The 57,671-nt window shown below is 62.8% G+C and carries 44 protein-coding genes (1 of these 44 running past the window's edge); 30 read left to right on the top strand and 14 right to left on the bottom strand.

Annotated features, from left to right (window positions below; all coding sequences use genetic code 11):
- From ISX93_RS07345 to ISX93_RS07295, 11 genes are all read left to right on the top strand, one after another.
- On the top strand, nt 1–41 hold the 3' end of the coding sequence (locus ISX93_RS07345) for a PilN domain-containing protein (RefSeq protein ID WP_195778068.1). It extends 535 nt beyond the left edge of the window; only the last 41 of its 576 coding nucleotides appear in the window; its start codon lies off the left edge, out of view; it ends in the stop codon at nt 39–41.
- Nucleotides 38–661, top strand: a complete 624-nt coding sequence (pilO, locus tag ISX93_RS07340; protein WP_195778067.1) for a type 4a pilus biogenesis protein PilO — start codon at nt 38–40, stop codon at nt 659–661. The genes ISX93_RS07345 and pilO overlap by 4 nt, the downstream gene beginning before the upstream one ends.
- A gap of 38 nt (nt 662–699) precedes the next feature.
- A complete protein-coding gene (gene pilP, locus ISX93_RS07335; RefSeq protein WP_195778319.1) occupies nt 700–1,182 on the top strand; it encodes a type 4a pilus biogenesis lipoprotein PilP in 483 nt (160 codons plus the stop codon).
- 50 nt (nt 1,183–1,232) lie between these two features.
- Nucleotides 1,233–3,317 carry a type IV pilus secretin PilQ family protein gene (gene pilQ / locus ISX93_RS07330; protein ID WP_195778318.1) on the top strand — a complete coding sequence of 695 codons (2,085 nt, stop codon included), beginning with the start codon at nt 1,233–1,235 and terminating at the stop codon, nt 3,315–3,317.
- A 3-nt stretch (nt 3,318–3,320) separates the two neighbouring features.
- A complete protein-coding gene (gene aroK, locus ISX93_RS07325; protein WP_195778066.1) occupies nt 3,321–3,839 on the top strand; it encodes a shikimate kinase AroK in 519 nt (172 codons plus the stop codon).
- 46 nt (nt 3,840–3,885) lie between these two features.
- Entirely contained in the window at nt 3,886–4,989 is a 1,104-nt protein-coding gene (aroB, locus tag ISX93_RS07320; RefSeq protein WP_195778065.1) for a 3-dehydroquinate synthase, read from the top strand.
- 10 nt (nt 4,990–4,999) lie between these two features.
- The gene (locus ISX93_RS07315) at nt 5,000–6,625 is read left to right on the top strand and encodes an SPOR domain-containing protein (protein WP_195778064.1); all 1,626 of its coding nucleotides are present in this window, start codon (nt 5,000–5,002) and stop codon (nt 6,623–6,625) included.
- Nucleotides 6,626–6,838: 213 nt separating this feature from the next.
- Nucleotides 6,839–11,284, top strand: coding sequence for a glutamate synthase large subunit (gene gltB / locus ISX93_RS07310; protein WP_195778063.1), 4,446 nt, complete (start codon nt 6,839–6,841; stop codon nt 11,282–11,284).
- Between the two features lie 92 nt (nt 11,285–11,376).
- Complete coding sequence (locus ISX93_RS07305) at nt 11,377–12,795, top strand: FAD-dependent oxidoreductase (protein ID WP_195778062.1); 1,419 nt, start codon at nt 11,377–11,379, stop codon at nt 12,793–12,795.
- Nucleotides 12,796–12,895: 100 nt separating this feature from the next.
- Nucleotides 12,896–14,005 carry a uroporphyrinogen decarboxylase gene (gene hemE, locus ISX93_RS07300; protein ID WP_195778061.1) on the top strand — a complete coding sequence of 370 codons (1,110 nt, stop codon included), beginning with the start codon at nt 12,896–12,898 and terminating at the stop codon, nt 14,003–14,005.
- An 80-nt stretch (nt 14,006–14,085) separates the two neighbouring features.
- Nucleotides 14,086–14,859, top strand: a complete 774-nt coding sequence (locus ISX93_RS07295) for a ParA family protein (RefSeq protein WP_195778060.1) — start codon at nt 14,086–14,088, stop codon at nt 14,857–14,859.
- Between the two features lie 54 nt (nt 14,860–14,913).
- On the opposite strand, the gene ISX93_RS07290 is transcribed toward ISX93_RS07295, so the two are convergent.
- The 8 genes from ISX93_RS07290 to ISX93_RS07255 all read right to left on the bottom strand — a co-directional run bounded on the left by ISX93_RS07290 (nt 14,914) and on the right by ISX93_RS07255 (nt 27,804).
- Complete coding sequence (locus ISX93_RS07290; protein ID WP_195778059.1) at nt 14,914–15,357, bottom strand: YiiD C-terminal domain-containing protein; 444 nt, start codon at nt 15,355–15,357, stop codon at nt 14,914–14,916.
- 93 nt (nt 15,358–15,450) lie between these two features.
- Nucleotides 15,451–15,885 carry a thioredoxin TrxC gene (gene trxC / locus ISX93_RS07285; protein ID WP_195778058.1) on the bottom strand — a complete coding sequence of 145 codons (435 nt, stop codon included), beginning with the start codon at nt 15,883–15,885 and terminating at the stop codon, nt 15,451–15,453.
- Between the two features lie 69 nt (nt 15,886–15,954).
- Nucleotides 15,955–17,232: a bifunctional O-acetylhomoserine aminocarboxypropyltransferase/cysteine synthase gene (locus tag ISX93_RS07280; RefSeq protein WP_195778057.1), complete on the bottom strand. Its 1,278-nt coding sequence runs from the start codon at nt 17,230–17,232 to the stop codon at nt 15,955–15,957.
- A gap of 202 nt (nt 17,233–17,434) precedes the next feature.
- Complete coding sequence (locus ISX93_RS07275; protein WP_195778056.1) at nt 17,435–18,409, bottom strand: sulfite exporter TauE/SafE family protein; 975 nt, start codon at nt 18,407–18,409, stop codon at nt 17,435–17,437.
- Between the two features lie 172 nt (nt 18,410–18,581).
- Nucleotides 18,582–20,042 carry a protein adenylyltransferase SelO gene (gene selO / locus ISX93_RS07270; RefSeq protein WP_195778055.1) on the bottom strand — a complete coding sequence of 487 codons (1,461 nt, stop codon included), beginning with the start codon at nt 20,040–20,042 and terminating at the stop codon, nt 18,582–18,584.
- Between the two features lie 64 nt (nt 20,043–20,106).
- On the bottom strand, nt 20,107–23,433 hold the full coding sequence (gene mscK / locus ISX93_RS07265) for a mechanosensitive channel MscK (RefSeq protein ID WP_195778054.1): 3,327 nt from the start codon (nt 23,431–23,433) through the stop codon (nt 20,107–20,109).
- Between the two features lie 82 nt (nt 23,434–23,515).
- The gene (locus tag ISX93_RS07260) at nt 23,516–25,258 is read right to left on the bottom strand and encodes a potassium/proton antiporter (protein WP_195778053.1); all 1,743 of its coding nucleotides are present in this window, start codon (nt 25,256–25,258) and stop codon (nt 23,516–23,518) included.
- A 743-nt stretch (nt 25,259–26,001) separates the two neighbouring features.
- On the bottom strand, nt 26,002–27,804 hold the full coding sequence (locus ISX93_RS07255; protein ID WP_195778052.1) for an acyl-CoA dehydrogenase: 1,803 nt from the start codon (nt 27,802–27,804) through the stop codon (nt 26,002–26,004).
- A 170-nt stretch (nt 27,805–27,974) separates the two neighbouring features.
- On the opposite strand from ISX93_RS07255, the gene ISX93_RS07250 reads away from it, so the two are divergent.
- Nucleotides 27,975–28,826 carry a 23S rRNA (adenine(2030)-N(6))-methyltransferase RlmJ gene (locus ISX93_RS07250; protein ID WP_195778051.1) on the top strand — a complete coding sequence of 284 codons (852 nt, stop codon included), beginning with the start codon at nt 27,975–27,977 and terminating at the stop codon, nt 28,824–28,826.
- On the opposite strand, the gene ISX93_RS07245 is transcribed toward ISX93_RS07250, so the two are convergent.
- The 5 genes from ISX93_RS07245 to aceE all read right to left on the bottom strand — a co-directional run bounded on the left by ISX93_RS07245 (nt 28,823) and on the right by aceE (nt 35,114).
- Nucleotides 28,823–29,227, bottom strand: a complete 405-nt coding sequence (locus ISX93_RS07245) for an SRPBCC family protein (protein WP_219841000.1) — start codon at nt 29,225–29,227, stop codon at nt 28,823–28,825. The two genes, ISX93_RS07250 and ISX93_RS07245, sit on opposite strands and share 4 nt — an antisense overlap.
- Before the next feature lie 157 nt (nt 29,228–29,384).
- Nucleotides 29,385–30,047: a peptide-methionine (S)-S-oxide reductase MsrA gene (gene msrA, locus ISX93_RS07240; RefSeq protein WP_195778050.1), complete on the bottom strand. Its 663-nt coding sequence runs from the start codon at nt 30,045–30,047 to the stop codon at nt 29,385–29,387.
- 35 nt (nt 30,048–30,082) lie between these two features.
- Entirely contained in the window at nt 30,083–30,553 is a 471-nt protein-coding gene (locus tag ISX93_RS07235) for an RNA methyltransferase (protein WP_195778049.1), read from the bottom strand.
- A 134-nt stretch (nt 30,554–30,687) separates the two neighbouring features.
- Nucleotides 30,688–32,313: a dihydrolipoyllysine-residue acetyltransferase gene (aceF, locus tag ISX93_RS07230; protein WP_195778048.1), complete on the bottom strand. Its 1,626-nt coding sequence runs from the start codon at nt 32,311–32,313 to the stop codon at nt 30,688–30,690.
- Between the two features lie 155 nt (nt 32,314–32,468).
- Nucleotides 32,469–35,114, bottom strand: a complete 2,646-nt coding sequence (gene aceE, locus ISX93_RS07225; protein WP_195778047.1) for a pyruvate dehydrogenase (acetyl-transferring), homodimeric type — start codon at nt 35,112–35,114, stop codon at nt 32,469–32,471.
- A gap of 247 nt (nt 35,115–35,361) precedes the next feature.
- On the opposite strand from aceE, the gene glnE reads away from it, so the two are divergent.
- The 17 genes from glnE (at nt 35,362) to ISX93_RS07140 (ending at nt 55,251) form a co-directional block, all read left to right on the top strand.
- Entirely contained in the window at nt 35,362–38,295 is a 2,934-nt protein-coding gene (gene glnE, locus ISX93_RS07220; RefSeq protein WP_195778046.1) for a bifunctional [glutamate--ammonia ligase]-adenylyl-L-tyrosine phosphorylase/[glutamate--ammonia-ligase] adenylyltransferase, read from the top strand.
- 116 nt (nt 38,296–38,411) lie between these two features.
- Nucleotides 38,412–39,332 carry a branched-chain amino acid transaminase gene (locus tag ISX93_RS07215; RefSeq protein ID WP_195778045.1) on the top strand — a complete coding sequence of 307 codons (921 nt, stop codon included), beginning with the start codon at nt 38,412–38,414 and terminating at the stop codon, nt 39,330–39,332.
- 163 nt (nt 39,333–39,495) lie between these two features.
- On the top strand, nt 39,496–40,530 hold the full coding sequence (gene waaF / locus ISX93_RS07210; RefSeq protein WP_195778044.1) for a lipopolysaccharide heptosyltransferase II: 1,035 nt from the start codon (nt 39,496–39,498) through the stop codon (nt 40,528–40,530).
- A 1-nt stretch (nt 40,531) separates the two neighbouring features.
- Nucleotides 40,532–41,533 carry a lipopolysaccharide heptosyltransferase I gene (waaC, locus tag ISX93_RS07205; protein WP_195778043.1) on the top strand — a complete coding sequence of 334 codons (1,002 nt, stop codon included), beginning with the start codon at nt 40,532–40,534 and terminating at the stop codon, nt 41,531–41,533.
- 91 nt (nt 41,534–41,624) lie between these two features.
- Nucleotides 41,625–42,746 carry a glycosyltransferase family 4 protein gene (locus tag ISX93_RS07200; protein ID WP_195778042.1) on the top strand — a complete coding sequence of 374 codons (1,122 nt, stop codon included), beginning with the start codon at nt 41,625–41,627 and terminating at the stop codon, nt 42,744–42,746.
- Entirely contained in the window at nt 42,743–43,564 is an 822-nt protein-coding gene (gene rfaP, locus ISX93_RS07195) for a lipopolysaccharide core heptose(I) kinase RfaP (RefSeq protein ID WP_195778041.1), read from the top strand. The genes ISX93_RS07200 and rfaP overlap by 4 nt, the downstream gene beginning before the upstream one ends.
- Nucleotides 43,564–44,295, top strand: a complete 732-nt coding sequence (locus ISX93_RS07190) for a lipopolysaccharide kinase InaA family protein (protein ID WP_195778040.1) — start codon at nt 43,564–43,566, stop codon at nt 44,293–44,295. Before rfaP ends, ISX93_RS07190 begins: the two co-directional genes overlap by 1 nt.
- The gene (locus ISX93_RS07185; protein ID WP_195778039.1) at nt 44,292–45,041 is read left to right on the top strand and encodes a lipopolysaccharide kinase InaA family protein; all 750 of its coding nucleotides are present in this window, start codon (nt 44,292–44,294) and stop codon (nt 45,039–45,041) included. The genes ISX93_RS07190 and ISX93_RS07185 overlap by 4 nt, the downstream gene beginning before the upstream one ends.
- The gene (locus tag ISX93_RS07180) at nt 45,038–46,480 is read left to right on the top strand and encodes a lipopolysaccharide kinase InaA family protein (protein WP_195778038.1); all 1,443 of its coding nucleotides are present in this window, start codon (nt 45,038–45,040) and stop codon (nt 46,478–46,480) included. Before ISX93_RS07185 ends, ISX93_RS07180 begins: the two co-directional genes overlap by 4 nt.
- Before the next feature lie 5 nt (nt 46,481–46,485).
- The gene (locus ISX93_RS07175; protein ID WP_195778037.1) at nt 46,486–48,243 is read left to right on the top strand and encodes a carbamoyltransferase family protein; all 1,758 of its coding nucleotides are present in this window, start codon (nt 46,486–46,488) and stop codon (nt 48,241–48,243) included.
- A complete protein-coding gene (locus ISX93_RS07170; RefSeq protein WP_195778036.1) occupies nt 48,227–49,177 on the top strand; it encodes a glycosyltransferase family 2 protein in 951 nt (316 codons plus the stop codon). The genes ISX93_RS07175 and ISX93_RS07170 overlap by 17 nt, the downstream gene beginning before the upstream one ends.
- 1 nt (nt 49,178) lies before the next feature.
- Nucleotides 49,179–50,150 (top strand): glycosyltransferase family protein, encoded by a 972-nt coding sequence (locus ISX93_RS07165; protein ID WP_195778035.1) that lies wholly within the window; start codon nt 49,179–49,181, stop codon nt 50,148–50,150.
- 19 nt (nt 50,151–50,169) lie between these two features.
- Nucleotides 50,170–51,042, top strand: a complete 873-nt coding sequence (locus ISX93_RS07160) for a glycosyltransferase (RefSeq protein ID WP_219841003.1) — start codon at nt 50,170–50,172, stop codon at nt 51,040–51,042.
- A gap of 47 nt (nt 51,043–51,089) precedes the next feature.
- Nucleotides 51,090–51,938, top strand: a complete 849-nt coding sequence (locus ISX93_RS07155) for a hypothetical protein (RefSeq protein WP_195778033.1) — start codon at nt 51,090–51,092, stop codon at nt 51,936–51,938.
- Between the two features lie 363 nt (nt 51,939–52,301).
- Nucleotides 52,302–53,270 (top strand): glycosyltransferase, encoded by a 969-nt coding sequence (locus tag ISX93_RS07150; RefSeq protein ID WP_195778032.1) that lies wholly within the window; start codon nt 52,302–52,304, stop codon nt 53,268–53,270.
- Nucleotides 53,270–54,070, top strand: coding sequence for a polysaccharide pyruvyl transferase family protein (locus ISX93_RS07145; RefSeq protein ID WP_195778031.1), 801 nt, complete (start codon nt 53,270–53,272; stop codon nt 54,068–54,070). Before ISX93_RS07150 ends, ISX93_RS07145 begins: the two co-directional genes overlap by 1 nt.
- A gap of 8 nt (nt 54,071–54,078) precedes the next feature.
- On the top strand, nt 54,079–55,251 hold the full coding sequence (locus ISX93_RS07140) for a hypothetical protein (protein WP_195778030.1): 1,173 nt from the start codon (nt 54,079–54,081) through the stop codon (nt 55,249–55,251).
- On the opposite strand, the gene ISX93_RS07135 is transcribed toward ISX93_RS07140, so the two are convergent.
- Complete coding sequence (locus tag ISX93_RS07135) at nt 55,236–55,838, bottom strand: toluene tolerance protein (protein WP_195778029.1); 603 nt, start codon at nt 55,836–55,838, stop codon at nt 55,236–55,238. The two genes, ISX93_RS07140 and ISX93_RS07135, sit on opposite strands and share 16 nt — an antisense overlap.
- 36 nt (nt 55,839–55,874) lie before the next feature.
- Between ISX93_RS07135 and msbA the strand changes: the two genes are divergently transcribed.
- Nucleotides 55,875–57,671: lipid A export permease/ATP-binding protein MsbA (gene msbA, locus ISX93_RS07130; protein WP_195778028.1), on the top strand; the 1,797-nt coding region annotated here is incomplete at its 3' end.

Raw genomic sequence — 57,671 nt, 5'->3', positions numbered from 1 at the left:
TAACGCCTGTCGTGAGTGATGCAGAAGGGGCCAGGAAATGAGTTTTGCTGAGTCGCTGGAAAGCCTTCGCAAGATCGATCTTGCAAACCTTGATATGAACAATGCCGGCTCTTGGCCTGCTCCGGTGAAGGCAATCACCTGCATTATTTTGTTAATTGTGGTGGTGGTTGCCGGATACAAATTGCATCTTGAGGATATTGAGCTGCAGCTTGACCAGCAGAAGGTCGAAGAGTCTTTGTTGCGCGATCAATTTTCGACCAAGGCTTTTCAGGCTGCGAATCTGGAAGCCTACAAAGAGCAGATGAAGGAAATGGAAACCTCTTTTGGTGCCCTGCTTCGTCAATTGCCAAGTGATACGGAGGTTCCCGGATTGCTTGAGGATATAACCAGAACCGGCTTGGCCAGTGGATTGGAGTTTTCTGAAATTAAGTTGCTGCCAGAGGTTCAGCAGCAATTCTATATCGAGCTGCCCATACAGATTGTCGTTGAGGGCGGATACCACGACCTGGCGACTTTTGTGAGCGGAGTTTCAAGCTTGCCAAGGATTGTCACCCTGCATGATTTCGAAGTGGCACCGGCAAGTCCCGGGGAGCCTTCAAGGTTGCGCATGAGTGTGCTGGCCAAGACCTATCGTTATAACGACAAAGGGCTGCAAAAATGAGATTCCCTAGCCTTTGTTATGCCGTTATTCCTTTTTTAATGCTTTCTGGCTGTGGTGGCGGGGATTTTTCCGACCTTCAAACCTTCATGGATGAGGTGCGGGCCAGACCTAAAGGCTCAATCGAACCCCTTCCGAAATTTCAGCCGTATGAGGCGTTTACCTATACGGCGTCGGCTTTGCGTTCGCCCTTTCAGCCGTCGGTGAAGATTGATCTCTTGGCCCAGCAAAAGAGCTCGAAAGATGTTAAGCCGGATGAGGCGCGCATCAAGCAGTTTCTTGAAGGGTTCAATATCGAAGTCTTCGAGATGGTCGGAACGCTTGCAAACGATACTGGATTAAACGCCTTGGTTCGTGGTGCCGGCGGAGTTCATCGTGTCAAAGTGGGCGATTATCTTGGGCGAAATCATGGGCGCATTGTAGAGATTACCAACTCGGCAGTTGATGTCATTGAAATCGTTCCTGATGGTGAAGGTGGCTGGTTGGAGCGCCCTCGAAGTATCCCGCTCAAAGAGCGCACTTAAGGGTGGGTAAAATGAATAATATTTATCAAGCTAAAGAACGGAACCTGAGAATGAATAGCTCCCTGGCGCGTATAGGTTTCGCCTTGCTAACCGCATTGACTTCAACTGCCCTGTTTGCTGCGGATCTTGAGGCGATTGATGTGGGCGCATTGCCCGGTGAAAGCGTTGAATTGAAATTGCAGTTTGATCAGCCTGTTGCTGCGCCGCGCGGATATACCATTGAGCAGCCTGCGCGAATTGCCCTTGATTTTCCGGGAGTGGCGAATAAGCTCGGCCAGAAAAATCGCGAGATTGCTGTAGGTGCGGCCAGAAGCATGACAATTGTGGAGACCAAAGACCGCACCCGCCTGATAGTCAATCTTTCAACACTGAAGCCGTATAGCGTCCGTAGCGAAGGAAACAGTGTTTTCGTAGTGGTAGGTGAAGGCGGATCTTCGGCAAGCAATACGGTCGCGCCGTCGACCGCGGCAGCCAAGTACAATGGCGCTTCAACTGCGGCCTATCAGCCTGCAGGCAAGACAATAAGCGCGATTGACTTCCAGCGCGGCCCTCAAGGTGAGGGCAATGTCGTAATCGATCTTTCCGCGGCATCGATAAGCCCGGATATTACTGACCTGGGTGGCAAAATTAAGCTGGAGTTTGCCAATACCGGCCTGCCTGAGTCGCTGCGGGTTCGTCTGGATGTTCAGGACTTTGCCACACCGGTGCGGTTTGTCAGTGCTACAGATCAGGCTGGTAAGGCGACAGTGGTTATTGAACCTACGGGATCCTATGACTACATGGCTTATCAGACGGATAAGCGGCTGACGATTAGCGTTAAGCCACTCACCCAGGCCGAGAAGGCGAAGCGTGATGAAAATCGCTTTGCGTACACTGGGGAGAAGCTGTCCTTAAATTTCCAGGACATTGATGTTCGTTCCGTTTTGCAACTAATCGCCGACTTTACCGATCTGAACCTTGTGGCCAGTGACAGTGTGCAGGGCAGTATCACGCTGCGATTGCAGAATGTGCCCTGGGATCAGGCACTGGATCTGGTGCTGAAGACCAAGGGTCTGGATCAGCGCAAGATCGGTAATGTGCTGTTGATTGCGCCTGCTGACGAGATTGCTGCACGTGAAAGGCAGGAACTTGAATCGCAGCAACTGATGGCGGAGCTGGCGCCGCTGCGGCGCGAGCTGATACAGGTCAATTACGCGAAGGCAGCAGATATTGCCAAGCTTTTTGAGAGCGTCACCGCAGCGGATGAAGAAGGATCAGGCGGGGCTGCCGGGCGCGGCTCAATCACGGTGGATGACCGGACCAACAGCATCATTGCGTACCAAACCCAGGAGCGCCTGGACGAGCTGAGAAGGGTTGTGGCACAGCTTGATATACCCGTGCGGCAGGTTCTTATCGAGGCGCGGATTGTCGAGGCGGATGTCGGCTTCAAAAAGGATTTTGGTGTCAAATGGCGCGGTCTGAGTGTTGGCGATAATAACTGGGTGGTTGGTGGTAGTACCGCGGTAAGAGACCGAGTATTGCCTGACGCGGGCGGTATTCCGACTTATGTTGACCTCGGTGCAGCTGCGCCGACATCCGGTCTGAATCTTGGCTTTATTACCGATAACACCATTCTGGATCTGGAGTTGACCGCCATGGAGTCGACCGGGAATGGGGAGGTTATTTCCCAACCAAAGGTTGTAACTTCTGACAAGGAAACCGCTAAGATCCTCAAGGGTAAGGAAATTCCATATCAAGAGGCTTCCTCCAGTGGTGCAACCACTACTCAGTTCAAGGAGGCGGTGCTTTCTCTTGAGGTGACTCCGCAGATTACGCCGGATGATCAGGTCATCATGGAAGTGAAGGTCAATAAGGATGACATTGACGAAACAGTTCCCCGTATTAACGGCGTGCCTTCACTCAAGACGAATGAAGTAAATGCAAAAGTACTCGTTCGTGATGGTGAGACAATTGTAATTGGTGGAGTGTTTTCAACCACCCAGAGCAAGACAGTTGAGAAGGTGCCGTTCTTGGGTGACCTGCCTTACTTGGGCCAGCTGTTCAAGAACACGGCTGTAGTAGACCAGAAAAGCGAGTTGTTGATTTTCCTCACCCCGCGGATCATGAGTGGCTCGGCAATTACACCGGAACTGTGAGTGGTGCAGAACCTGATTCTGGTTGGCCCGATGGGTGCTGGTAAAAGCACCATCGGGCGTTTGCTTGCCAAAGAGTTGCGAATGCCATTCAAGGATTCCGATAAGGAAATCGAGCAGCGAACTGGCGCCGATATCCCCTGGATCTTTGATGTTGAGGGTGAGCAGGGATTTCGTGAGCGTGAGCAAGCGATGATTGCGGAGTTGTGCGAGCTTGACGGGATCGTTCTTGCAACCGGCGGTGGTGCAGTCTTGAGGCCGGCTAACAGGCAGTCGCTGAAGGCCGGCGGGCGGGTTATTTACCTCTACACCTCGATTGAACAGCAGCTAGGGCGAACCTCGCGCGATAGAAACAGACCCCTCCTGCAAACTTCCAATCCCGGGCAGGTTCTTGTCGATCTGATGGCGGTGCGTGACCCGCTATACAGAGAAATTGCCGATATAGTGATAGAGACGGACGAGCGCCCTCCGCGGGTCGTGGTTCAGGAAATTCTTGATCAGCTACAGACTGGCTCGGGCAGTTAACCAAGCGTGAACTGCGATATTCTATGGCCCTTTTCCGGAGGGCTTCATGCAGACTCTTTATGTAAAACTTGGTGAACGCAGCTACCCGATTTATATCGGCTCGGGCATTCTCGGTCGTGCACAGTATTTTGCAGATCATCTGGCGGGGAAGCAGGTTGCTGTCGTTACCAACCAAACGGTGGCGCCGCTCTACCTTGATGCGCTGTGTTCGGCACTTGCCGGTTACGATGTGGCTGTTGTTACCTTGCCAGACGGGGAGTCTTACAAGACTTGGGAAACTCTCCAGTTAATCTTTGATGGTCTTCTCGGTGCTCGCTTTGATCGTAAGTCGACGATTATCGCCCTGGGTGGTGGCGTGATTGGCGATATGGCGGGGTTTGCAGCGGCCTGTTATCAGCGGGGGATCGATTTCATCCAGGTCCCGACAACACTGCTTTCGCAGGTAGATTCTTCCGTCGGTGGTAAAACCGGGATTAATCACCCCATGGGAAAAAACATGGTCGGTGCTTTTTATCAGCCGAAGGCCGTTGTGATTGATACGGATACCCTGAAAACGCTGCCGCCCCGTGAGTTTTCTTCAGGCCTGGCGGAGGTCATCAAGTACGGCTTGATTTGCGACGAGGGCTTCCTCGCGTGGCTTGAGCACAACCTTGAGCAGATTATCGCGCTGCAGGCTGACGCGCTTACTGAAGCCATTCGCCGGTCATGCGAAGCCAAGGCGCGCGTCGTTGGGCTGGATGAGCGCGAAACGGGATTGCGCGCGACGCTAAACTTGGGGCATACCTTTGGGCATGCAATCGAGACGCACATGGGCTATGGGGTCTGGCTGCACGGCGAGGCGGTTGCCGCAGGAACAGTCATGGCGCTGGAAATGTCGCGTTTGCTGGGTTTCCTGAGTAGCGAAGAGCGCGATCGCGGCATTCGGCTTTTGCGGCGTGCGGGGTTGCCGGTTATTCCCCCTGTGGAAATGACCGCCGAACACTTTCTCCAACATATGGCCATAGACAAGAAGGTTCAGGATGGGCGCATCAGGTTTGTACTGTTGCGCAAGCTGGGTGAAGCCATGGTAGTTGGTGATTATCCCGAAGAGATTTTACATGCCACGCTGAGTGCGGATTATCGTGCCATTGTGGGACAGCTTCACGACTGAAGAGGAATTCATGACTAGTTTGCATGCCGACGAAGCGCTTCTGGGGTACTACCAGTTCAGCCATGATCCATTCACTCCTCGAGTCCCTGGCTTCAAGTTTTACCCCGCACAGAGAAAGTCCGTTCTGGGCCAGTTGCACCATTTGGCCCGCTACGGCCAACAGCTGTTGTTGGTGGCTGGCCCGAAGGGCAGTGGCAAAACCTTGTTGCGCCAGGCCTTGGTCGCCAGCACCAATAAGCAGTCGGTGCACAGCATTGTGTTGTCGGGCCGTGAGTCCGGAGCTTCTGCGGCAGTCTTGAAGCTTGTAGCCAGTGGGGTGGGAGCCAGTTCTCCTGCGGTCGACGCGATTTTGTCGCGGGCTGGCCAACTGGCAGTGACAGGCCAGGAAGTGTATCTGCTGGTGGATGATGCGGGTCGGCTTGACGATCAGGCGTTGAGGGTTTTGATCGCGTTGGCGGCAGGCAACGGCGCAGGTCGCTTGCATGTATTTCTCTTCGCCGAGGCCGAGCTTGCGCCACGGCTTGGTCTGCTGGCCGAGGATCCGGCAAGCGTTCACTGCGTAGAGCTGCAGCCATACACCGATGCAGAAACCCGCGAGTATCTCGCGCTGCGGCTTGAGGGGGCTGGCCAGTCGCTGGAGCTGCTGACCGATGAGCAGATCGAGAGCATTCACGCGGAGTCCGAGGGCTGGCCGGGGGCAATCAACCAGGTGGCGCGAGACACCATGATCGAGGCGATGCTGGCCGATCGCGGGGCGCAGGGTGCGCGGGGTTTTTCGTTCGGTCTACCGAAGAAGCATGTGCTTGCACTGGTTATTGCTGCCGCGGTCGTGGGTGGTGCGTGGTTGATGAACAGTAATACTGGGCCGGTGCCGGGTGAGGTGCTCGTCCCCGCCACTGCCGGCTCTGGGCAGGCAGGGGCCGAGGTCCCGAGCAGGGCGCCGACAGTGGAGTTTTCCAGCAGCGCCAGCGCTACGCCGCAAGTAGTCCAGCCGATTATCAGGGAGCCCCTGGCGCAGGCCTCCGGGAATGCTGAGGGAGAGGACGCTGCTGGCGCGCAAGAGGTTCTTGCTCCAGCCGAAACGGTTGCCGGGCCTGTCGTGGTAGCGGCCGAGTCGCCCGGCGCGCTGGTGCCATTGCCCCTGCCGAATTCCCAGGCGCCGGCTCAAGTCGCCCCCCCTGTGTCCGCGTCGGGTGCGCCCGGTAGCGCTGCCGCTCAGGTTCCACCGGTCACGGCAGCTGTTGAGGTCGCTTCTGCAGCTGCGCCAGTGGCGTCCGCGACAGCGCTACCTGTAGTGCAGGATCAACCCAAGCCGAAGCCGCCAGCAGTCACGGCCAGCGCTTCGGCAGGCAGCCAGTGGTACAGGGCGCAGGAGGCCTCGCGGGTTACCTTGCAAATTCTCGGGACCCGGTCGGAGGCCAGCGCGAAGTCTTTCGTGAAGCAGAATGGCGGCGATTACCATTACTTCATGAAGTTGCACCAGGGGGCGCCTATGTATGTGGTGACCTATGGGGTCTTTTCCGGTCGTGATGCTGCGCAGGCTGCGGTACAGACCTTGCCGGCAAAAATCCAGGCGGGCAAGCCCTGGCCCAAGACCTTTGCCAGCATCCAGCAAGAGATGTCCGCGGGGCGCTGAACCGCCCGCGGGTCAGGGCGTCACCACTAGCAGTGGCGCGCCTGACTTTCCTTCGCTCAGGCGACATCTGGTTCCACTGGGTCGTCATCAACATTTGTGACGACTTGGGTGGATATGTACAATGACCTCCCTTTTGCCTGCGCAAAGCTGGCGCATTGACCTGCGCGTAAGGTAACTGATTGAATTTGAAAGAAGTTTCTGGTGAGAGCGTCTATGAAAGCGGGTCTATATCATCCTGATGAGTTCAAGGATAACTGCGGCTTCGGCCTGATCTCCCACATGCAGGGTGAGGCCAGTCACCATCTGTTGCAGACGGCCATCGAGGCCTTGACCTGCATGACCCACCGTGGCGGGATTAACGCCGACGGCAAGACCGGAGATGGGTGCGGGTTGCTGATCCAGAAGCCCGACCTGTTCCTGCGCGCCAAGGCCAAAGAGCACTTTTCTGTCGAGCTGCCGCAGCAATATGCGGTGGGCATGGTGTTCTTCAATCAGGACCCTGCGCGGGCTGCGGCTGCTCGTGAAAACATGAACCGTGAAATTCTGGCGGCTGGCCTGCAGCTGATTGGCTGGCGTCAGGTGCCGGTGGATAGCTCCGTGCTGGGCCGGCTGGCCCTGGAGCGCCTGCCGCAGATCGAGCAGGTATTTATTGGTGGTGACGGGCTGAGCGATCAGCAGTTCGCCATCAAGCTGTTTGTTGCGCGCCGCCGCTCCTCGGTTGCCAACGCGGCTGACACGGATCACTACATCTGCAGCTTTTCGCCCAAGACCATCATCTACAAGGGCCTGATGATGCCGGCGGACTTGCAGCAGTTCTACCCGGATCTGGGGGATGAGCGCCTGCAGACGGCAATCTGCGTGTTTCACCAGCGGTTTTCCACCAATACCTTGCCCAGGTGGCCGCTGGCCCAGCCGTTCCGTTTCCTTGCCCACAATGGCGAGATCAACACCATTACCGGCAACCGCAACTGGGCGCAGGCCCGGCGCAGCAAGTTCGCCAATGAGCTGATTGGCGATCTGGACGAGCTGGGCCCGCTGGTCAACCGGGTGGGTTCGGACTCTTCCAGCATGGACAACATGCTGGAGCTGATGGTTACCGGCGGCATGGACCTGTTCCGCGGCCTGCGCATGATCATTCCGCCGGCCTGGCAGAACGTTGAAAGCATGGATGCCGATCTGCGGGCGTTTTACGAGTTCAACTCGTTGAACATGGAGCCCTGGGATGGTCCGGCTGGCGTAGTCCTGACCGACGGGCGCTATGCCGTCTGCCTGCTGGATCGCAACGGCCTGCGTCCGGCGCGCTGGGTGACTACCAAGAATGGCTATATCACCCTGGCTTCCGAAGTGGGCGTGTGGAACTACCAGCCCGAGGACGTCATCGGCAAGGGCCGGGTCGGCCCCGGGCAGATTCTTGCGATCGACACTGAAACCGGGCAGGTGCTGCAGTCGGATGATATCGACAGCCGCCTGAAGTCGCGCCATCCGTACAAGCAGTGGTTGCGCCAGAGTGCCCTGCGCATTCAGGCCTCGCTGGATGAGGACAATGGTGCCGCCAGCTATGACGGTGAGCAGCTCAAGCAGTACATGAAGATGTTCCAGGTCACCTTCGAGGAGCGTGACCAGGTGCTGCGTCCGCTCGCCGAGCAGGGCCAGGAAGCTGTCGGCTCGATGGGCGATGACACGCCGATGGCGGTGCTGTCGCAGCGCGTGCGCTCGCCCTATGACTATTTCCGCCAGCAGTTTGCGCAGGTGACCAACCCGCCGATCGACCCGCTGCGCGAAGCGATCGTCATGTCGCTGGAGACCTGCCTGGGCGCCGAACACAACATCTTCGAGGAGTCTCCGGGCCACGCCAATCACCTGATTCTCAGTTCGCCGGTGATCTCGCCGGCGAAATGGCAGACCCTGCTGACGCTGGAGCGGCCGGGCTTTGCACGCGAGCACATTGACCTCAACTATGCCGAGGATGTCGGCCTGGAAGCGGCCGTGCGTGCCATCGCCGACCAGGCCGAGGCGGCCGTGCGTGCCGGCAAGGTGCTGCTGGTGCTCAGTGATCGCGCCATCGCTCCGGGCAAGTTGCCGGCACATCCCGCGCTGGCGGTGGGTGCCGTGCACCATCGGCTGGTCGAGCAGGGCCTGCGTTGCGATTGCAACATCCTGGTGGAAACCGCCACGGCGCGCGACCCGCATCATTTCGCCGTGCTCTGTGGTTTCGGTGCCAGCGTGGTTTACCCGTACCTCGCCTATGAGGTGCTGGCGGATCTGGTTCGCACCGGCGAGGTGCTGGGCGATCTGCAGGAAGTCTTCAAGTACTACCGCAAGGGCATTTCCAAAGGCCTGCTGAAAGTGCTGTCGAAAATGGGCATTTCCACCATTGCGTCGTATCGCGGCGCCCAGCTGTTCGAGGCGGTGGGCCTGGCCGACGACGTGGTGGAACTCAGTTTCCGCGGCGTGGCGTCGCGCATCAAGGGTGCCCGTTTCGTCGATCTCGAGGCCGAGCAGAAACTGCTCGCTGCCGAGGCCTGGAGCAGCCGCAAGCCGATCCAGCAGGGTGGTTTGCTGAAGTTCGTCTACGGCGGTGAGTACCATGCGTACAACCCGGATGTGGTGAATACCCTGCAAGCTGCGGTGCAGCAGAGTGACTACGCGCGCTTCAAGGAGTACACGGCGCTGGTGGATAACCGTCCGGTGTCCATGCTGCGCGACCTGCTCAAGGTAAAGCTGGCCGAGCAACCGCTGCCGATCGACGCGATCGAACCGCTGCAGTCGATCTTCAAGCGCTTCGATGCCGCCGGGATTTCCCTCGGTGCGCTGTCGCCGGAGGCCCACGAAGCCATCGCCGAGGCGATGAACCGCATCGGTGGCCGTTCCAACTCCGGTGAGGGCGGTGAAGACCCGGCGCGTTACGGCACCGTGCGCAGTTCGAAGATCAAGCAGGTGGCCACCGGCCGTTTCGGTGTCACGCCGGAATACCTGGTGAATGCCGAGGTGCTGCAGATCAAGGTGGCCCAGGGCGCCAAGCCCGGCGAGGGCGGCCAGTTGCCCGGCGGCAAGGTCAACGGCCTGATTGCCCGCCTGCGCTATGCCGTGCCCGGCGTCACGCTGATTTCGCCGCCGCCGCACCATGACATCTATTCGATCGAGGATCTGGCGCAACTGATTTTCGACCTCAAGCAGGTCAATCCGCAGGCGCTGGTATCGGTCAAGCTGGTTGCCGAGCCGGGCGTGGGCACCATCGCCGCCGGCGTGGCCAAGGCCTATGCCGACCTGATCACCATTTCCGGTTATGACGGTGGTACCGGTGCGTCGCCGCTGTCATCGATCAAGTACGCCGGCAGCCCCTGGGAACTGGGCCTGGCGGAAACCCACCAGACCCTGCGCGGCAACGACCTGCGCGGCAAGGTGCGGGTGCAGACCGACGGTGGCCTGAAGACCGGCCTGGATGTGATCAAGGCCGCCATTCTGGGTGCCGAAAGCTTCGGTTTCGGCACGGCGCCGATGATTGCGCTGGGCTGCAAGTACCTGCGCATCTGCCACCTGAACAACTGCGCCACCGGGGTGGCCACGCAGAATGAACGGCTGCGCAAGGACCACTTCATCGGCACGGCCGACATGGTGGTGAACTTCTTCACCTTTATCGCCGAGGAAACCCGCGAGTGGCTGGCCAAGCTCGGCGTGCGCAGCCTGGGCGAGCTGATCGGGCGCACCGACCTGCTGGAAATGCTGCCGGGTGAAACCGCCAAGCAGAGCCATCTGGACCTGAGCCCGCTGCTCGGCAGTGCGCACATTCCGGCAGACAAGCCGCAGTTCTGCGAGGTTGACCGCAACCCGCCGTTCGACCAGGGCCTGCTGGCCGAGAAGATGGTCGACATGGCCCGCGCGGCAATTGCCGGGAAGCGCGGCGGCGAGTTCAGCCTGGATATCTGCAACTGCGACCGCTCCATCGGTGCGCGGATTTCCGGTGAAATCGCCAAGGCACATGGCAATCAGGGCATGTCCGCCGCGCCGATCACCTTCCGCTTCAAGGGAACTGCCGGGCAGAGCTTCGGCGTGTGGAATGCCGGCGGCCTGCATCTGTACCTGCAGGGCGATGCCAACGACTACGTGGGCAAGGGCATGACCGGTGGCAAGCTGGTGATTGCGCCGCCAGCCGGCAGTCCGTTCAAGACCGAGGAATCGGCGATCATCGGCAACACCTGCCTGTACGGTGCTACCGGCGGCAAGCTGTTTGCCGCGGGTACCGCAGGTGAACGCTTTGCCGTGCGCAACTCCGGCGCGCATGCGGTTGTCGAGGGTACCGGTGACCACTGCTGCGAATACATGACCGGTGGTTTTGTCTGTGTGCTCGGCAAGACCGGGTACAACTTCGGTTCGGGCATGACCGGCGGTTTCGCCTACGTGCTCGACCTGGACAATACCTTTGTCGATCGGGTCAACCATGAGTTGGTGGAAATCCAGCGGATCAGCAGTGAGGCGATGGAGGGCTACCGCAGCCATCTGCAGGAAGTGCTGCAAGAGTACGTGGAGGAAACGGCCAGCGACTGGGGCCGCAACCTGATGGAGAATCTGGACGACTACCTGCGCAAGTTCTGGCTGGTCAAGCCGAAGGCAGCAAACCTGGCGTCCCTGCTATCCAGCACCCGGGCCAACCCGCAATAACGCAGCGCAAAGCGGCCAAGCGGGCCGCTTACCCCTGATTTTCTTGCAGCTTCGAGGCGTTCCCGCGAAGTTGCTGTTGAGAGGTTTTTGAAATGGCTGAACGTCTGAACAATGACTTCCAGTTCATCGAGGTCGGACGCAAGGACCCGAAGAAGAAGCTCCTGCGCCAGCGCAAGAAGGAATTCGTCGAGATCTACGAAACCTTCAAGCCGGTGCAGGCTGCCGAGCAGGCGCACCGCTGCCTGGGCTGCGGCAACCCGTATTGTGAATGGAAGTGCCCGGTACACAACTATATCCCCAACTGGCTGAAGCTGGTCTCCGAGGGCAATATCCTCGCCGCCGCCGAACTGTCGCACCAGACCAATACGCTGCCGGAAGTCTGTGGCCGCGTCTGCCCGCAGGATCGCCTGTGCGAGGGTGCCTGCACTCTGAATGATGGCTTCGGCGCGGTCACCATCGGCTCGGTCGAGAAGTACATCACCGATACCGCCTTCGCCATGGGCTGGCGCCCGGACATGTCCAAGGTCAAACCCAATGGCAAGAAAGTCGCGGTGATCGGTGCTGGTCCGGCCGGGCTTGGCTGCGCCGACGTGCTGGTGCGCAACGGCGTGTCGCCGGTGGTGTTCGACCGCAATCCGGAAATCGGCGGCCTGCTGACCTTCGGCATCCCCGAGTTCAAGCTGGAAAAATCGGTGCTCAGTCGCCGCCGCGAGATCTTCACCGGCATGGGCATCGAGTTCCGCCTGAACACCGAAATCGGCCGCGACATCAGCCTGCAGCAGCTGCTCGACGAATACGATGCCGTGTTCATGGGCATGGGTACCTACACCTACATGAAGGGTGGTTTCCCCGGTGAAGACCTGCCGGGCGTGCATGATGCACTGGACTTCCTGGTCGCCAACGTCAATCGCAACCTGGGCTTCGAGAAAGCACCGGAAGACTTCATCGACATGAAGGGCAAGCGCGTGGTGGTGCTGGGTGGTGGTGACACGGCGATGGACTGCAACCGCACCTCGATCCGCCAGGTGGCCAAGTCGGTGACCTGCGCCTATCGCCGCGACGAAGAAAACATGCCGGGTTCGCGCAAGGAAGTGAAGAACGCCCGCGAAGAAGGGGTCAAATTCCTCTTCAATCGCCAGCCGATCGCCATTGTCGGGGAAGGCAAGGTGGAAGGCGTGAAGGTGGTCGAGACCCGTCTCGGCGAGCCGGACGCCCGCGGTCGCCGCAGCCCCGAGCCGATTCCGGGCTCCGAGGAAATCATTCCGGCCGACGCGGTGCTGATTGCCTTCGGTTTCCGTCCGAGCCCGGCCGCCTGGTTCGATGACTTCCGCATCCAGACCGACAGCCAGGGCCGCGTGGTGGCGCCGGAACAGAACCCGTTCAAGCACCAGACCAGCAACCCGAAGATTTTCGCCGGCGGCGACATGGTCCGCGGCTCCGACCTGGTGGTCACCGCGATCTTTGAGGGGCGTACCGCGGCGGAAGGCATCCTGGACTATCTGGGTGTCTGATACTGACGCAAGTCACGCAGCATGACGAAAGGCACGGCATCCGCCGTGCCTTTTACATAGGGCTCTGCGAAAATAGCCGCACTCAACTCGGAAGCTTGCCATGACCCTGCTGAAAAATGATCGATTCTTGCGCGCCCTGCTGAAGCAGCCGGTGGACGTCACCCCGGTCTGGATGATGCGTCAGGCCGGTCGCTATTTACCGGAATACCGCGCCAGCCGTGCCAAGGCCGGCAACTTCATGAGCCTGATGCAGAATCCGCAGTTTGCCTGCGAAGTCACCCTGCAGCCGCTGGAGCGTTACCCGCTGGACGCGGCCATCCTGTTCTCCGACATCCTGACCATTCCGGATGCCATGGGCCAGGGCCTGTATTTCGAGACCGGTGAAGGACCGCGCTTCAAGAAGGTCATCAACACGGCGGCCGATATCGAGGCCCTGCCGATTCCCGATCCGGAGCAGGACCTCGGCTATGTGATGGATGCCGTGCGTACCATCCGCGGCGCGCTGAATGGCCGGGTGCCGCTGATCGGCTTTTCCGGCAGCCCCTGGACCCTGGCCACCTACATGGTCGAGGGCGGTTCGTCGAAGGATTTCCGCAAGTCCAAGGCCATGCTCTACGACAACCCGCAGGCCATGCATGTGCTGCTCGACAAGCTGGCACAAGCGGTCACCGGTTACCTGAATGGCCAGATCCGCGCCGGTGCGCAGGCTGTGCAGATCTTCGATACCTGGGGTGGCAGCCTGTCCGCGGCGGCCTACCAGGAGTTTTCCCTGGCCTATATGCAGCAGATCGTCAACGGCCTGATTCGCCAGCACGAGGGCCGGCAGGTGCCGGTGATCCTGTTCACCAAGAATGGCGGGCTGTGGCTGGAATCGATGGCGGCGACCGGTGCCGAGGCCCTGGGCCTGGACTGGACCTGCGACCTCGGCCAGGCGCGCGCGCGGGTGGGTGACAAGGTCGCCTTGCAGGGCAACATGGATCCGACGGTGCTGTATGCCCGGCCGGCGGCGATCCGTGCCGAGGTGGCGCGTATCCTGGCCAGCTATGGCAGCGGCAGCGGCCACGTGTTCAACCTCGGCCACGGCATCACGCCGGAAGTCGATCCGGCGCATGCCGGGGCCTTTATCGAGGCGGTGCACGAGTTTTCGGCGCCCTATCACCAGGGAAACGTGCGTCACCAGGAAACAGAGAGTCACCAGGCAGGCGTGTGACGGCAGTGCAACGGGCGGACCGCGTCAGTTGGCGGCGGTGCGCTGGATTTCTTGGAATTAATGATGTGGGGGAATGACCGATGCGGCGTGTAGTGTTCAATCAGAAAGGGGGTGTCGGCAAGTCGAGCATCGCCTGCAACCTCGCGGCAGTCAGCGCGGCAGAGGGCTACCGGACCCTGCTGATCGACCTGGACTCCCAGGCCAACTCGACGCATTACCTGACCGGCCTGACGGGCGCCGACATCCCGATCGGCATCGCCGAGTTCTTCAAGCAGACGCTGTCGTCCGGCGCGTTCAGCAAGAAGGGCAAGGTCGACATCTATGAAACGCCGTTTGACAACCTGCATGTGATTACCGCCACGGCCGAACTGGCCGACCTGCAGCCCAAGCTGGAGGCCAAGCACAAGATCAACAAGCTGGCTAAGTTGCTGGAGGACCTGGCCGGTGACTACGACCGCATCTACATGGATACCCCGCCGGCGCTGAACTTCTATACCGTCTCCGCGCTGATAGCTGCCGATCGTGTGCTGATCCCGTTCGACTGCGACAGTTTCTCGCGCCAGGCGCTGTATGGCCTGCTGGCGGAAATCGAAGAACTGCGCGACGACCACAACGAGGACCTGCAAGTCGAGGGCATCGTGGTCAACCAGTTCCAGCCGCGCGCCTCCCTGCCACAGCAGTTGCTCGACGAACTGAGCGAGGAAGGCCTGCCAGTGCTGCCGGTGAACCTGATGAGTTCGGTACGCATGCGCGAGTCACACCAGGCGTGCATGCCGCTGATCCACCTGGATCCGCGGCACAAGCTGACCCAGCAGTTCGTCGAACTGCACCGCCTGCTCGAGTCGGGCAACTAGCCGTACAACCCGCCCCCGCCCCGGTACTGCGCCGGGGCGTCCGCTGCCGCAGGCTCAGCGCCGGCGCATCTGGTACAGCCCCTGGCTGACCGCCACCACTTCCCCGCCGGCATCCTTCAACTCCAGTTCCAGGCGATAGTCGGCCTTGCCCTCGGCCAGCGCCCGGGCGCTGATCTCGGCGATCTGCTCGGCAGGCAGGCGTGCCTCGACCAGGATGTCGCCGGTGGCTGGCCGGCGAAAGCGCAGGTTCATTTCCTTGACGATCGGATAGAAGCGTTGCACGTCGAAACTGGTCATGAACAGCGCCCCGCCGGGGATTTCCGCCAGGGTGAACAGCGCCCCGGCGTACATGCTGCCGATGTGGTTCTGGTTGCCGGCCAGCGGCATGCGCAGGCGTACGAAGCCCGGTTCGGCGACTTCGGCCTTGAGCCCGCTGCGCTGGACGAAGGCGATCTGTTCTTCGGTGAGCTGGCGTACCAGTTCGCTGGGCATGGACATGCGGGTTCTCCACGGGATTGACTGCCTGCAGGCTAAGGGCTGGACGCGCGCCAGCCTATGACCGTGACGCTCCCTGCGGATTGACCGAACAGCTCAGACGCCCTGTTGCTGCAACCAGGCGAGCAATTGCGGCAGGGCCAGGGCGCCGCTCTGGCGGGCAACTTCACGGCCCTGGCGAAACAGGATCAGGCTCGGGATCGAGCGGATGCCGAGCTGGGTTGACAGTTGCGGATTGGCTTCGCTGTCCAGCTTGCCTAGTCGGCAGCGCCCGCGGAGCTGGCGGGCCGCCTGGGCGAAGGTCGGGGCGAAGGCGCGACAGGGGCCGCACCAGTCGGCCCAGACATCCAGCAGCAGCGGCAGGTCGCCCTTGAGCTGGCTGGCGAAACTGGCCTGGCTTAGCGCAAATGGCGTGTCCGGCAGCAGCGCCTGTTTACAGCGCCCGCAGTGCGGGGCATCGCGCAGGCGCGCGGCGGGGATACGGCTCAAGCCGTTGCAATGCGGGCAGGGAATCAGTAATGCGTCGCTCATCGGGCGGCTCCAGCAGGGCTTGCTCCCTATCTGGAGCCGCCGTGGCGAATATCAAGTGCACCGTTCGGCTCAGGCGTTGGCCGCGGCCAGCGCCTGGCCCAGGTCGGCGAGGATGTCATCGATATGCTCGATGCCGACCGACAGGCGCACCATGTCGCGCGGAACTCCGGCTTTCTCCAGCTCCTCGTCATTCAGTTGGCGATGGGTTGTCGAGGCAGGATGGCAGGCCAGCGACTTGGCATCGCCGATATTCACCAGGCGCACCACCAGTTGCAGGGCGTCGATGAAGCGCGCGCCGGCTTCCTGGCCGCCCTGGATTCCGAAGGAGAGAATGCCGGCCGGCTGGCCGCTGCAGAAGCGCTGGGCCAGTTGGTGCTCGGGGTGGTCGGGCAGGCCGGCGTATTTGACCCAGGCCACCTGCGGGTGGCGCTGGAGGAACTGGGCGACTTGCAGGGCATTCGCGCAATGCCGCTCCATGCGCAGCGCCAGGGTTTCCAAGCCTTGCAGGATCAGGAAGGCGTTGAATGGCGAGAGCGCCGCGCCCATGTTGCGCAGTGGCACCACCCGGCAGCGGCCGATGAACGCAGCCGGGCCGAAGGCCTCGGTGTAGGTCACGCCGTGGTAGGACACATCCGGGGTATTGAGCAGGGCGAAGCGCTCCTTGTGCTGTGTCCAGGGAAAGTTGCCGGAGTCGACCACGATGCCGCCGATGCTGGTGCCGTGGCCGCCCATGTACTTGGTCAGCGAGTGCACCACGATGTCGGCGCCGTGCTCGAACGGACGGCACAGCACCGGGGTGGCCACGGTGTTGTCGACGATCAGCGGCACGCCATGGCGGTGGGCGGCCTCGGCCAGGGCCTGGAGGTCGATGATGTTGCCGGCCGGATTGCCGATCGACTCGCAGAACACGGCCTTGGTGCGCTCGTCGATCAGGGCTTCCAGGGCGGCGATGTCGTCATGCGCGGCGAAGCGTGCCTGGATCCCCATGCGTGGCAGGGTATGCGCGAACAGGTTGTAGGTGCCGCCATACAGCTTGGCCACCGAGACGATGTTGTCGCCGACCTCGGCGATGGTCTGGATGGCGTAGGTGATGGCGGCCATGCCGGAGGCTACCGCCAGCGCACCGACACCGCCTTCCAGGGCCGCCACGCGTTTCTCCAGCACATCGTTGGTCGGGTTCATGATCCGCGTGTAGATATTGCCGGCGACCTTCAGGTCGAACAGGTCGGCGCCGTGCTGGGTGTCGTCGAAGGCGTAGGAGGTGGTCTGGTAGATCGGCACGGCCACCGCCTTGGTGGTCGGGTCGGGGCTGTAGCCGGCGTGGATGGCCAGGGTTTCCAGTTTCATCGGTGTGTTCCTTGATGCGTGCATGTTTCCCCATCATGGGAAACGGATCGCTGGCGGTCAATGCTCCGGGACAAAGAGTTGCGTGGCCAAATGGGTATCCCCACGACTTCTGCTCCTTGTCTGCGTAATGCGACAGGCTCTGCTGGTGCTGGCCTTGTTGCGGATCGCTAACGGAGTTGTTTTTGCAAGCTGCCCGGCCCCCTCAACCCAGCGCCGTGTAGAGGTTGTAGGCACTGATGAAGGTAATCAGGCAACCGACCATGGTGAGCAGCGTCCTGGCGGACAGGTTTTTGCACAGCAGGGCCGCGAAAGGTGCGGCGAACAAGCCGCCAAGCACCAGGCCGGCGACCAGCGTCCAGGTGTTGGGCTCCCCGGCCAGCAGGATGAACGAGGTTGCACTGGCAATGGTGAGAAAGAATTCGGCGAAATTGACCGAGCCAATCGTGGTGCGCGGATCACTGCCCGAGCCGATCAGGCTGCTGGTGACGACAGGCCCCCAGCCACCGCCTCCAGCCGCATCAACAAAGCCGCCGAACAGTGCCAGTTTTGCTATGTGCCTGGGCGCCTTGCGCTTGACCACATGGCGATAGGCCTTGCTCAGGATGTACAGGCCCATCAGCAGCAAGTAGGCAGAAATGAATGGCTTGAGCACTTTGCCGTCAAACTGGGTGATGAGCACTGCGCCTAATACCGCACCGATGATCCCGGGCAGCAGCAGGCGCAAAAACAGTGATTTCTTGACGTTGCCGAGCTTTGCATGGGAAATGCCCGACATGCCGGTGGTGAATACCTCGGCGATGTGCACGCTGGCACTGGCGGCTGCGGGTGATGCGCCAGTGCTGAGAAGAAAGGTGGTAGCGGTAATGCCATAGGCCATACCCAGTGCGCCGTCGATCGCCTGTGCCAGAAAACCAACAGCCAGTGCGCTCCAGAAAACCGGGTTGTGCAGAGTCTGCTCAATGATCTCCAGGCCGCTGAGTTGGTTGTCTCCAAAGAACAACCGCCAGGCGAGAATGCCCAGAAGCAATATCAGCGTAAGCGCTGCAAACCAGACTGCGGCGCGCAGGATCGGATGATTCCCGGGATGAGAGATGCTTTCCTCGATAGGCGGAATACCCAGTTGAGAGTGTTCCGAATTGATCGGGTTCTGGCTCAGGTCGAGGTTGCGGATTTTCATGAGGGCGGCCTTGCAAGCGAAGGGTCTGGATTGAACCTGGTGGTGGGAAGATAATCACTCCCGAATATTCTTTAAAAGAATTAATTTGCATTTTGATATAACAATAAACTTATACCAGCCGGGTTCCATCTCTCTGGCAGGGGGGAGATGGCCTGCTTTGTTCAGGGGCGACTCAAGACGAACAGCTGATTTCCAGGTGCTTGCCCCACTGCGGCGGGCGTTCGGCATAGCGCTCGTGCCCGGGTTGCGCGGTGAACGGCTGGCTGAGCACGGCATGCAGTTCGCGCACCGGCGCATAGTCGCCCTGCTCGGCGGCTTCGATCACCTGCTGCGCCAGGTAGTTGCGCAGCACATACAGCGGATTGACGGCGTGCATGCGCGCGCGCCGTGCCGGCTGGTCGGCGCCTTCGCGGTGACAGCGCGCACAGTAGTCGGCGCTCCATTGGTCGAAACCGGCGAGGTCGACGAATTCCTCGCGCAGCAGGCGCAAGGCCGGTTCCGCGGCCAGCTCGCCCAGTTGGCGGAAAAACCTCGGGTAATCCACTGCGCTGCCCTGCATCAGCTGCAACAGGCGCTCGACCAGCGCCTGGTCCTGCTCCTCCGCGGTGCTGAAGCCGAGGCGCCGGCGCAGCAGGTCGAGGTAGTGCGCCTGGTATAGCGGCAGGAACCGGCCGAGGGCTTCGCGCAATTGCTCGACGGCTACCAGCGGCGTCAACGCCTGGCCGAGCGCGGCCAGATTCCACTGGGCGATCGGGACCTGGTTGCTGTAGCTGTAACGCCCGCTGTCGTCGGAGTGGTTGCAGATGTGCTGGGCATCGAAATCGTCGAGAAAGGCATAGGGGCCGAAGTCGAAGGTGATGCCGAGAATCGACATGTTGTCGCTGTTCATCACCCCATGACAGAAACCATAGGCCTGCCATCTGGCGATCAGCTCGGCATTGCGCTCGACCACCGTGCGGAAAAAGGCGGCGTACGGCTCGGCATCCGCCAGGCATTCGGGGAAATGGCAGTGGACGACGTGGTCAAGCAGGGTCTTCAGCTGTTCATGCTGGCGGGTATAAAAAAAGTACTCGAAGTGACCGAAGCGCACATGGCTGGGGGCCAGGCGCAGCAGCATGGCTGCGCGCTCCTGTTTCTCGCGCCAGACCGGTGTGCTCGAGGCGGTCACACACAGCGCGCGCGAGGTCGGGATACCCAGGGCATACAGGTATTCGCTGGCGAGAAATTCGCGGATCGAGCTGCGCAGCACCGCGCGCCCGTCGCCCGAACGCGAGTAGGGCGTTTGCCCGGCGCCTTTCAGGTGCAGGTCCCAGTATTCGCCGGCGGCATTCACCACTTCGCCGAGCAGCAGGCCGCGGCCATCGCCGAGTTGCGGGTTGTACTGGCCGAACTGGTGCCCGGAATAGACCATGGCACGCGGTTCGGCGGTGCTCCACAGCTTGTGTCCGGAAAACAGCTGGGCGAACAGCGGGTTGTCGGCTTCCGCCGGGTCCAGATCCAGCAGAGCCATGGCGGCCGGGCTGGCGATGACCAGTCGCGGCTCGGCAATCGGTTCGGGCAGGACCGGCGTGGAGAACGCATCGCCGAGGCGGGCGTAGCGGTTATCGAATGTCAGTTCAGTCAGCGGCTTCAAGGCAATTCTCCGGCAATCCCGAGTATTTTCCTCGGGATTGCTGTAATGCGTCCAGCCCCGCGGACTATTCGCCGTCCGCTGCCGCTTCGACATCCGCGCGCCCGCTGCTGGGCGGATTCAGTTGCACCCTTTCCAGGGCGGCCTCGCGGCCCTGCAGGTTCTTCACATAGACGTCCATCTGGTTGAAGGCCATGTCGATGTGGTGCTCGCGGAAGCTCATGGCGATCGCCGTCAGCACCTCGTCGGTGGCGGGCAGGCGATCAACCAGTTCGCGCACATGGAAGCGCACATCGAAGTTGAAGGTGCTGGCGCCGATGTTGACGAAGAACGCCTGCGGCTCGGGGTCACGCAACACCCGGCTGTTGCCGTGCAGGGCCTGCATGATCAGCTTGCGCGCCAGTGCCAGGTCGGTTTCATAGGCCAGGCCGATGGTCAGCACGATGCGCGTTACCGTATCGGTCAGCGACCAGTTGATCAGCTGGTCGGTGATGAACGACTTGTTCGGCACGATGATTTCCTTGCGATCGAAGTCGGTGATGGTCGTCGCGCGGATCTGGATGCGGCTGACCGTGCCGGACAGCGGGCCGATGGTGACGGTGTCGCCGATCCGCACCGGCCGCTCGAACAGGATGATCAGGCCGGAAATGAAGTTGGCGAAGATCTCCTGCATGCCGAAGCCGATGCCCAGCGAGAGGGCGGCCACCAGCCATTGCAGCTTGTCCCAGCTGACCCCGAGCACTGACAGGGTGGTCACCGAGCCGATGCCGACGATGGCATAGGAGAGCAGCGTGGTGACGGCATACGCTGACCCCTGGGCCAGTTGCAGGCGCGACAGCACCAGGACCTCCAGCAGGCCCGGCAGGTTGCTGGCCAGGGCGATGGTGATGGCCACGATCAGCAGTGCACCGATCAGGTCGCCGAGGCTCAGCGGCACCATGCTGGCGGTGGCACCGCTGCCACTGCTGTATTCATAGAGGGTGAAATTGTCCAGGTAGCTGAACACGCTGAGCAGGTCGGCCCACACCCAGTACAGGCTAACCACCAGCAGGCCGGTGAGCGCCAGGCGCATCAGGCGCAGCGACTGTTCGTTGACCTGCTCGATATCGAGTTTGGGTTCTTCGATGAATTCGCCGCCTTCACTGCCTTCCTTGGCCATCTGCTCGCGCTTGGTAGCCGCACGCTGGTAGGCCAGGCGCCTGGCGGCGACCGCCAGCCCGCGTACCATCACGGCTTCCAGCACGATCCAGATCAGCACCACGTAAAGGGTGTCGATCAGCCGGTCGGTCAGCTTGAGCGCCGTGTAGTAGTAGCCCAGCCCGATGGCGATCACCAGGGCCAATGGCAGCAGGGTCAGGGCGCCGCCCAGGGCCAGGCGCAGCGAGGAGGCATGCTCGCGGGCCGGGCCGGTGAGCAGCAGCCGGCCGAGCAGCAGGGTCAGCAGGATGAAGCCGACCATCACCAGCAACATGCCGAAGCTGTCCTGGCTCAGGTATTCGGGCTGGTGCTCGGCTACGGTGGCAATCGCCAGCAACGGCATGATCAGCATGCCGAGTGCGCGCATCTGGCTGAACAGCGAGAAAGTAACGTCGCGCGGCCAGTGAAAGTGCCGTTCGGCCACGCCATCCGGGCGCAGCAGGCAGTAGGCGGTGTACAGCACCAGCCAGGCCTGGGCCATTTCGTACATCGCATCGGCCAGGTAGAGGTTCTGGCCCTGGGCATCCAGTTGCAGGGCGAAGCCGGCGAGCAGCAGCAGCAGGGTGACCGGCAGGGCCAGCAGCAGGTTGAGCAGCAATGCCAGGGGCGTGTGCAACTGGCTGTCGCGCTTGAAGTGGCCGATGTCCTTGTTCAGCGACGACAGCTTGTGCTTCAGCGCATTGCGTTGCCAGACCAGCAGCAGCACCAGCAGCAGCACGGGAATGAAGATCCACGGCTTGGCCGTGAGGGCATTGCTGAACTCGCTGATGCCCTTGCCGAGGGGGAAGTTGCGGAGCTGTCGCAGCATGTTTTCCGGCAGCTGCAGTGTGCCCTTGAAGGTCAGGTGCTTGTTGCTCGGCACCCAGAACATCTGTTCTTCCAGGGTATCGCGCAATTCGGTACTGCTGCTCAGCAGGTAGGTTTGCGAGAGTTGCAGGGTCATCGAGGCGTTGAGCAGGGCATTCAACTCGCGGCCGTAGCGCTCGAGCAAGTCGTAGCGGGTTTTTACCTGCTGCTCCAGGTCGGCCAGCATCTGCGGGCTGGCCGACTCGCCCGGCGACTTGCTCAGCAACTGCTGCAGGTACTGCTGCGGGTTGGCGAGTTGCTCGCGCTGCTGGCTGATTTCGAACTGGCGCAAGCGAATGTCGGCAATCTGGTCAGCCAGGCCGCGGTCGATGCGGATGTCTTCCAGGGACTTTTTCTGGTGGTAGAGGATCTTCGCCAGCAGCAGGCTGCCGCGCAGCACACTGATGTTCTCGTCCAGCGACTTCTTCGCTTGCTTGACGTTGTCCAGCTGCTGGGAAACCTCGAGGTTGCGCCGGTTCAGCAGGTTGAGCTGGTCAGTCGCCTCGAGCATGGCCTGGCTGAGCTTCAGGTTGGCCTGGTTCTCCCTGGCCAGCAGGCTGTCCGGGGAGGCGTTCTCGGCCTCGATGGCAAACTTCTCGATATCCCGCTCCGAAAGCGCCCGGCGCTTTTCGCTGATCAGGCCCTGCAGTTCGAGCATTTCCCTGTCCAGTTGGCTGGCGCGCAGCAGCTGCAGGTCGCGCAGGGCCGTGCCCAGGTCCAGCAGGATGTCATTGGCCGCCATTTGCTCCTTGAGCAGGCTGGCTTGATCTTCCAGCAGGCGCTTCTCGCTTTCCAGCTGGACGCGGACTTCCTTGCTCAGCGGCTTGCCGTTGTCCTTGCCGGTGGTCAGTGCCGCATTGATTTTCTGGCTGCGCAGGAGGATCCGGCTGACGTCGCTTTGTGCCCGCTCCGGGCGCGACTGGGCATTGATGTAAATGCTGTTGGCATCGCTGAGGGCTTTCTGGGTTTTCCCGAGTTCCTCGCTGCGATCGGCCAGCAGCCCTTCCAGCTGCAGCAGGTTGTATTTCGCATAGCGCTGCACCTCCGCGGTTTCCGGTTGCGCGCCCAGGCGGATCAACTCGGCCTGCGATTGCTTGATGACTTGCGGGGCGGTCTTGACCTGGTGCTGCAGGTCGAGCAGTTCCTGCCGGGTGGCCGCGATCTCCTCGAGGTTCTGCAGGGTGCCTTGCAGTATCGCTTGCAGGGCTTTGTGCTCGGCTTCCGGCAGCTTGCGGTCGGCCAGGCCGTCCAGGCTCTGCTGGATCTCCTCGATGCTCGGCAGTGGGTTCTCGGGCTGGGCGAGGGTATTCAGGCTGAGCCCGAGCAGGGCGACGAGCAGGACATAGCGCATAAAAGGCATGGTGATGTGTAAAAACTCGCTGGCGATGGAAGAGGGTTGCCGGGCTGGCGCAAGACGCTACCCGCGGTTCAGTCTAGAGGAACAAGGCGGGGCCCGGGCGTTCGCCTTCGGGGAATTTGACGCCGACCTTGCGCACCTTGTTGTTGTCCATCACGGCTACGGTCCAGGTCAGGCCATTCCATTCGACCTGGTCGCCGACTACCGGCTGGCCGCCGATTTCATGGGCGATGAAGCGGCCCAGGGCCATGCGGCCGTCGATCTGCCCCAGTTGCAGACCATAGAGTGCCGCCACCGCAGAAAGTTCGGCATCCGCTTCCAGCACGAAGTCGCCGAAGAAGCGCAGGTCGAGCCCGCGTTGCGGGGCCTGGCTGAACAGCTTGCCGAGTGCCGGCAGGTCATGTTCATGGCCGACCACGCAGAGGATGTCGGCTGCCTGCAGGGTGGTACTGCCCGACGGGTGCAACAGTTCGCTGCCGCGGAACAGCGCGGCGACCCGCGTGCCGGCAGGCATTTTCAGGGCGCGCAGGGGCGCGCCGATGCACCATTTTTCGGCCCCCAGGCGGTAGATGAACAGCTCCCATTCGCTGGTCGGATGGATCTCCAGGCCGGCCCGCGAGATTGGCGCCGGGTCCGGCGGCACTATGACCTTCAGCAGCTTGGCCGCCCAGGGCAGGCTGGCGCCTTGTAGCAGCAACGACACCAGCACGATAAAGAACGCCAGATTGAAGAACAGCTGGGCATTTTCCAGTCCGGCCATCAGCGGGAACACCGCGAGAATGATCGGCACCGCACCGCGTAATCCGACCCAGGCAATGAAGGCTTTTTCGCGATCATGGAAGGCGCGAAACGGCATCAACCCGAGAAACACGGAAAGCGGCCGGGCAAACAGGATCATCCACATTGCCAGCCCGAGCGCCGGCAAAGCAATCGGCAACAGTTCATGCGGGGTGACCAGCAGGCCGAGGACCAGGAACATGCCAATCTGCGCCAGCCAGGTCAGCCCATCCAGCATGTGCAGAATGCCGTGCCGCGAACGGATTGGCCGGTTACCCAGCACCAGCCCGCACAAATAAATCGCCAGGATGCCGCTGCCGTCCAGCCAGTTGGTGATGGCAAACAGCAGCAGCCCGCCACTGACCACCAATAGCGGATACAGGCCATTGGCCAGTTGCAGGCGGTTGATCACCTGCAGTAACAACCAGCCGCCGCCCAAGCCGATGGCGGCACCAATGCTGAAATTGCGCAAGAGCTCCAGCGGTAGCGCCCAGCTGAGTGCTTCACCGTGGCTGATGATGCTGATCAGGGTCACGGTGAGGAACACCGCCATCGGGTCATTGCTGCCGGACTCGATTTCCAGGGTGGCGCTGACCCGTTCGTTCAGGCCGCGGCCGCCGAGCAGGCTGAACACCGCGGCGGCATCGGTGGAGCCGACAATGGCGCCAACCAGCAGGCCTTCCAGCAGGCTCAGCTGGAACAGCCAGGCAGCCGCGACGCCGGTCAGCCCGGCGGTCAGCAGCACGCCGAAGGTCGCCAGCGACAGCGACGGCCACAGCGCCACGCGAAAACTGGCGACCCGGGTGCGCATCCCGCCATCCAGCAGGATGATGGCCAGCGCCAGGTTGCCGATCAGGTAGGCGGTGGAGTAGTCATCGAAGGCAATCTTGCCCAGCCCGTCCTCGCCGGCGAGCATGCCCACGCCGAGGAAAATCACCAGGATCGGGATGCCGAAACGCGAGCCGAAATTGCTCACCAGGATGCTCAGGCTCACCAGCAGTGCACCGATCAGGAACAGGCTGTTGATGCTGCTGGCGTCCAAGGGGGTTACTCCGGTGAGGGGCGCGGGAGGATGCTTCCATCATGCAGGGTGCATGCCGGGATTCTAACCCGGGGCTTTGGCGGGGTGTCAAAGAAGGTGTTGGCTGGTGTGTGCTGGTGTCAACGCGTTGCGCATTCCGTGGCCCGATCTACCGGTTGCGCCTTGCACGGCGCCTCACTTTCTCTTTGTTTGCGCAAAGAGAACGTAAGCAAAGAGAAAGCGCCCCCGGCATTCGGCCCTTCATTTCGCTTCGCTGCATTTCGGGTTCGTTCGCTCCATCGGCGCTCCAGGGGCCCGCTGCGATGGGCCGTCCATGGCCCAGCGCAGCTTTCGTCGCATCCATGCGACTCAACCCCCTCCACACCGACTCCGCTCACCCTCCTGACGGGACTGTCAGTCCGTGCACGTCAGGCGCCGATTCGTTGGAAATGCTCGGCTTCGGTAGTCGGACCGTCCCCGTCAGGAGGCCGAGCAGAAGTGTTGCGCAGCAGGTTTCGAGGCAGGACGCCGAGAAAGCTCCGATGGACCATGGATGGTCCTTCGGAGCGTGCCTGCGGAGCAACGCCGGCGCGAGGGAAGTCGAGCGCAGCGAGACCCGTATGCAGGGGGGTGTTTCTTTTGCTTACTTTTCTTTGCACAAGCAAAGAAAAGTGAGGCGCCCGAGGGGGGGGCGCAACCCAAAGCTATCGAACAAGGGAAGATGCTCCAACACTGTTGGCACGGCAAGCTTTACATCGTCAGTCTCAGAACCACCCCTCCTGCATCCCCAGACAAGTGTCATCCCGCGCTTCCAGCAGGTTCAGCTCATGCTGGCAGCCGGGCACTTCCCAGGTCAGGAACCAGCGCGCCGCCTGCAGCTTGCCGCGGTAGAAATCGCTATCAGCCGCGTTGCCCTGCTGCAGCCCCTGAGTGGCGCGGATCGCCTGCTCCAGCCAGCGCCAGCCGATCACCGCATGGCCGAAGACCTTGAGGTACAGCGCGGAGTTGGCCAGGCCCTGATTGACCTTGCCCTGCATCAGGTCGCCGAGCAGGGCCAGGGTGACCTGATGCAGGCGCGCCACATGCTGCTCCAGCGGCAGGCGCAGGGCGTCCAGCGCTTCGTAGCCAGAGGCACGCTGGCAGGTGGCGTGGATCAGGCGGGTCAGCTGCTTGAGTGCGGCGCCGTTGTTCATTGACACCTTGCGTCCAAGCAGGTCGAGCGACTGGATGCCGTGGGTGCCTTCGTGGATCGGGTTCAGCCGGTTGTCGCGGTAGTACTGCTCCACCGGGTATTCGCGGGTGTAGCCGTGACCGCCGAGGATCTGGATGGCCAGTTCGTTGGCCTTGAGGCAGAACTCCGAAGGCCAGGATTTGACGATCGGCGTCAGCAGGTCGAGCAGTTCCAGCGCGGTCTTGCGCTCTTCCTCGGTCGGTAGGCTATGGGTGTCGTCGAACAGCCGCGCGGCATACAGGCCGAGGTCGAAGGCGCCCTCGACGTAGGCTTTCTGCGTCAGCAGCATGCGCCGCACATCGGTGTGCTCGATGATGGCGATCTGCGGGCTGGTCGGGTCCTTGCCATCCGGCTGACGGCCCTGCGGGCGCTGGCGGGCGTAGTCGAGGGAGTACAGGTAGCCGGCGTAGCCGAGCATGGTGGCGCCCATGCCGACGCCGATGCGCGCTTCGTTCATCATCTGGAACATGTAGCTCAGGCCCGCATGCGGTTTGCCCACCAGATAACCGACGCACTCGCCCTTGTCACCGAAGTTCAAGGCGGTGGAGGTGGTGCCGCGCCAGCCCATCTTGTGGAACAGACCGGCGAGAATCACGTCGTTGCGTGCGCCGAGCGAGCCATCGTCGTTGACCAGAAACTTCGGCACGATAAACAGGCTGATGCCCTTCACCCCGGGTGGCGCATCGGGCAGGCGGGCCAGCACCATGTGCACGATGTTCTCGGAGATCGGCTGGTCGCCGCCGGAGATGAAGATCTTGTTGCCCTTGAGCCGGTAGCTGCCGTCGGCATGCGGTTCGGCCTTGGTGCGCACATCGGACAGCGAGGAGCCGGCGTGCGGCTCGGTCAGCGCCATGGTGCCGTAGAAGCGGCCGTCGATCATCGGCTGCAGGAAGCGCGCCTTCTGCTCGGCGCTGCCGAAGCTCTCGATCAGGTTGCTGGCGCCCATGGTCAGCATTGAGTAGGAGCTGGTGGCGATGTTGGCCGACTGGAAGTGGGCGAAGCAGGCCTGCGACAGCAGGTTGGGCAGCTGCATGCCGCCGACCTCGAAATCACGGGTGGCGTTGAGGAAGCCGGCCTCGATAAAGGCTTCCAGCGCCGGCTTGATTTCGGGGATCAGCACGGCGGCGCCGTCCACATACTGCGGTTCGTGTTCGTCGTTCTTGCGGTTGTGCGGGGCGAACAGTTCCTCGGCGATGCTGCGCGCGGTGCCGATGGCGGCGTCGAAAGTTTCGCGGCTGTGTTCGGCGAAACGCTCGCGCTGGGTCAGGGCCTGCGCATCGAGCACTTCATAGAGTTCGAAGGCCAGGTTACGGGAGCTGAGCAGTTGTTCGGCCATGGGGTGCGCCTCGGTTGGATGAACGATGGCGGCCAGCTTAGGCCGCTGCCGGGCGCACGCCCAGCTTCATCCATGTGCGTGATAAAGCGGCCAAAGTGCGCCTGGCTGCGGCAATGCAAGCCCGCTGGCGGCCGGGCTGATAGAATTCGCGGCCTAGCGAGGAACCTTCGATGAATTACCGCCACGCCTTTCACGCCGGCAACCATGCCGATGTGCTCAAGCACCTGACCCTGTCGCGGATTTTTGCCCTGTTGGCGAAAAAGGATGCGCCCTATGCCTATCTGGACAGCCACGCCGGTGTCGGGCTGTATGACCTCGCTGCCGACCAGGCCAGCCGCACCGGCGAGTTCCTGCAGGGTATCGCCCGCCTCTGGCAGGCGTCAGTTGTGCCGCAAGTGTGCGCCGACTACCTGCGGGTGATCCACGAGCTGAATCCGGATGGGCAGTTGCGCTATTACCCCGGTTCACCGGAGCTGGCGCGCCAGCTGAGCCGCGCGCAGGACCGCCTGCACTGCAACGAGAAGCATCCGCAAGACGGCCAGTTGCTCAAAGAAAACATGCACTTCGATCACCGGGTGGCGGTGCATCTGGGCGAAGGTTGGCATGTACCGCGGGCTCTAATGCCGACACGGGAAAAGCGCGCGGTGCTGCTGATCGACCCGCCGTTCGAGCAGGCCGATGAGCTGGAGCGTTGCGTCAAGGCACTCAATGAAGCGATTGGCCGGATGCGTCAGGCAATCGTGGTGATCTGGTATCCGATCAAGGATGCGCGCCAGCTCAAGCGCTTCTATAACCAGTTGACCGGCAGCAGTGCGCCCAAGTTGCTGCGCGTTGAGCTGCTGGTTCACCCGGCGGATGACGCCACGCGCCTGAGTGGCTCCGGGCTGGTGATCGCCAACCCGCCGTGGGGTCTGGAGGATGAACTGCGCAGCCTGCTGCCCTGGCTGGCACAGGCGCTGGCGCAGAGCGCGGGTGACTGGCGGCTGGACTGGCTGATCGAGGAAAAGCCGACAGGCTCCTAGAGCGATTCCAGCAGTTGCCGGGCGGCCTGCAGGTCGCGCTGCACCCACTGTGCATCTGCCTCGAACTGCTGGTCGCTCATGCCCGGCTGGCGGAACAGGCTGAGAATCAGCTCGCTACCGTCGCCATTGGCCAGCAGACGCAGCGGCACATAAACGCTGTGGCCGGGGGCGACATGCACCCAGTGATCGAGTACGCCGTAGCTGTTGGCCGGGCTGAACTCGATGCGCAGGCGCCCCTGTGGCGTGCTGGCGAACCACTGGCCATCGACTTGTTCCAAGCCGCTGGCCAGGCCCGAGGCCCACTGGCAGAAATGTTCCGGCACGCAGAGATGGGCGTAGGCGCGTTGCAGCGGGCAGGCGATGGTCTGGCTCAGGTGGCGGACTTCGGTGGGTGCATGCATGGCCGGGTCTCCTTTGCCAGACCGTTGAAAAACTACCTGCGTTGCCGATACTGCGTTGAAAACAGGCTCGAAATGCTCATTTACCACTCGTAAACTGCGCTTTCTCGCCTGTTTTCGCCTTGTCTCGGCTGCCTCGCCGACGTTTTTCAACGGTCTGTTACGGCAGGGTCGGCTCAGGCGGCAGGCAGACGCCGGTGCCGCCGAGGCCGCAATAGCCGCCGGGGTTTTTGGCCAGGTACTGCTGGTGGTAGCCCTCGGCGTAGTAGAAGGGCGGCGCCATGCCGATTTCCGTGGTGATCGGGCCGAAGCCGGCGTCCTCCAGGGCCTGTTCGAACTGTGCCTTGCTGGCTTGGGCGGCGGCCAGTTGTCCGGCATCGCAGCAGTAGATCGCCGAGCGGTACTGGGTGCCGCTGTCGTTGCCCTGGCGCATGCCCTGGGTCGGGTTGTGCGCCTCCCAGAAGACCTTGAGCAGGGCTGCATAGCTGGTCAGTTGGGGATCAAACACCACCAGAACCACTTCGGTGTGGCCGGTAAGCCCGGAGCAGACTTCCTCGTAGGTCGGATTCGGGGTGAAGCCACCGGCATAGCCGACCGCGGTGCTCCACACCCCCGGCTGCTGCCAGAAGCACCGCTCGGCGCCCCAGAAGCAGCCGAGGGCGAAAATGGCCTGCTGCAGGCCAGCTGGAAAGGGTGGTTGCAGGGCATGCCCGTTGACCAGGTGCGCGGCCGGCACCGGCAGTGGCGTGGCGCGGCCGGGCAAGGCCTGTTCGGCGGTCGGCAGTTGCAGTTTGTGGGCAAGGATTTGCGAGCGCAGGACCATGACGGGATACCTCGGCAATGCAGCGGGTCTGGCGGTCAGCCAAATTGCGGGCCGGAGCGGGTGTTGAGGCCCTTGGCCAGGCGGTCATAGAGCACCACATTGACGGTCGCCGCAAGGTTCATGCAGCCGTTGGTGGGAATGTAAATGACCTCTTCGCACCAGGCCAGGACCTTCTTGTCCAGCGAGCCGTCTTCCGGGCCGAAGATATAGATGGCGCGGTCCGGGTGGGTGAAGGTGGTCAGGTCGCGGGCGCCTTCGACCATCTCCACCGCCACCGGGGTGCAGCCCAAGGGGATGATCTGCTCCAGATCATCCACGCCGATCAGCGGGATGTCCTGATGGACTTTCTTGGTGTCGGTGACGAAATCTTGGGCGCGGGCATAACGCTTGCCGGTATAGAACACCGAATTGACCCCGTAGCAGCCGGCGGCGCGCATCACCGCGCCAACGTTTTCCGGGGACTTGGGGTTGAACAGGCCGATGCAGCTGTAGCGGCGGTTTGCCATGGGAGAAGCTCGTGCGTTGCGGTGCGCGCAGATTAACCCATAGTCGCGCCGGGTAGGGTGTGGATAACGGTCACAGGCCTTATCCACCAATGTGCCGGTGGAAAAGCCGCCAGCGGCGTTTTCCACCCTGCCGGCTACAGCAACAGCGTACGGATATCCGCCAGTACATCGCCGAGGCGCTTGGTGAAGCGTGCCGCGGCGGCGCCGTTGATCACCCGGTGGTCGTAGGACAGCGACAGCGGCAGCAGCAGGCGTGGCTGGAACGCCTTGCCGTCCCATACCGGCTGCATGCTGGCTTTGCTGACACCGAGAATCGCTACTTCCGGCGCGTTGACGATCGGCGTGAAGCCGGTGCCGCCGATATGGCCCAAGCTGGAAATGGTGAAGCAGGCGCCTTGCATGGCATCCGGCGAGAGCTTCTTGGTGCGCGCTTTCTCCGCCAGCTCGGCGGCTTCGGCGGCCAGTTGCAGCAGGCTCTTCTGGTCGACGTCGCGTAGCACCGGCACCAGCAGCCCGTCCGGGGTGTCCACGGCAAAACCGATGTGTACGTATTTCTTGCGGATCAGCGCCTTGCCCGATGGCGCCAGCGAGCTGTTGAAATCCGGCAGCTCGCGCAGCAGGTGCGCGCAGGCCTTGAGCAGGAATGGCAGCACGGTGAGCTTCACCCCGGCTTTTTCGGCCACGGCTTTCTGCGCGTTGCGGAAGGCTTCCAGTTCGCTGATGTCGGCATTGTCGAACTGCGTCACGTGCGGCACGTTGAGCCAGCTGCGGTGCAGGTTGGCGGCGCCGACCTGCATCAGGCGGGTCATCGCCACTTCTTCGACTTCGCCGAACTTGCTGAAATCCACTTCCGGAATCGGCGGGATGCCTGCGCCGCCAGTGGCGCCAGTGCCGGATGTCTGTTTGGCTTTTTGCAGCTGCTGTTTGACGAACAGCTGCACGTCTTCTTTGAGGATGCGGCCATGCGGTCCACTCGCGGTTACCGCCGCAAGGTCGGCACCCAGTTCGCGGGCCAACTGGCGTACAGCAGGGCCAGCGTGGACTTTGCCAGTGCTGGCTGGCGCGCTGGCCGCGGCGGCTGTGGCTGCCGGCATGGGCGCGCTGGCCGCTGGCGCGGGAGCGGTGGCGGGGGCTGCGACAGCCTGCTCGGCCGCAGGCGGTGCAACCGCTGCGCTGGCGGCCGGGGTGCTGCCCTGCAGTTGCAGGATCAGGTCGCCGGTGCCGACTTCGTCGTCCAGCTTGACGTACAGTGCGCTGACCACCCCGGCGGCCGGCGAGGGAATTTCCATGCTGGCCTTGTCTGACTCCAGCACCAGCAGCGACTGATCCTCTGTCACCGTGTCACCGACCTTGACCAGCAGCTCGATGATCTTGGCCTTGGACGAGGAGCCGATGTCCGGCACGGCGATGTCCTGTGGCGCCGCGTTGGCGGTTGCCGGGGCGGCTGCCGGCGCTGGTGCCGGGACGGCGGCAGCCGCTGCGGGCGGCGCGGGTGGTGCTGCGCTGGCGGGCACGGTGGCGGCGTCGCCCGCCACTTCCAGCTCCAGCAGGTCGTCGCCGGTCTTCAGTTTGTCGCCGAGCTTTACGTGCAGGGCGGTGATCACGCCGGCGCGCGGCGCGGGGATTTCCATGCTGGCCTTGTCCGACTCCAGGGTCAGCAGGCTCTGGTCGGCCTCGATGCGATCACCGACCTTGACCAGCAGCTCGATCACTTCACCTTCGCCGTTGCCGATATCGGGTACGCGAATCAACTCACTCACAATCCATCTCCTTGGCAAAACGTAGGGTGGGCTTGAGCCCACCGCAACGACCTGCGCTGGTACTGGCGGGCTGAAGCCCACCCTACAAAAAACGCTCCGCTACAGCTAAGGCCTATTGCTGGCCGGAGGGTAAGTACCGGTGCCATTTTCATGACTCAGCAATCCAGCGGGTTGGCTTTTTCCGGATCCAGGCCGAAGCGCTTGATCGCATCGGAGATCACCTTGGGTTTGATCTCGCCACGCGCGGCCAGGGCCTCGAGAGCGGCGATGACGATGAAGTGGCGGTCCACCTCGAAGAAGTGGCGCAGCTTGGCGCGGCTGTCGCTGCGGCCGAAACCGTCGGTGCCGAGCACCTTGTATTCCTTGCTGGGGACCCACTGACGGATCTGGTCGGCAAACAGCTTCATGTAGTCGGTACTGGCCACTACCGGACCATTGCGCCCGGCCAGGCACTGCTCGACATAGCTGGTGCGCGGCTTCTTCGCCGGGTTCAGGCGGTTCCAGCGCTCGACGGCGAGGCCGTCGCGGCGCAACTCGTTGAAGCTGGTGACGCTCCACACGTCGGCGCTGACATCGAACTCCTCGCGGAGGATCTGCGCCGCCGCGCGCACTTCGCGCAGGATGGTGCCACTGCCGAGCAGCTGCACGTGGTGGCTGGCCTTGCGCTTGTCCGCCTCGAGCAGGTACATGCCCTTGATGATGCCGGCTTCGACGCCCTTGGGCATGGCCGGCTGCAGGTAGGCCTCGTTCATTACCGTGAGGTAGAAGAACACGTTCTGCTGTTCCTCGGCCATCTGGCGGATGCCTTCGCGGATGATCACCGCCAGCTCGTAGCCGTAGGTCGGGTCGTAGGTGCGGCAGTTGGGGATGGTGCTGGCGAGGATGTGGCTGTGACCGTCCTCGTGCTGCAGGCCTTCGCCATTCAGGGTGGTGCGCCCGGCGGTGCCGCCGATCAGGAAGCCGCGGGTGCGGCTGTCGCCGGCAGCCCAGGCCAGGTCGCCGATGCGCTGGAAGCCGAACATCGAATAGAACACGTAAAACGGCAGCATTGGCTGGTTGTGGTTGCTGTAGGCGGTGCCGGCGGCGATGAACGAGGACATGGCGCCGGCCTCGTTGATGCCTTCCTCGAGGATCTGGCCCTTCTTGTCCTCGCGGTAGAACATCACCTGATCTTTATCCACCGGCTCGTACAGCTGGCCGACCGAGGAGTAGATGCCGAGCTGGCGGAACATGCCTTCCATGCCGAAGGTGCGCGCCTCGTCGGGAATGATCGGCACGATGCGCTGGCCAAGATCCTTGTCCTTGACCAGCTGCGCGAGGATGCGCACGAAGGCCATGGTGGTGGAGATTTCGCGGTCGCCGCTGCCGTCGAGGATGGCCTTGAGAGTTTCCAGCGGTGGGGTCGGGATGCTGATGCTGCGGCTGCGCCGTTGCGGCACAAAACCACCGAGGGCATCGCGACGGGCATGCAGGTAGCGGGCTTCGGCGCTGTCGGCGGCCGGTTTGTAGAACGGCAGGTTTTCCAGCTCGGCATCATTGATTGGAATGTCGAAGCGGTCGCGGAATTTCTGCAGGCTTTCCACGTCGACCTTCTTGGTGTTGTGCGCGGTGTTCTTCGCTTCACCGGCGCCGGTGCCGTAGCCCTTGATGGTCTTGGCCAGCACCACGGTGGGCTGGCCCTTGTGGTTGACCGCCTGGTGGTAGGCCGCGTAGACCTTGTAGGGGTCGTGGCCGCCGCGGTTGAGGTTCCAGATTTCCTGGTCGGAGAGGTCCGCGACCATCGCCTTGAGTTCGGGGCTGTTGAAGAAGTGCTCACGCACGAAGGCACCGTCCTTGGCCTTGTAGTTCTGGTAGTCGCCATCGACCACTTCGTCCATGCGCTGCTGCAGCAGGCCGGCATGGTCCTTGGCGAACAGCGGGTCCCAGTAGCGACCCCAGACCACCTTGTTGACGTTCCAGCCGGCCCCGCGGAACACGCCTTCCAGCTCCTGGATGATCTTGCCGTTGCCGCGCACCGGGCCGTCGAGGCGCTGCAGGTTGCAGTTGACCACGAAGATCAGGTTGTCCAGCTGCTCGCGCCCGGCCAGGGCGATGGCGCCGAGGGATTCCGGCTCGTCAGACTCGCCGTCGCCCATGAAACACCAGACCTTCTGCTTGCCGGCAGGGATGAAGCCGCGGTGTTCCAGGTACTTCATGAAGCGCGCCTGGTAGATCGCCTGGATCGGGCCGAGGCCCATGGAGACGGTGGGGAACTGCCAGAAGTCCGGCATCAGCCACGGGTGCGGGTAGGACGACAGGCCTTTGCCATCGACCTCCTGGCGGAAGTTGTTCAGCTGCTCCTCGCTGATCCGCCCCTCGAGAAAGGCACGGGCATAGACGCCGGGCGAGGCGTGGCCCTGGAAATAGATCAGGTCGCCGCCATGTTCCTCGGTCGGCGCCTGAAAGAAATAGTTGAAGCCGATGTCGTACAAGGTGGCGCTGGAGGCGAAGCTGGAGATGTGCCCGCCCAGGTCCGGGTCTTTCAGGTTGGTGCGCATCACCATTGCCAGCGCGTTCCAGCGCACCAGGGACCTGATCCTCCGCTCCATGAACAGGTCGCCAGGCATGCGCGCCTCGTGGCCGACCGGAATGCTGTTGCGGTACGGCGTGGTGATCGCATAGGGCAACTGGGTACCGGTGCGCGTGGCCAGCTCGCCCATGCGGGTCAGCAGGTAGTGGGCGCGGTCTTCGCCTTCCTTGTCGAGAACCGACTCGAGGGCGTCCAGCCATTCCTGGGTTTCGACGGGATCGAGGTCTTGCATGGCTTGCTCCAGGGCTCAAAGGCTTCCAGAATCGGTCGCCAGTTTGCTCGCCACCGGGGTGGGTGGCGGCAGTGGGTTCGGCTACAACCGGGGTTGCCGGCCTGTAGTTTTGCTACATATTAACGCGTTCAGGCGCTCTTGAGACACACTTTTTGTAGCAAAACTACATAAAATCTTGCGCGTGACGGCCGGGTCCGGTTGCTGCCGCGCAAGGCTTCTGTCAGTCATTGATTTCCAAGGATAGACCATGAGTTTGCCTCTGCTGTCACCCCTTCCCGCGCTTCTGCAGGCCTGCGCCGGGCGTGCCGAACAGGGCCTGCTTGCGGCCATGGCCGAGCAGGGTATCGGCAGCCAGGACTGGCCGGCCGGGTGGGCTGAGGCGTTTCGGCGCGTCGCGGCGCTGAGCGACTTTGTCGCCGGGCAGGCGCAGCGCGATCCGCAGCTGCTGCGCGAGCTGCTGACCAGCGGCCTGTTGCAGCGGCCATTGGCGCACGGGGAGCTGCGCGCGCTGCTCGAGGAACGCCTGGCCGGCTGCGCCGACGAAGACGAGCTCGGGCGGCGCTTGCGGCGCTTTCGCAACAGCCAGCAGCTGCGCATCATCTGGCGTGACCTGACGCGCCAGGCGGCACTGGTGGAAACCTGCCGCGATCTGTCGGACATGGCGGATGCCTGCATCGATCTGGCCTATCAGTGGATCTACCGGCAGCATGCCGCCCAGTTCGGCACGCCGATTGGCCGGCGCAGTGGCGAGCCGCAGCACATGGTGATTCTCGGCATGGGCAAGCTCGGCGCCCTCGAGCTCAACCTGTCGTCGGATATCGACCTGATCTTCGGCTACCCGGAAGGCGGTGAGACTGAGGGGGTCAAGCGCTCGCTGGACAATCAGGAGTTTTTCATTCGCCTCGGCCAGCGCCTGATCAAGGCGCTGGATGCGATCACCGTCGACGGTTTCGTGTTCCGCACCGACATGCGCCTGCGCCCGTACGGCTCGGCCGGTGCGCTGGCGCTGAGTTTCAATGCGCTGGAGCAGTATTACCAGGATCAGGGGCGTGACTGGGAGCGCTACGCGATGATCAAGGCGCGGGTGGTTGGCGGTGACCAGCAGGCCGGGGCGCGCCTGCTGGAAATGCTGCGGCCGTTCGTCTATCGGCGCTACCTGGACTTCTCGGCAATCGAAGCGCTGCGCGGCATGAAGCAGCTGATTCAGCAGGAGGTCCGGCGCAAGGGCATGGCCGAGAACATCAAGCTCGGTGCTGGCGGTATCCGTGAAGTGGAATTCATCGCCCAGGTGTTCCAGCTGATTCATGGCGGGCGCGACCTGAGCCTGCAGCAGCGCTCGCTGCCCGGGGTGCTGCGGACGCTCGAGGGGCAGGGCTACCTGCCGGCGGCAGCGGTGCAGGAGCTGCAGCAGGGCTACGAGTTCCTGCGTTACACCGAGCATGCGCTGCAGGCCATCGATGACCGCCAGACGCAGATGCTGCCGGACAATGAACTGGACCAGGCGCGCGTGGCCAGCATGCTGGGCTATGCCGGCTGGGGCGAGTTTCACCAGCAGTTGATGCACTGGCGCGCGCGTATCGACTGGCACTTCCGCCAGGTCATTGCCGATCCCGACGAGGATGAGAATGAACCTGTCGCCGGCGCGACCGGGGCCGAGTGGTTGCCGCTGTGGGAGGAGGCGGTCGAGCCGGAAAGCGCCGTGCGCCAGTTGCAGGATGCCGGCTTTGCCGAGCCCGAGGCGGCGTTCAAGTTGATCCTCGACCTCAAGCGCGGGCCGCAGGTGCGCGCCATGCAGCGCATGGGCCGCGAGCGCCTGGATGCCTTCATGCCGCGTCTGCTGGCGCAGGCGGTGGAGCACGAGTTCCCGCACCGGGTGCTGGAGCGGGTCATGCCGCTGGTGGAGAAAGTCGCCCGGCGCTCGGCCTACCTGGTATTGCTCGGCGAGAATCCCGGCGCCATGCAGCGCCTGATCAGCCTGTGCGCGGCCAGCCCGTGGATTTCCGAGCAGATCGCCCGCTTTCCGCTGTTGCTCGACGAACTGCTCAACGAGGGCCGGCTGTTCAATCCGCCGCTGGCGCCGGAGCTGGCGGCGGAGTTGCGCGAGCGCCTGATGCGGATTCCCGAGGATGACCTGGAGCAGCAGATGGAGGCGCTGCGCCACTTCAAGCTGGCCCACCGCTTGCGCGTGGCCGCCTCGGAGATCGCCGGCACCCTGCCGCTGATGAAGGTCAGCGATTACCTGACCTGGCTGGCCGAAGCGATCCTCGAGCAGGTGCTGGCGCTGGCCTGGCGACAGACGGTGGCCCGGCACGGCACGCCGCGGCGCACCGACGGCACGCTGTGCGATCCGGATTTCATCATCGTCGGCTATGGCAAGGTCGGCGGCATCGAGCTGGGTCACGGCTCCGATCTGGATCTGGTGTTCATCCATGACGGCGATTCGCAGGCGGAAACCGATGGCGCCAAGCCGGTGGATGGCGCGCAGTTCTTTGCCCGCCTGGGGCAGCGCATCATTCACCTGCTGACCACCCAGACCAATTCCGGCCAGCTGTATGAAGTGGACATGCGCCTGCGCCCGTCTGGCGCCTCCGGTCTGCTGGTCAGTTCGCTGGCGGCCTTCGAGCGCTATCAGCAGAACGAAGCCTGGACCTGGGAGCATCAGGCGCTGGTGCGCGCGCGGGTGCTGGTCGGCTGTCCGCGGGTCGCCCGCGCGTTCGAGGCCATTCGCGGGCGCGTGCTGGGGCGTGAGCGCGACCTGCCGCAGTTGCGCGCCGAAGTCAGCGAGATGCGCGCTAAGATGCGCGACAACCTGGGAACCCGCGCAACAAACGCAGGCACGGCGGACAATGCGTTCGCCGCGGGGCAGACCTTCAATCTCAAGCAGGATGCCGGCGGTATCGTCGATATTGAATTTATGGTGCAATACGCGGCCTTGGCCTGGTCGCACCAGTACCCGGAATTGCTGCGTTACACCGACAATATCCGCATCCTCGACGGGCTGCGTGACCTTGGATTATTGCCGCGGGAGGATGTCGGCCTGCTGCAGGAAGCCTACAAGGCCCTGCGCGCGGTGGCACACCGCCAGGCACTGCAGAAGCTGCCGGGCGAGGTGCCCGCGGAGCAGCTGGCGGCCGAGCGCCACACGGTGTTGCGCATCTGGCGGGAATTGGGTTTGGCGTAGGCTGGGCAACGACCGCAGGTCTTGTCCGCCGCCGCCGGCCTGGTGGACGTTCGCGCGGCGCGACGTCCACCCTACACGTTGATTGAAAACGAACAGTTGAAAAGGAGCAGACCGATATGTCGATGGCCGATCGTGATGGCGTGATCTGGTATGACGGCGAAATGGTGCCGTGGCGCGAGGCCACCACCCACGTGCTGACCCACACCCTGCACTACGGCATGGGCGTGTTCGAGGGCGTGCGCGCCTACAACACCCCGTCGGGCACGGCGATCTTCCGCCTGCAGGCGCATACCGACCGGTTGTTCGACTCGGCGCACATCATGAACATGTCGATGCCGTTCGGCAAAGACGAGCTGAACCAGGCGCAGCGGGCGGTGGTGCGCGAAAACAACCTGGAAAGCGCCTACCTGCGGCCGATGGTGTTCTACGGATCCGAAGCCATGGGCCTGCGTGCCAGCGGCCTGAAGGTGCATGTGATCGTCGCGGCTTGGCACTGGGGCGCCTACATGGGCGACGAGGCGCTGGAGCTGGGCATCAAGGTGCGCACCAGCTCCTTCACCCGCCATCACGTGAACATCTCGATGACCCGCGCCAAGGCCAACGGCAACTACATCAACTCGATGCTGGCGTTGCAGGAGGCCATCTCCGGCGGGGCTGACGAAGCCATGCTGCTGGACACCGAGGGCTATGTCGCCGAAGGCTCCGGCGAGAACATCTTCCTGGTGCGCAATGGCGTGGTCTACACCCCGGAAGTGACCTCCTGCCTGAACGGCATCACGCGTAACACCATCCTCACCCTGGCCGACGAGCTGGGCATCAAGGTGGTGGAGAAGCGCATCACCCGTGACGAGGTGTACATCGCCGACGAGGCGTTCTTCACCGGTACCGCCGCCGAAGTCACGCCGATCCGCGAAGTCGACGGGCGGCAGATCGGTATCGGCCGTCGCGGCCCGGTCACCGAGAAACTGCAAAAGGCCTACTTCGATCTGGTCTCCGGCAAGGCCGCCGGGCATGCCGACTGGCTGACCCTGGTGTAGGGCGGGGCAGGCGCGAAGCGACGTAACCCACCGCAAGCTGATGGGTATCGCTACGCTCAACCCATCCTGTTTGGTTGGCTGAAGACTGCGTCAAGCCGGCCATTGAATGAAAATGCGGTATGACCGGGAGGCGCAAGCCTCCCCGGTCATTTTGGGAATGAGCATGAATATTCTGATCATTGGTCCCAGTTGGGTGGGCGACATGGTGATGGCGCAGACGCTGTTTCAGTGCCTGCAGCAACGCCATCCGGGTTGCCAGATCGACGTGCTGGCGCCCGACTGGAGCCGGCCGATCCTCGAGCGCATGCCCGAGGTGCGCGCCGCGCTGAGTTTTCCGCTGGGCCACGGCGTGCTGGATATCGCCGCGCGGCGCCGGATCGGCAAAAGCCTGCGTGGCCGGTACGACCAGGCGATCCTGCTGCCCAATTCGCTGAAGTCGGCGCTGGTGCCGTTTTTCGCCGGCATTCCCCGGCGCACCGGCTGGAAGGGCGAGCTGCGCTACGGCTTGCTGAATGACCTGCGTACGCTGGACAAGCAGCGTTATCCGCTGATGATCGAGCGCTTCATGGCGCTGGCCTTTGAACCTGGTGTGGCGCTGGCGCAACCTTACCCGCGCCCAAGCTTGCAGATTGATCCGGCCAGCCGCGCCGCGGCGCTGGACAAATTTGCGCTGAGCCTGGACCGTCCACTGCTGGCGCTGTGCCCGGGTGCCGAGTTTGGCGAGGCCAAGCGCTGGCCGGCCGAGCACTACGCCAAGGTCGCCGAGCTGAAGATTCGCGAGGGCTGGCAAGTCTGGCTGTTCGGCTCGAAAAGCGACCAGGCCGGTTGCGCGGATATCCGTTCGCGGCTGATCCCCGGCCTGCGCGAGGAGTGCGTCAACCTGGCCGGCCTGACCTCGATGGCCGAGGCGATTGACCTGCTCTCGGCGGCGACGGCGGTGGTGTCGAATGACTCCGGCCTGATGCACGTGGCGGCAGCGTTGAACCGGCCGCTGGTGGCGGTCTATGGTTCAACCTCGCCGCAGTTCACCCCGCCGCTGGCGGACCAGGTGGAGATTGTCCGCCTCGGCCTGGACTGCAGCCCGTGCTTCGACCGCACCTGCCGCTTCGGCCATTACAACTGCCTGCGTGAACTCAAGCCGCGGCCGGTGATCGAGGCGCTGGAGCGTCTGCTCGGCACCCCGGTCGAGGTGCAGTAGTTTGCGGGTATTGCTGATCAAGACCTCCTCGCTCGGGGATGTCATTCACACGCTCCCCGCGCTGACTGACGCCGCCCGGGCGATTCCCGGCATCCAGTTCGACTGGGTGGTGGAGGAGGGCTTCGCCGAGATCCCGGCCTGGCATCCGGCGGTGGCGCAGGTGATCCCGGTGGCCATCCGCCGCTGGCGCCAGCATCCGCTGCAAACCTTGCGCAATGGCGAGTGGCGGCGCTTCAAGGCGCGCCTGCGGGAAACCCGCTACGACCTGGTGCTCGATGCCCAGGGCCTGCTCAAGAGTGCCTGGCTGACCCGCTATGTGCCGGCGCCGGTGGCCGGGCTGGACCGTGCCTCGGCGCGCGAGCCGCTGGCCAGCCGCTTCTACGACCGCGGCTACGCGGTGCCGTGCGAGCAGCATGCGGTGCAGCGGCTGCGCCAGTTGTTCGCCCAGGCGCTGGACTATCCATTGCCGGCTACCGTGGGCGACTACGGGCTGGATCGCGCCAGCATGGCCGATGCAGGTGGACAGCCCTACCTGCTGTTCCTGCATGGCACCACCTGGGTCAGCAAGCACTGGCCGGAAGCCGACTGGCGCGCCCTGGCCGAACGGATGAACGCTCAGGGCTGGGCGATCCGCCTGCCCTGGGGCAACGCAGTCGAGAAGGCCCGGGCCGAGCGCATCGCCGCCGGCCTGGAGCATGCCGCCGTGCTGCCGAAACTGAACCTGGCCGGAGTGGCCAAGGTCATCGCCGGGGCGCGGGCCTGCGTGGCGGTGGACACCGGCCTCGGCCATCTGGCCGCCGCCCTCGATGTACCGACTATCTCGCTGTACGGGCCGACCCTGCCGGGCAAGGTTGGCGCCTATGGCCGCGGCCAGGTGCACCTGTGCGCCAGCGGCCCGGGCGCCGGCAGTGGCGACCGCCAGCAGCCGTGTTTCGCCGGGCTGGATGCGCAGCGCGTGGGCACCGAGCTGGAAGCCTTGCTGCTGGCCGGGGAGGATGCATGAGTGCTCCTGTAGGGTGGGCTTCAGCCCACCGTTATGTTTACGCCTGGATTGGTGGGCCAAGGCCCACCCTACGCTCGACGGGAATGCTGTGATGCAACTGGCCTTCGTCCTCTACAAGTACTTTCCCTACGGCGGGTTGCAGCGCGACTTCCTGCGCATCGCCCTGGAGTGCCAGCAGCGCGGTCACGCCATTCGCGTCTACACGCCGATCTGGGAGGGCGAGGTGCCCGCCGGTTTCGACGTGCGCGTAGCGCCGGTCAAGGCCTGGTTCAACCACCGGCGCAACGAGAAGTTCAGTGCCTGGCTGGCCGCCGATCTGGCCCGTGATCCGGTGGCGCGGGTGGTCGGCTTCAACAAGATGCCGGGGCTGGATGTGTATTACGCCGCCGATGGCTGCTACGAGGACAAGGCGCAGACCCTGCGCAACCCGATCTACCAGCGCTGGGGCCGCTACAAGCACTTCGCCGACTACGAGCGGGCAGTGTTCGCCCCCACGGCAAAGACCGAGATCCTGATGATCTCCGAGGTGCAGCAGCCGCTGTTCATCCGGCATTACCACACCCCGCGCCAGCGCTTTCACCTGCTGCCGCCGGGCATCGCCCAGGACCGCCGCGCGCCGGCCAATGCGGCCGAGATTCGCGCCGATTTCCGTCGCGAGTTCCAGCTGGCGGATGACACGCTGCTGCTGGTACAGATCGGCTCCGGCTTCAAGACCAAGGGCCTGGATCGCAGCCTCAAGGCGTTGGCCGCGCTGCCGGGGGAGCTGAAAAAGCGTACCCGGCTGATCGCCATTGGCCAGGACGATCCGCGTGCCTTCCAGTTGCAGGCGCGCTCCCTCGGGGTGTCCGCGCAGGTCGAGATCCTCAAGGGTCGCAGCGACATCCCGCGCTTCCTGCTGGGTGCCGACCTGCTGATCCATCCGGCCTACAATGAGAACACCGGCACCGTGCTGCTGGAGGCGCTGGTGTCCGGCCTGCCGGTACTGGTCACCGATGTCTGCGGCTATGCCCATTACATCGCCGAAGCCGATTGCGGGCGGGTGCTGCCCAGCCCGTTCCGGCAGGAACAGCTCGACCGCACCGTCGCTGACATGCTCGCCGATGACGAGCGGCGGGCCTTCTGGGGGCGCAACGGCCTGGCGTTTGCCGACTGTGCCGACCTCTATTCGATGCCGCAGAAGGCGGCCGACGTGATCCTGGCGGAGCGCCCATGAAGCTGATGCTGGCCGAACCCTTCAAATCCCTCTGGGCCGGAAAAGACCCCTTCACCGAGGTCGAGCGGCTGCAGGGCCAGGTCTATCGCGAGCTGGAAGGCCGCCGCACCCTGCGTACCGAGGTTGCCGGGCGTGGCTACTTCGTCAAGATTCACCGCGGCATCGGCTGGGGCGAGATCTTCAAGAACCTGCTCAGCGCCAAGCGCCCGGTGCTGGGCGCCGCCCAGGAGTTGCAGGCCATCCAGCGCCTGACCGCAGCGGGGGTGCCGACCATGACCGCCGTCGCCTATGGCGAGCGCGGTGCCAATCCGGCCAGGCAGCATTCGTTCATCGTTACCGAAGAGCTGGCACCGACCGTCAGCCTCGAAGACTTCAGCCTGACCTGGCAGGCAGTGCCGCCACCCCCACGGCTGAAGCGTGCGCTGATCGCCGCGGTGGCGCAGATGACCGGGGCCATGCACCGCGCCGGGGTGAATCACCGCGATTGCTACATCTGCCACTTCCTGCTGCACACCGACAGACCGGTCACCGCAGAGGATTTCCGGCTGTCGCTGATCGACCTGCACCGGGCCCAGACCCGCGCCGCCACACCGCAGCGCTGGCGCGACAAGGATCTGGCCGCGCTGTACTTCTCGGCGCTGGACATCGGCCTGACCCGGCGTGACAAGCTGCGGTTTGTCCGCGGCTACTTTGGCGCACTCAAGGGTCAGCCGTCGTTGCGCCAGATTCTCGGCGAAGAGGCCCGCCTGCTGGCTTGGCTGGAGGGCAAGGCGGAGAAACTCTACGCGCGCAAGCAACGCTACGGAGACGCACTCTGATGGCCAGCTGGAACCTGGATCCGGATTATGCGCATTTGGCCGACTTCGCCAGCCTGGATACGGTGTTTGCCATCAACGCAGAGCGCATCACCCGCGACCCGCTGTCCGAGGTCTGGCGCGTGCAGCAGGACGGTGTCAGTTACTACGTCAAGCGTTACCGGTTGGCCGGCAAGGGCTTGCGCCGGCATCTCGGCCGTCCGCGGATCAAGGCTGAGTGGCAGAATCTCAAGCGTTTCGAAAAGTGGGGAATTCCCACCGCCCACGTGCTGGCCTGGGGCCTGGAACGCAAGCACGGTGCTTTCGTGCGGGGCGCCATGATTACCCGCGGGCTGCCGGATACCAGTGATCTGGCGCAGCTGGTCAAGACCCGCGATGCGCGTCTGGCCGACCCGGCCTGGGTGCGCCAGACCAGCCGGCAGGTTGCCAGCCTGACCCGCCGCCTGCACGACCACCATTTTGTGCACAACGACCTGAAGTGGCGCAACCTGCTGGTCAATACCGCCGGCGAGGTGTTTCTCATCGACTGCCCGGGCGGAGCGTTCTGGTGGGGGCCGTTGCTGCGTTACCGCATCGTCAAGGACCTGGCCTGCCTGGATAAAGTGGCCAAGCAGTGCCTGAGCCGGACCCAGCGTCTGCGTTTTTATCTGCAGTACCGCGATCGACAGAAACTCAATGCCAGTGACAAGCGGCGCATTCGGCAGATCGTCGGCTATTTCGAGGGCCGTGAATGACTGACTTCATCGCCGCCGAAGACCGCGCGCTGCTGGAGCGCAACGGACTCGCCAGCTTCGAGGCGCTGTGGGCGCTGCAACTGGAGCCCGTGGACGAGCCGAACACCGAGCGCGGCGGGGTCAGCACGGTGTGCCGGCTGGAGTTGGAGGGGCAGGCCTATTACCTCAAGCGTCAGACCAATCACCTGACGCGCAATCTGGCCCATCCGTTTGGCGAGCCGACCTTTGCCCGCGAGTTGCGCAACATCCAGCGCTATCGCGAGCTGGGCATTCCGGCACTGGCCGCGGCCTTCTTCGCCGCGCGCCGGCAACCGGGCGAGTCGCGCGCCATCCTGCTGACGCGCGCGCTGGATGGCTGGAGCGATCTGCACCAACTGCTGGAGCACTGGTCGACGCTAGCGCTGGCGCACCGCCAGGCCATCATCCTGGCAGTCGGGCAACTGGCTGCGACGCTGCATGGCGCCGGCCAGTTGCACGGCTGCTTCTATCCCAAGCACATCTTCCTGCGCACGCGTGGCACGGCCTGGGAGGCCTGCCTGATCGATCTGGAAAAGACCCGGCCACTGTGGTTCGGCCGGCGCGACCGGGTCAAGGATCTCGAACCGTTGCTGCGCCGCGTTAGCCGCTACTGGGAAGAGGCGGACGTGCGCCTGTTTCTCGAAACCTACCTGGGCGGTGAGCGACAGGTTGACGACTGGATGGACCGGCTGGGTGCCCGCCAGCGCGACAAGGAGGGACGCCGGTGAAGCTGGTCCAATTGCGAGAGCGGCAACTGCCGCTGCCGCTGCAGATCGAGCTGGCGGAGGGTGCTTCGCTGCGGCTGCAGCGCCTGTTGCGGGTCCTGCCGGGGCAGCGCTACGTCGGCGTGGCCGAATGGCAGGGGCGCACCGTGCTGGCCAAGCTGCTGGTCGGAGGCAAGGCCGAGCGGCATTACCAGCGCGAACTGCAGGGTGCGCAGCTGCTGGCCGGGCAGGGACTGGTCACGCCGCCATTGCTGGCGCAAGGGTTCGTGCCTGGCCAGGGTGGCTGGCTGTTGTTCGACTACCTGGAGGGCGCGCAGAGCCTGTGGGATGTCTGGCGCACGCTGGAGCCCGCGCCATCGTTGTCGGCTGCCGGCGAAGCCGTGCTGGGCGAGGCGCTGGCGCTGATTGGGCAGATGCATGCGCGCGGCCTGTGGCAGGCTGACCTGCACCTGGACAACCTGCTGCGGCAGCAGGGCCGGCTGTTCGTCATCGATGGCGGCGGGGTCCTAGCGCAAACCCCGGGGCAGCCCTTGTCGCGGGACAAGGTACTGGCCAACCTCGGGGTATTTTTTGCGCAGCTGCCGGCCGAAGTCGAGACTGCCCTGGAAGAGCTGCTGGTGCATTACCTGCTGGCCAATGGCGAGCACGCCCTGCCGCTGGAGGCCCTGCAGGCGGAAATCGCCAGGGTCCGGCGCTGGCGCCTGCGCGACTACCTGAAGAAGATCGGCCGCGACTGCAGCCTGTTCAGCGCCCGGGTCGGCGCCTTCGGCCTGCGGGTGGTGCGCCGCGAAGCGGAAAAAGCGCTGCAGCCGTTGCTGGACGATCCGGACGCCTGCATCGAGCAGGGCCATATTCACAAGACCGGCGGCGCAGCCACGGTGGCCCGCGTCGAGCTCGACGGCCGGCCGTTGCTGGTCAAACGCTACAACATCAAGAACTTCGCCCACTGGTGCAAGCGTTTCTGGCGGCCCAGCCGGGCCTGGCACAGCTGGCGCGAAGGCAACCGCCTGCAGCATCTGGGCATTGCCACGCCACTCCCGCTCGCCGTGCTCGAGCGGCGCTGGTGCTGGCTGCGCGGGCGGGCCTATCTGGTTACCGAATACCTGGCGGGCCAAGATATAATCGAGCGCTTCCAGCCGTATCTGCACAGTCCTCCGCCTGAAACCGAGGTTCTGGCGCTGGAGCGCTTGTTTGCTGCGCTGGTGCGTGAACGCATCAGTCACGGTGATTTGAAGGGGTACAATGTGTTCTGGGATGCTGGCTGCTGGTCGCTGATTGACCTGGATGCCATGCAGCGACATCGCAGTCAGCGCAGCTTTGCCCGTGCCTATGGGCGTGACCGTGCACGATTCTTGCGCAACTGGCCGGCTGATTCAGCCCTGTACCAGTTGCTCGACCAACGTTTACCGCAGGTGCCCGGCACCTGCCCTGAAAGAGGCTAACACCTGTGGCATTGACCATTCTCGGCCTGTCCGGCGCCTTGAGCCATGACCCTTCTGCGGCCCTGTACATCGACGGCAAGCTGATTGCCGCGGCAGAAGAAGAGCGCTTCGTGCGCGACAAGCACGCCAAGCACCGCATGCCCTACGAGTCGGCCAAGTTCTGCCTGGAACAGGCCGGAATCAAGCCGGGCGATGTCGATGTGGTGGCGATTCCCTTCGCGCCGATCAGCCTCTTCGACAAGGCCCGCTGGCATTACGCCAAGCGTTACTGGTACGCGCCGGATCGCGCCCTCGATGCCATCCTCATGGGCAACCGCCGCTACAAGCGCTACTACAAGCACATCCAGTGGTGTCTGCAGCAGCTCGGCTTCGACCTGAAGAAGGTCAAGATCGAGCCGGTCGAGCACCACCTGGCCCACGCCTCCAGCGCCTACCATTGCTCGGGCTTCAAGGAAAAGACCGCGATCCTCGGCATCGACGGCAAGGGTGAGTACGCCACCACCTTCTTCGGTTATGGCGAGAACGGCAAGATCCACAAGATCAAGGAATTCTTCGATCCGGATTCGCTCGGCGGCCTGTATGGTGCGATCACCGAATTCCTCGGTTTCGAGATGCTTGACGGCGAGTTCAAGGTCATGGGCATGGCGCCGTACGGCGATGCCAGCAAGTATGATTTCTCGCGTCTGGCCACCTTCGAGAACGGCGAACTGGTGATCAACACCGACTACGCCAACGTCATCGGCCTGCGCCGCTACAAAGAGAAGGGCAAGGGCTTCTACTTCTCGCCCAAGTTGATCGAATGGTTGGGCCCGAAGCGCGAAGGCGATATCGCCGACGATCCGTACATCCATTACGCCGCCAGCATGCAAGCGCTGTTCGAGAAGCTGGCGCTGCAGATGATGGATTACTACCTCGGCGACATCCTCAAGGAGACCGGCAAGATCGTGTTTGCCGGCGGCTGCGCGCTGAACGTCAAGCTCAACCAGAAGATCATCGCCCGTCCGGAGGTCAAGGAGCTGTTCGTCCAGCCGGCTTCCGGCGATGCCGGTACTGCCGTCGGTGCGGCCGCTTACGTTTCGCACAAACGTGGCGTGCCGGTGGAGAAGATGGAGCACGTCTACCTCGGCCCGGAATACAGCAACGAAGACGTGATCGCTGCCTGCGCCCGCCACCCGAGCAAGCCTACCTGGCAGCAGATCGACAACATGCCCGAGCGCATCGCCAGGATCATGGTTGCCGGCAACCCGGTGGCCTGGTTCCAGGGGCGCATGGAGTTCGGCCCGCGCGCCTTGGGCGGTCGTTCGATCATCGGTTGCCCGAGCGTGGAAGGCGTGGCCGACCGGATCAACGCGCAGATCAAGTTCCGCGAGCGCTGGAGGCCCTTCTGCCCGTCGATGCTCGACACCGTCGCGCCGCAGATGCTCAAGGTCGACCATCCGAGCCCGTTCATGACCTTCACCTTTGAAGTCAATGACGAGTGGAAAAACCGCGTCGGTGAAGTGGTGCACGAAGACGGCACCTCGCGCGCCCAGGTGTTGAAGCGCGAATACAACCCGCGCTACTACGACATGATGCTGGAGCTGGAAAAACTCACCGGCAACGGCGTGTCGCTGAACACCTCGCTGAACCGTCGCGGCGAACCGATGATCTGCTCACCGACCGATGCCCTGGACATGTTCTTCGGCTCCGACCTGGAATACCTGATCATGCAGGACATCCTGGTGGTCAAGGATGGCGTCAAGCGTGATGACAGCACCAGCTGAAACGCCGGGCAGCAGCTCGGCAGCCGGTTTGGTCGAGGCCGGGCCGGTGCTGATCAGCGTGATCATTCCGGCGTACAACTACGCCCACCTGCTGCCGCGCGCGCTGGATTCGGTGCTCGGGCAGTGGGCGGATGATCTCGAGCTGATCGTGGTCAACGATGGCTCAAGGGATAACACGGTCGAGGTTCTGGCGACCTATCAGGCGCGTTATCCGCAGGTTCAGGTCATTCACCAGGAGAATGCCGGCGCGGCTGCGGCGCGCAATCACGGCATTCGCCTGGCACGCGGCCGCTATGCGCTGCTGCTGGATGCCGATGACGAGTTGCTGCCGGGTGCGCTGGCCAGCCTGCGCGAGGTACTGGCGGCCAATCCCCAGGCGGGGCTGATTCTGGGCGCGCAGCTTTCGGTGTATCCGGATGGGCGCGAGCGCCTGCGCTTGCCCACGCCCGCCAAGGGAACGCCTGCGCAGTTGATCCAGCGCTATCTGCTGGAAAAGAAGATATCCATCTCGCATTGCTGCTCGCTGTTTCGCCGCGACCTGTTGCTGCAGCGGCCTTATCCGGAAAACCTGCGTAGCGGCGAGGACATCGCGGTATTTGCCTACCTGCTGGTGAGCGGGCCTGTCGCGACAACCCGTCAGCCGCTGGCGCGAATCTACAAGCATGCCGACAGCCTGCGACATAACCGCGACGATGAGGAAGCGACGGCCAGAGGCATGTTGCATGAAGTGTTCGCCCGTCTGCCGGTCGAGTGCCAGCCGCTGCGCAAGCGCTATGAGGCACAGCGCTACCTGTCGCTGTTTCGATCGGCCTTGCGCGCCAGGGATCGGGCCAAGGCCTGGCATTACTACCGCATTGCGTTGTTGTGCAGCCCGCCGCAGGCGTTGCGCTGGGATTATTTGCGCAAGGCGCTGCTGTTGACGGTCGGCCGCTGAGATGCGCGTACTGGTGTTGACGGCCTCGCCGCGGTTGCCGGATCTGTGCACGCTGTATGGCGAGCTGGGCAAGCATGTGGACTTGCACGTGCTGCAGCTGGAGAAAAAACAGCAACGCGACCTGCGCAAAGCATTGCGCGACATCGATCTGGCGAGTTTCGCGCGGGTGCTGCTGGACCTGCCGTTCAAGAATGTCTATCGCCAGACAGGCTATCTGTCCAGGCTCAACGGGCTGCTGATTTACGATGAGGATGCCTGCCAGAATTATCTGAGCAATTCGCGCTGGTACGGCGCCTTCAGTCAGTTCTATCAGCGCTTGCCGCAAGCGCGGATTCTGGTCACCGGCGCCAGCGTCGCCGCGCGGCTGCAAGGCGAAGGCTTTGCGGTGAGCTTTGCGCCAAAGGGCTACGACCCGGCGCGGCAGTATCTGCAGCCGGGGTCACAGGATCTTCAGCAACGCGATATCGAGCTGGGTTTTATCGGCCGTACCGCCAGCGCCGCCTATGCCGGGCGCAAGGAATTACTGGAACAGCTGGCTTCGGTCGAGCCGTTGCAGCTGTTGCGCACGGAGCCGGGCGATGCCTATCGGCAGATGCTCAATCGTATTCGGCTGTTCGTCAGCGCCGATGTGGGACTGGGCGAATACATGGCCAAGAACTTCGAGGCGATGGCCTGTGGCTGCGTGTTGCTGGCCTGGCGGCAGGGCAGCGAAGAGCCGGCGATCGGCCTGCAGGACGGCGAGCACCTGTTGCTCTACAGCAGCCTGGCGGAGTTGCGCGCACATATCGCAGCGTTGCGCGTCGACCCGCAGCGGGCGCAGCGCATCGCAGATTCTGGCCGTGCATTTGTTCAGGCGCAGCTCAGCTATACGCATCTGGCGGCGCGCATGGCGGCCCTGCTGGCCGAGCCTTGGCCAAGTGTTCCGCCACTTACAGGCTGGCGTGCCGTATGGCAGCGCCTGCGTTTCTCTTGAGAGCCTTTGCATGACTTCCATGAATGCCGAGCAGCCGCTGGTCAGCGTGATAATCGCGTCCTACAACCATGCGCCCTATATCGAGGCCAGCATCCGCAGTGTGTTGGCGCAGACCTACGGCAATATCGAATTGCTGGTGGTCGATGATGGCTCCACGGACGACAGCGTCGAACGCATTCGTCGCCTGCAGCAACAGTATGGTTTTGATTTTCGCGTGCAGGCCAACCAGGGCCTGTCGCGCACCCTGAATGACAGCATCGCGCGTGCCCGTGGCGATCTGATCGTGTCATTCGGCTCGGACGATGTAATGCTGCCGCAGCGTCTGGAGCTGCAGGTGGCTTATATGCAGGGCAAGCCGGAAGTGGGGATTTGTGCCGGCAATATCGAGGAAATAGATGCCGATGGGCAGTCGCGCGGTGCGCCGCGTGATTTACCGTTGCGGCGCCTGGATTTCGAGGATGTGTTTCTCAATCGCAAGCCCGGGGCGCCGGCGCCGACCCTGATGTTTCGTCGGGAGGCGCTGGAGCGGGTCGGTGGCTTCGACCCGCAGATTCGCCTCGAAGACCTGTACATTCAGCTGAAAATCACCCGTGCCGGTTACTTCGTCGACATCCTCGGCGAGGTGCTGGCCCAGTACCGGGTGCACGGCAGCAATACCTACAAGAACTACCGTTTCATGGTTGAGAATGTGCTCAAGACCTATGAGCAGTTCAGTGATCACTGGGCCTATTCGCAGGTTCGCGGAAAGTTTTTGAACTCCATGCTGCTCAAGTGCGCGCGCTATGACCAAGCGCTATTTCGTCAGCTGTTGGGAGAATTGCCGTTGCATCAATGGCGGGGCAAGACCTTGCGGGCGCTGTGGCGTTACTGGTCAGTGTCAGACAGGTCCTAGCCCGTTGCTAGTACGGTTTTTAACAAGCTGCGTTTTGGAACGAATAATTGAGCGACGCGAATGTATTGATCATCTGGGGCATGCATCGCTCCGGAACATCCTTGCTGGCATCCTGGCTGGCTGCGTGCGGTCTGGATGTCGGGCAGGAGTTGCTGGGGTCTGGCGTGGGAAACGAGCGCGGGCATCATGAAGATATCGACTTTCTCCAGTTGCACGAAAACATTTTAAAAGACAACCGCATACGCTGCGGTGGCTTGTTGCGGACCGAACCCTTGCTGGTCTCGGCTCAACGGCTGGCGGAAATGCGCGATCTGGTTGGAACAAAGGCGGCACGCGGAACTCAGTGGGGCTGGAAGGAGCCGCGCACGTGCCTTTTTCACCGCGAATACCAGACGTTGCTTCCCGATGCTAATCATCTGCTGGTGTTTCGCGATTATCGTCTTGTCGTCGATTCTCTGGTGCGCCGCCGCATGAAGAAGCGCGAACAGCGAATCGGTAAAAAGCGGGGATTGAAAAAGCTGTATTACCGGAGCAAGGCCTCCCTGTGGCGTCTGTTATCCATGCCCCGCGCGGCCGAGCGCTATTTGCGCGCCTGGGTCCGTTACAACGAGAACTTGCTCGAGCTAGCCGCCAACGCCGCTGACGGTAAGCTTTTTGTACTGGACTGCAGTGATTTCGTGGCAGTCAGTCCGATGGTGCGTGCATGGTTGTGCGGCGCAGGGTTCTCCATCTCACCTGAGCCTGCCGAGGCGCATGTGGACAGGAGCATGATTGCCATTGCGCCTCGGCACGAATATCGCTTTAGCGCGGATTTGCAGAAGCGGGCCGATTCCATTTTGGCAAACATGCGTGATCTGGCGGAGCGCTCCCGGCAGATGGCCGCGAAAGGAGCTTGAATGCCTCGCGGGGTTTCGTGCCCTCCGGCGTGGGCAGTAGGGCATTTTCCACGTGGTTGCGTCTGCCAGGACGCGTCCGATACTTAAACGTCACGATTCTGCTCGGCACCCCGCATCTTGGCGAGACAGGGCTTGATCGCCGACGTTGCGGGATGGTCAGCTGGGCGAAATTCCGCTGGATTGCGAGACGGAAAACGGTGCGTTCTTGAAGTGTGTCCTGCAGTGGTCGGATGTGTGGCGGCAAGGCTCATGCAGTCGAATCATCAAGGTTCAGCCCTGTACAATGGATTGGCTAATGGTCTGCAGCAGTCGATTAGAAGTTTTCCTTTACCATCCCAGTTCGTCCGATGTCTGCGGAGAAATATGAAAGTCCTGTTAGTTGTTATGGATGACCAGCGGGTGATTCTGGATCGCCTGTATGAACAGATTCGGCAGAATCTGCAGAGCTGTGTGCTTGTGCGCCTGGAAAAGGCGCAGCAACTGCATCTTGCGCGGGTTTTGCTTGAACAGGATTACACCAGCTTCGACCGGGTCGTGATCTTTTCCCGGCTGAAACGCCTGCGCCGCCAGCTTGCGGTTCTGCGCGGCATTCCCGGGCTGATCTTTCTGGAGCACGATGCCTGTCAGAACTATATGGTCGACAGCAAGTATCGTGGCGCTTATTCGCGCTTCTACAGGCGCTTGCCCTGGGTGCGGGTGCTGGTTTCAGGCGCTGCAGTTGCCCGCCGGCTGTCTGCCGAGGGTGTGGATGCGGTCTTCGTGTCCAAGGGCTATGACGAGCAGATGTTCAGCAACCTGGGCGGCGTGCGCGATATCGAGGCGGCTTTTCTGGGTAGTATCAAGGGCGATGCCTATAGTCCTCGCCGGCAGGTCCTGGACGCCATCGCGGCGCAGACCGAGTTGCTGGTAACCAGGACCCGATCCGGTGCCGAGTATCAGGTCATGCTCAATCGAATCCGGATTTTCGTCAGTGCCGATGTGGGCATGGGCGAGTTCATGATCAAGAACTTCGAGGCCATGGCCTGCGGTTGCGTGCTGCTTGCCTGGGATCAGGGTGACGAAGGCGCGGCTCTCGGCTTCGAGGATGGTCGCAACGTGCTTTTCTATGACTCGGCGGATGCTGCCGTCGAGAAAATCCGCCAACTGCGGGCCGACCCACAACTGGCGGCGCGCATTGCCAATGCCGGGCAGGCCCTGGCGGAGCAGCATTTCACGTTCAAGCGGGTTGGCCATGATCTGGCGCGGGCCATTGAGTTGCCCCTGCGGCCCTGGCCCGGACTGGGTTTCTGGCAGCGCGGCTGGTTGCGCCTGCGCTACGGACTGCGCATCTGATGGCGATCAAGCTCTACTGGTGCCGCGGCAAGGGTCGCAGCGATCCTGCGCAGCAGAACTTCGGCGATTACCTGTCGCCCCTGTTGGTGGAAATGCTGTCCGGCCAGCCGGTGGTTTATGCCCCGGTGCACAAGGCCGACCTGATGGCGGTCGGTTCGATCCTGCCGCGGGTGCTCAAGGCTCGGCGGTTTCTTTTGCCGCGCCGGCTGCACATCTGGGGTGCCGGGACTGATGCACCGGGCCTGCACTTTTCGGCGCGGCACTACTACCATGCCTTGCGCGGCGAGAAGAGCCTGGAACAGGTCGAGGGCTTGCGATCCAGGCCGGCGCTCGGGGATCCCGGTTTGCTGGCGGGCGAGTGGTGGGGTGGACGGCCCAGGCCGGGAAAGCGCCACCGCATAGGCATCATTCCGCATTATGTCGATCGGCAGGATCCTCGCGTGCTGGCAGTGGCCAATGTGCCAGGGGTCATGCTGATTGATGTGTTCTGGCCGGTGGAGGAGGTATTGCGTGCGGTGCAAGGCTGCGACCTGATCCTTTCTTCGAGCATGCACGGCCTGATCGTGGCGGATGCCTTCGGCATACCCAACCGGCGCCTGCGCCTGTCCTCCGGGCAGATCTCCGATTTCAAGTTTGTCGATTATTACTCGGCGTTTGCCCTGGCCGAGCCCGAGCCGCTGAGCGGGCAGGTGTTGCTTGAGCTGGCGGGCATGAATCTGGACGAACTGATTGGCGCTTATCAGCGTCCCGGCCTGGAGTCCTTGCAATCAGGCCTTGTCAAGGCCTTTCCCGACCTGTGAGTTTTTGCATGAGCAATGTCCGCAATCAGCTGGCGCCAGTCGCTCCCTGGCTTTTCGCTGGAGTGTTTTGCCTGTTTTGCCTGGCCTTCTATTTGCCGCTGTCCTCCAAGGCCACCAACAATGTCTTCTATGTCGGCCTGGCATTGCCGACATTCATCTGGCTGCTCGCCCGGCCGCGGGCGCTGATGTCCCTGTGGCGTCCGTTTGCCTGGCTGTTCGTGCTGCTGAGCCTGATGGTGACGCTGGATGCCAGTGATGTCGCCGGGTTGAAGAAGGCGCTGTATCTCCTGCTGTTCTTTGCCAGTTGCGTGTTGCTGGAAGGGGGGCGCCCCGGAGTCCAGCAGGTGTTTAGCTGGTTTGCCCTGGCCAGTGTGGGCATCCTGCTGTGGGTCGCGGTCGACTGGCTGTGGATCTGGCTGCATGGCGAGCGCTGGGTTCGCTACGTGTACTTGCTCGGCGTCAATATCAACCCGGTCTACGTATCCTTGCTGATCACCAGTGCGCTGGTGTTTCTCTGGCTGTTCCATGTGTCGGACAGGCTCGAGCGGCACTCGCGTGCGGCTTTGGTATTCGGCCTGTTGGTGCTGGCCGGGCTGGTAGTGTTGTGCAGCAGCATCTTCCAGGCGCGCTCGGCATTGCTGGGATTCGGCCTGTTCTTTACGGCGTACTGCGTCACCAAGCGCATGCTGGTGCTGGGGCTGGCTTTGCTCGTGCTGCTGGCCGGGCTGCTGTTTTTTCTGGGTGGTGCCGAGCTGCTGCTGAATCGCGGGCTCAGCCATCGCACCGATATCTGGCAGGACGCCTGGCAGCGGCTGACCACGCAGTGCAATGTCTGGCTTGGCTGTGGTGCGGATGACTATCTGTTTCTGGGCAAGTGGCAGCATCCGCACAGCGGCTATTTTTCCATGCTTTACCGGAATGGCGTGCTTGGTGCACTGCTGTTTGCGCTGTTCGCTGCGGTGTTCTTCTGGCAGGGCATACGCGCACGTTCGCGCTGGATGCTGCTGGCGCTGGTCGGCTGGGGCAGCCTGCTGACCACCACCAATGGCGTGCTGACCTCACCGCAGCCCTTGTGGGTCTACTTCTGGCTACCGACCTTCATGGCGATCATCGAAGGCCAGCAGGCGGCGCTGCAGGCGTATTACGCCGCGCGTCGACAGGTACCTCACGGGGCGTCTTGATACAGCGCCAGGAGTTGCTCGATAGGAAAGTTCTGCAGTTTCTGCCGGGCCAGGTAATTGCGCAAATGGTCGAAATTGCGCCGCACTTGCCAGCGATTGAGTGCAGCAAACTTGAATTGCAGGTCAAGGATATCGATCAGCCCGTATTGCCCGTCCGGCAGTTGCAGGATGTTGCCCAGGTGCAGGGAGCGGAAGTAAATACCGCGCCGGTGCAGGCGGCGGATGAACAGGGCCAGTGAGGGCAGCAGCGGGTTTATCTGCTCGGGGTTCCGGCGCAGCAGTTGTTCGATGGATTGCCCGGGCAGGGGGTGATACAGGCAGGCGCTCAGGCCCGCCGGGCGATCCAGCCAGAATAGCCGTTGTGTTTCCGGTGCAGGGATCCCGGCCTGGCGGAGCCGTTCGGCGTTGCGGGCAAAGGTCCTGGCTGGCGGCTGCAGGCGGGCCAGGAATGGTTTGCGCCGGGTGTAGAAAATCTTCAGGAACAGCCCGTCAGGCAAGGCAATCACCTTGGGGCCGCGGGCGTCCCTTTCCAGCACATTTCCACTGGCGATCCAGCGCTCCAGTTGCTGCGCTGTTACAATTTCCATCCTTTACCTCTTGGCATTCTTGTGGGGATTTGCCGCATGACCAATTCTAACCGGCAATCTGACTTAAAAGTTTATCTGCGCTTGTTGCGCTATGTGCTGCCCTACTGGGGGCTGTTTGCCGTCAGTATTCTCGGCTTCCTGATCTTTTCCTCCACGCAGCCAATGCTGGCCTACGTTCTCAAGTATTTTGTCGATGGGCTGTCCAATCCCAATGCCAGCCTGTTTCCCCAGGTGCCCCTGCTGCGCGACCTGAATCTGGTCATGGCGGTCCCCTTGCTGATCGTGCTGATTGCCCTGTTCCAGGGGGTGGGTTCCTACCTGGGCAATTTCTACCTGGCCAGGGTTTCGCTGGCAGTGGTTCGGGATCTGCGTCTTTCGCTGTTCGACAACCTGCTGACACTGCCGAACCGCTATTTTGACAATCACAACTCAGGGCACCTGGTGTCGCGCATCACCTTCAACGTGACCATGGTCACCGGCGCCGCCACCGATGCGGTCAAGGTGGTGATTCGCGAGGGCTTGTCGGTGATCTTCCTGTTCGGCGCCCTGCTCTGGATGAACTGGAAGCTGACCCTGGTGATGGTGGCAATTCTGCCGCTTATCGGGCTGATGGTGGTGAGTGCCAGTCGCAAGTTTCGCAAGCAGAGCAAGCAGATCCAGGAAGCCATGGGCGATGTGACGCACGTCGCTTCGGAAACCATCCAGGGCTACCGGGTCGTGCGCAGTTTCGGTGGCGAACCCTATGAGCAGCAACGCTTTCGCGAGGTGACCACGGGTAACGAAGCCCGTCAGCTGAAGATGATCAAGACCAATGCGGTCTATACCCCGACCCTGCAGCTGGTGATCTATAGCGGCATGGCGGTGCTGATGTTCCTGGTGCTTTATTTGCGCGGCGACTCCAGTGCCGGCGATCTGGTGGCCTACATCACCATGGCCGGCCTGCTGCCCAAGCCGATCCGCCAGCTCTCGGAAGTCAGTTCGACCATCCAGAAAGGTCTGGCCGCCGCCGACAGCATCTTCGAGCAACTGGATGAGGCGCCCGAGGTGGATTACGGCACCCAGGAGCGCGAGCGGGTCAGTGGCCGGCTGGAGGTCCGCGATCTGACCTTCCAGTACCCGGACACCGAGAAACCTGTCCTGCATAACATTTCCTTCACTGCCGAGCCGGGGCAGATGGTCGCCCTGGTCGGCCGCTCGGGCAGCGGCAAGTCGACCCTGGCCAGCCTGGTGCCGCGTTTCTATCACCATGAACAAGGGCAGATCCTGCTGGATGGCCTGGACATAGAGGAATACACCCTGCGCAACCTGCGCCGGCACATTGCCCTGGTGACCCAGCACGTCACCCTGTTCAACGACACGGTGAGCAACAACATCGCCTACGGCGACCTGGCTGGCGCGCCTGCCGAGGCCGTGCGCAAGGCTGCCGAGGATGCCTATGCCGACGAGTTCATCGCGAACATGCCAAAGGGCTACGAGACCCTGGTCGGCGAAAACGGCGTGCTGCTCTCCGGGGGCCAGCGCCAGCGTCTGGCGATTGCGCGCGCGCTGCTGAAGGATGCGCCGCTGCTGATTCTCGACGAAGCCACCTCGGCGCTGGATACCGAGTCCGAGCGGCACATCCAGGCGGCGCTGGACAAGGTGGTAAGCGGGCGGACCACGCTGGTCATCGCGCACCGCCTGACCACCATCGAGAAAGCCGACCTGATCCTGGTGATGGACCAGGGGCGGATCGTCGAGCGCGGCACCCACGCCGAGTTGCTGGCGCAGAATGGCTATTACACCCGCCTGCACGCCCGCCAGTTTGAAGAGGGCGGCGAAGAACCGGTTGTCGAG

Source organism: Pseudomonas sp. N040 (genome assembly GCF_015637705.1).
Lineage (GTDB): Bacteria > Pseudomonadota > Gammaproteobacteria > Pseudomonadales > Pseudomonadaceae > Aquipseudomonas.
The sequence above is the reverse complement of the archived record's forward strand: the minus strand, read 5'-3'. Positions and strand labels throughout refer to the sequence as shown.

What these genes read in the sequence shown, in the direction of transcription:
- ISX93_RS07150 (WP_195778032.1), top strand. Translation starts at nt 52,302, where the DNA reads ATGAAAGTCCTGTTAGTTGTTATGGATGACCAGCGGGTGATTCTGGAT.
- pilQ (WP_195778318.1), top strand. Translation starts at nt 1,233, where the DNA reads ATGAATAGCTCCCTGGCGCGTATAGGTTTCGCCTTGCTAACCGCATTG.
- ISX93_RS07295 (WP_195778060.1), top strand. Translation starts at nt 14,086, where the DNA reads ATGCGGCGTGTAGTGTTCAATCAGAAAGGGGGTGTCGGCAAGTCGAGC.
- ISX93_RS07275 (WP_195778056.1), bottom strand. Translation starts at nt 18,409, where the DNA reads ATGAAAATCCGCAACCTCGACCTGAGCCAGAACCCGATCAATTCGGAA.
- gltB (WP_195778063.1), top strand. Translation starts at nt 6,839, where the DNA reads ATGAAAGCGGGTCTATATCATCCTGATGAGTTCAAGGATAACTGCGGC.
- aceE (WP_195778047.1), bottom strand. Translation starts at nt 35,114, where the DNA reads ATGCAAGACCTCGATCCCGTCGAAACCCAGGAATGGCTGGACGCCCTC.
- ISX93_RS07145 (WP_195778031.1), top strand. Translation starts at nt 53,270, where the DNA reads ATGGCGATCAAGCTCTACTGGTGCCGCGGCAAGGGTCGCAGCGATCCT.
- ISX93_RS07250 (WP_195778051.1), top strand. Translation starts at nt 27,975, where the DNA reads ATGAATTACCGCCACGCCTTTCACGCCGGCAACCATGCCGATGTGCTC.
- ISX93_RS07190 (WP_195778040.1), top strand. Translation starts at nt 43,564, where the DNA reads ATGGCCAGCTGGAACCTGGATCCGGATTATGCGCATTTGGCCGACTTC.
- trxC (WP_195778058.1), bottom strand. Translation starts at nt 15,885, where the DNA reads ATGAGCGACGCATTACTGATTCCCTGCCCGCATTGCAACGGCTTGAGC.
- ISX93_RS07185 (WP_195778039.1), top strand. Translation starts at nt 44,292, where the DNA reads ATGACTGACTTCATCGCCGCCGAAGACCGCGCGCTGCTGGAGCGCAAC.
- aroB (WP_195778065.1), top strand. Translation starts at nt 3,886, where the DNA reads ATGCAGACTCTTTATGTAAAACTTGGTGAACGCAGCTACCCGATTTAT.
- waaF (WP_195778044.1), top strand. Translation starts at nt 39,496, where the DNA reads ATGAATATTCTGATCATTGGTCCCAGTTGGGTGGGCGACATGGTGATG.
- glnE (WP_195778046.1), top strand. Translation starts at nt 35,362, where the DNA reads ATGAGTTTGCCTCTGCTGTCACCCCTTCCCGCGCTTCTGCAGGCCTGC.
- ISX93_RS07170 (WP_195778036.1), top strand. Translation starts at nt 48,227, where the DNA reads ATGACAGCACCAGCTGAAACGCCGGGCAGCAGCTCGGCAGCCGGTTTG.
- ISX93_RS07165 (WP_195778035.1), top strand. Translation starts at nt 49,179, where the DNA reads ATGCGCGTACTGGTGTTGACGGCCTCGCCGCGGTTGCCGGATCTGTGC.
- rfaP (WP_195778041.1), top strand. Translation starts at nt 42,743, where the DNA reads ATGAAGCTGATGCTGGCCGAACCCTTCAAATCCCTCTGGGCCGGAAAA.
- ISX93_RS07160 (WP_219841003.1), top strand. Translation starts at nt 50,170, where the DNA reads ATGAATGCCGAGCAGCCGCTGGTCAGCGTGATAATCGCGTCCTACAAC.
- msrA (WP_195778050.1), bottom strand. Translation starts at nt 30,047, where the DNA reads ATGGTCCTGCGCTCGCAAATCCTTGCCCACAAACTGCAACTGCCGACC.
- ISX93_RS07280 (WP_195778057.1), bottom strand. Translation starts at nt 17,232, where the DNA reads ATGAAACTGGAAACCCTGGCCATCCACGCCGGCTACAGCCCCGACCCG.
- hemE (WP_195778061.1), top strand. Translation starts at nt 12,896, where the DNA reads ATGACCCTGCTGAAAAATGATCGATTCTTGCGCGCCCTGCTGAAGCAG.
- ISX93_RS07135 (WP_195778029.1), bottom strand. Translation starts at nt 55,838, where the DNA reads ATGGAAATTGTAACAGCGCAGCAACTGGAGCGCTGGATCGCCAGTGGA.
- ISX93_RS07255 (WP_195778052.1), bottom strand. Translation starts at nt 27,804, where the DNA reads ATGGCCGAACAACTGCTCAGCTCCCGTAACCTGGCCTTCGAACTCTAT.
- mscK (WP_195778054.1), bottom strand. Translation starts at nt 23,433, where the DNA reads ATGCGCTATGTCCTGCTCGTCGCCCTGCTCGGGCTCAGCCTGAATACC.
- ISX93_RS07290 (WP_195778059.1), bottom strand. Translation starts at nt 15,357, where the DNA reads ATGTCCATGCCCAGCGAACTGGTACGCCAGCTCACCGAAGAACAGATC.
- pilP (WP_195778319.1), top strand. Translation starts at nt 700, where the DNA reads ATGCTTTCTGGCTGTGGTGGCGGGGATTTTTCCGACCTTCAAACCTTC.
- ISX93_RS07315 (WP_195778064.1), top strand. Translation starts at nt 5,000, where the DNA reads ATGACTAGTTTGCATGCCGACGAAGCGCTTCTGGGGTACTACCAGTTC.
- ISX93_RS07200 (WP_195778042.1), top strand. Translation starts at nt 41,625, where the DNA reads ATGCAACTGGCCTTCGTCCTCTACAAGTACTTTCCCTACGGCGGGTTG.
- ISX93_RS07305 (WP_195778062.1), top strand. Translation starts at nt 11,377, where the DNA reads ATGGCTGAACGTCTGAACAATGACTTCCAGTTCATCGAGGTCGGACGC.
- ISX93_RS07140 (WP_195778030.1), top strand. Translation starts at nt 54,079, where the DNA reads ATGAGCAATGTCCGCAATCAGCTGGCGCCAGTCGCTCCCTGGCTTTTC.
- pilO (WP_195778067.1), top strand. Translation starts at nt 38, where the DNA reads ATGAGTTTTGCTGAGTCGCTGGAAAGCCTTCGCAAGATCGATCTTGCA.
- ISX93_RS07245 (WP_219841000.1), bottom strand. Translation starts at nt 29,227, where the DNA reads ATGCATGCACCCACCGAAGTCCGCCACCTGAGCCAGACCATCGCCTGC.
- ISX93_RS07235 (WP_195778049.1), bottom strand. Translation starts at nt 30,553, where the DNA reads ATGGCAAACCGCCGCTACAGCTGCATCGGCCTGTTCAACCCCAAGTCC.
- ISX93_RS07215 (WP_195778045.1), top strand. Translation starts at nt 38,412, where the DNA reads ATGTCGATGGCCGATCGTGATGGCGTGATCTGGTATGACGGCGAAATG.